General features: G+C 38.3%; 60 protein-coding genes (1 of these 60 cut by a window edge). 37 read left to right on the top strand and 23 right to left on the bottom strand.

Features of this window, described 5'->3' with window-relative positions; genetic code table 11:
- Window positions 1-84: 84 nt before the first annotated feature.
- Window positions 85-1,563 (top strand): SLC13 family permease, encoded by a 1,479-nt coding sequence (locus tag ACNKXV_RS06600; RefSeq protein ID WP_417906982.1) that lies wholly within the window; start codon window positions 85-87, stop codon window positions 1,561-1,563.
- Here the strand turns inward: ACNKXV_RS06600 and ACNKXV_RS06605 are convergent.
- Window positions 1,560-2,603: a helix-turn-helix domain-containing protein gene (locus ACNKXV_RS06605; protein WP_417906912.1), complete on the bottom strand. Its 1,044-nt coding sequence runs from the start codon at window positions 2,601-2,603 to the stop codon at window positions 1,560-1,562. The two genes, ACNKXV_RS06600 and ACNKXV_RS06605, sit on opposite strands and share 4 nt — an antisense overlap.
- Before the next feature lie 298 nt (window positions 2,604-2,901).
- On the opposite strand from ACNKXV_RS06605, the gene ACNKXV_RS06610 reads away from it, so the two are divergent.
- The 9 genes from ACNKXV_RS06610 to ACNKXV_RS06650 are packed head-to-tail and all read left to right on the top strand — an operon-like array spanning window position 2,902 to window position 8,971.
- Window positions 2,902-3,084 carry a hypothetical protein gene (locus ACNKXV_RS06610; protein ID WP_417906913.1) on the top strand — a complete coding sequence of 61 codons (183 nt, stop codon included), beginning with the start codon at window positions 2,902-2,904 and terminating at the stop codon, window positions 3,082-3,084.
- 58 nt (window positions 3,085-3,142) lie between these two features.
- Window positions 3,143-3,478: an arsenosugar biosynthesis-associated peroxidase-like protein gene (locus tag ACNKXV_RS06615; RefSeq protein WP_072554126.1), complete on the top strand. Its 336-nt coding sequence runs from the start codon at window positions 3,143-3,145 to the stop codon at window positions 3,476-3,478.
- 48 nt (window positions 3,479-3,526) lie between these two features.
- Entirely contained in the window at window positions 3,527-4,582 is a 1,056-nt protein-coding gene (gene arsS / locus ACNKXV_RS06620) for an arsenosugar biosynthesis radical SAM (seleno)protein ArsS (protein ID WP_417906914.1), read from the top strand.
- A gap of 13 nt (window positions 4,583-4,595) precedes the next feature.
- Window positions 4,596-5,081, top strand: coding sequence for a rhodanese-like domain-containing protein (locus tag ACNKXV_RS06625; RefSeq protein WP_417906915.1), 486 nt, complete (start codon window positions 4,596-4,598; stop codon window positions 5,079-5,081).
- Window positions 5,082-5,687, top strand: coding sequence for a TIGR04282 family arsenosugar biosynthesis glycosyltransferase (locus ACNKXV_RS06630; RefSeq protein ID WP_417906916.1), 606 nt, complete (start codon window positions 5,082-5,084; stop codon window positions 5,685-5,687).
- The gene (locus ACNKXV_RS06635) at window positions 5,687-6,499 is read left to right on the top strand and encodes a purine-nucleoside phosphorylase (RefSeq protein WP_417906917.1); all 813 of its coding nucleotides are present in this window, start codon (window positions 5,687-5,689) and stop codon (window positions 6,497-6,499) included. Before ACNKXV_RS06630 ends, ACNKXV_RS06635 begins: the two co-directional genes overlap by 1 nt.
- A 1-nt stretch (window position 6,500) precedes the next feature.
- Entirely contained in the window at window positions 6,501-7,469 is a 969-nt protein-coding gene (gene arsM / locus ACNKXV_RS06640; RefSeq protein WP_417906918.1) for an arsenosugar biosynthesis arsenite methyltransferase ArsM, read from the top strand.
- Between the two features lie 17 nt (window positions 7,470-7,486).
- The gene (locus ACNKXV_RS06645) at window positions 7,487-8,278 is read left to right on the top strand and encodes a DUF547 domain-containing protein (protein WP_417906919.1); all 792 of its coding nucleotides are present in this window, start codon (window positions 7,487-7,489) and stop codon (window positions 8,276-8,278) included.
- 6 nt (window positions 8,279-8,284) lie between these two features.
- Window positions 8,285-8,971: a TIGR04283 family arsenosugar biosynthesis glycosyltransferase gene (locus tag ACNKXV_RS06650; protein WP_417906920.1), complete on the top strand. Its 687-nt coding sequence runs from the start codon at window positions 8,285-8,287 to the stop codon at window positions 8,969-8,971.
- Here the strand turns inward: ACNKXV_RS06650 and ACNKXV_RS06655 are convergent.
- Window positions 8,961-9,956, bottom strand: a complete 996-nt coding sequence (locus ACNKXV_RS06655; protein ID WP_417906921.1) for a glycoside hydrolase family 113 — start codon at window positions 9,954-9,956, stop codon at window positions 8,961-8,963. The genes ACNKXV_RS06650 and ACNKXV_RS06655 overlap by 11 nt on opposite strands.
- Window positions 9,957-10,094: 138 nt before the next feature.
- Between ACNKXV_RS06655 and ACNKXV_RS06660 the strand changes: the two genes are divergently transcribed.
- Together ACNKXV_RS06660 and ACNKXV_RS06665 are read left to right on the top strand one after the other, a co-directional pair.
- On the top strand, window positions 10,095-11,381 hold the full coding sequence (locus tag ACNKXV_RS06660; RefSeq protein ID WP_417906922.1) for an NAD(P)/FAD-dependent oxidoreductase: 1,287 nt from the start codon (window positions 10,095-10,097) through the stop codon (window positions 11,379-11,381).
- Between the two features lie 2 nt (window positions 11,382-11,383).
- Entirely contained in the window at window positions 11,384-12,973 is a 1,590-nt protein-coding gene (locus ACNKXV_RS06665) for a 4Fe-4S binding protein (protein ID WP_417906923.1), read from the top strand.
- On the opposite strand, the gene ACNKXV_RS06670 is transcribed toward ACNKXV_RS06665, so the two are convergent.
- The gene (locus ACNKXV_RS06670; RefSeq protein WP_417906924.1) at window positions 12,970-13,935 is read right to left on the bottom strand and encodes a TolB family protein; all 966 of its coding nucleotides are present in this window, start codon (window positions 13,933-13,935) and stop codon (window positions 12,970-12,972) included. The genes ACNKXV_RS06665 and ACNKXV_RS06670 overlap by 4 nt on opposite strands.
- 51 nt (window positions 13,936-13,986) lie before the next feature.
- Here ACNKXV_RS06670 and ACNKXV_RS06675 point away from each other — a divergent pair, with 51 nt between their 5' ends.
- From ACNKXV_RS06675 to ACNKXV_RS06685, 3 genes are read left to right on the top strand one after another with little or no spacing between them, the layout of a single operon-like run.
- Window positions 13,987-14,679, top strand: coding sequence for a glycosyltransferase family 2 protein (locus tag ACNKXV_RS06675; RefSeq protein WP_417906925.1), 693 nt, complete (start codon window positions 13,987-13,989; stop codon window positions 14,677-14,679).
- On the top strand, window positions 14,676-16,142 hold the full coding sequence (locus ACNKXV_RS06680; protein ID WP_417906926.1) for a cellulose synthase family protein: 1,467 nt from the start codon (window positions 14,676-14,678) through the stop codon (window positions 16,140-16,142). Before ACNKXV_RS06675 ends, ACNKXV_RS06680 begins: the two co-directional genes overlap by 4 nt.
- Before the next feature lie 35 nt (window positions 16,143-16,177).
- A complete protein-coding gene (locus ACNKXV_RS06685) occupies window positions 16,178-17,533 on the top strand; it encodes an MptA/MptB family glycosyltransferase (RefSeq protein ID WP_417906927.1) in 1,356 nt (451 codons plus the stop codon).
- On the opposite strand, the gene ACNKXV_RS06690 is transcribed toward ACNKXV_RS06685, so the two are convergent.
- From ACNKXV_RS06690 to ACNKXV_RS06730, 9 genes are all read right to left on the bottom strand, one after another.
- On the bottom strand, window positions 17,514-18,152 hold the full coding sequence (locus ACNKXV_RS06690; protein ID WP_417906928.1) for a lipid-A-disaccharide synthase N-terminal domain-containing protein: 639 nt from the start codon (window positions 18,150-18,152) through the stop codon (window positions 17,514-17,516). The two genes, ACNKXV_RS06685 and ACNKXV_RS06690, sit on opposite strands and share 20 nt — an antisense overlap.
- On the bottom strand, window positions 18,152-18,724 hold the full coding sequence (locus tag ACNKXV_RS06695; protein ID WP_417906929.1) for a hypothetical protein: 573 nt from the start codon (window positions 18,722-18,724) through the stop codon (window positions 18,152-18,154). The genes ACNKXV_RS06690 and ACNKXV_RS06695 overlap by 1 nt, the downstream gene beginning before the upstream one ends.
- 83 nt (window positions 18,725-18,807) lie before the next feature.
- Entirely contained in the window at window positions 18,808-19,779 is a 972-nt protein-coding gene (locus ACNKXV_RS06700; protein WP_417906930.1) for a deoxyhypusine synthase family protein, read from the bottom strand.
- The gene (gene speB, locus ACNKXV_RS06705) at window positions 19,772-20,647 is read right to left on the bottom strand and encodes an agmatinase (protein ID WP_417906931.1); all 876 of its coding nucleotides are present in this window, start codon (window positions 20,645-20,647) and stop codon (window positions 19,772-19,774) included. The genes ACNKXV_RS06700 and speB overlap by 8 nt, the downstream gene beginning before the upstream one ends.
- Before the next feature lie 45 nt (window positions 20,648-20,692).
- On the bottom strand, window positions 20,693-22,096 hold the full coding sequence (locus tag ACNKXV_RS06710) for an arginine decarboxylase (RefSeq protein WP_417906932.1): 1,404 nt from the start codon (window positions 22,094-22,096) through the stop codon (window positions 20,693-20,695).
- A 273-nt stretch (window positions 22,097-22,369) separates the two neighbouring features.
- Window positions 22,370-23,209 carry a pseudouridine synthase gene (locus ACNKXV_RS06715; RefSeq protein WP_417906933.1) on the bottom strand — a complete coding sequence of 280 codons (840 nt, stop codon included), beginning with the start codon at window positions 23,207-23,209 and terminating at the stop codon, window positions 22,370-22,372.
- 80 nt (window positions 23,210-23,289) lie between these two features.
- The gene (locus ACNKXV_RS06720) at window positions 23,290-24,195 is read right to left on the bottom strand and encodes a geranylgeranylglycerol-phosphate geranylgeranyltransferase (protein ID WP_417906934.1); all 906 of its coding nucleotides are present in this window, start codon (window positions 24,193-24,195) and stop codon (window positions 23,290-23,292) included.
- Window positions 24,196-24,204: 9 nt separating this feature from the next.
- The gene (locus ACNKXV_RS06725) at window positions 24,205-25,143 is read right to left on the bottom strand and encodes a mevalonate kinase family protein (RefSeq protein ID WP_417906935.1); all 939 of its coding nucleotides are present in this window, start codon (window positions 25,141-25,143) and stop codon (window positions 24,205-24,207) included.
- Window positions 25,144-25,193: 50 nt separating this feature from the next.
- A complete protein-coding gene (locus ACNKXV_RS06730; protein ID WP_417906936.1) occupies window positions 25,194-26,276 on the bottom strand; it encodes a diphosphomevalonate decarboxylase in 1,083 nt (360 codons plus the stop codon).
- Window positions 26,277-26,373: 97 nt separating this feature from the next.
- On the opposite strand from ACNKXV_RS06730, the gene ACNKXV_RS06735 reads away from it, so the two are divergent.
- Entirely contained in the window at window positions 26,374-26,853 is a 480-nt protein-coding gene (locus ACNKXV_RS06735) for a TspO/MBR family protein (protein WP_417906937.1), read from the top strand.
- On the opposite strand, the gene ACNKXV_RS06740 is transcribed toward ACNKXV_RS06735, so the two are convergent.
- Together ACNKXV_RS06740 and ACNKXV_RS06745 are read right to left on the bottom strand one after the other, a co-directional pair.
- A complete protein-coding gene (locus ACNKXV_RS06740; protein ID WP_417906983.1) occupies window positions 26,843-28,054 on the bottom strand; it encodes a BaiN/RdsA family NAD(P)/FAD-dependent oxidoreductase in 1,212 nt (403 codons plus the stop codon). The genes ACNKXV_RS06735 and ACNKXV_RS06740 overlap by 11 nt on opposite strands.
- 54 nt (window positions 28,055-28,108) lie before the next feature.
- Entirely contained in the window at window positions 28,109-28,822 is a 714-nt protein-coding gene (locus tag ACNKXV_RS06745) for a glycerophosphodiester phosphodiesterase (RefSeq protein ID WP_417906938.1), read from the bottom strand.
- 170 nt (window positions 28,823-28,992) lie between these two features.
- On the opposite strand from ACNKXV_RS06745, the gene ACNKXV_RS06750 reads away from it, so the two are divergent.
- From ACNKXV_RS06750 to ACNKXV_RS06770, 5 genes are read left to right on the top strand one after another with little or no spacing between them, the layout of a single operon-like run.
- Window positions 28,993-29,841: an SDR family oxidoreductase gene (locus ACNKXV_RS06750; RefSeq protein WP_417906939.1), complete on the top strand. Its 849-nt coding sequence runs from the start codon at window positions 28,993-28,995 to the stop codon at window positions 29,839-29,841.
- Between the two features lie 9 nt (window positions 29,842-29,850).
- The gene (locus ACNKXV_RS06755; RefSeq protein WP_417906940.1) at window positions 29,851-30,372 is read left to right on the top strand and encodes a DUF421 domain-containing protein; all 522 of its coding nucleotides are present in this window, start codon (window positions 29,851-29,853) and stop codon (window positions 30,370-30,372) included.
- A gap of 11 nt (window positions 30,373-30,383) precedes the next feature.
- A complete protein-coding gene (gntA, locus tag ACNKXV_RS06760) occupies window positions 30,384-31,079 on the top strand; it encodes a guanitoxin biosynthesis heme-dependent pre-guanitoxin N-hydroxylase GntA (protein WP_417906941.1) in 696 nt (231 codons plus the stop codon).
- Window positions 31,080-31,084: 5 nt separating this feature from the next.
- On the top strand, window positions 31,085-31,702 hold the full coding sequence (locus tag ACNKXV_RS06765) for an FMN-binding negative transcriptional regulator (protein ID WP_417906942.1): 618 nt from the start codon (window positions 31,085-31,087) through the stop codon (window positions 31,700-31,702).
- Between the two features lie 12 nt (window positions 31,703-31,714).
- Window positions 31,715-32,293, top strand: a complete 579-nt coding sequence (locus tag ACNKXV_RS06770) for a DUF1989 domain-containing protein (protein ID WP_417906943.1) — start codon at window positions 31,715-31,717, stop codon at window positions 32,291-32,293.
- Here the strand turns inward: ACNKXV_RS06770 and ACNKXV_RS06775 are convergent.
- On the bottom strand, window positions 32,290-33,009 hold the full coding sequence (locus tag ACNKXV_RS06775; protein WP_417906944.1) for a TerC family protein: 720 nt from the start codon (window positions 33,007-33,009) through the stop codon (window positions 32,290-32,292). The two genes, ACNKXV_RS06770 and ACNKXV_RS06775, sit on opposite strands and share 4 nt — an antisense overlap.
- 362 nt (window positions 33,010-33,371) lie before the next feature.
- On the opposite strand from ACNKXV_RS06775, the gene ACNKXV_RS06780 reads away from it, so the two are divergent.
- The 6 genes from ACNKXV_RS06780 to ACNKXV_RS06805 all read left to right on the top strand — a co-directional run bounded on the left by ACNKXV_RS06780 (window position 33,372) and on the right by ACNKXV_RS06805 (window position 40,556).
- A complete protein-coding gene (locus ACNKXV_RS06780; RefSeq protein ID WP_417906945.1) occupies window positions 33,372-34,700 on the top strand; it encodes a sugar porter family MFS transporter in 1,329 nt (442 codons plus the stop codon).
- A gap of 10 nt (window positions 34,701-34,710) precedes the next feature.
- Window positions 34,711-36,315: a glycoside hydrolase family 32 protein gene (locus ACNKXV_RS06785; protein ID WP_417906946.1), complete on the top strand. Its 1,605-nt coding sequence runs from the start codon at window positions 34,711-34,713 to the stop codon at window positions 36,313-36,315.
- Window positions 36,316-36,326: 11 nt separating this feature from the next.
- The gene (locus ACNKXV_RS06790) at window positions 36,327-37,235 is read left to right on the top strand and encodes a carbohydrate kinase family protein (RefSeq protein ID WP_417906947.1); all 909 of its coding nucleotides are present in this window, start codon (window positions 36,327-36,329) and stop codon (window positions 37,233-37,235) included.
- 1 nt (window position 37,236) lies between these two features.
- Window positions 37,237-38,034: a class I SAM-dependent methyltransferase gene (locus ACNKXV_RS06795; protein ID WP_417906948.1), complete on the top strand. Its 798-nt coding sequence runs from the start codon at window positions 37,237-37,239 to the stop codon at window positions 38,032-38,034.
- A 93-nt stretch (window positions 38,035-38,127) separates the two neighbouring features.
- Window positions 38,128-39,351: an autotransporter outer membrane beta-barrel domain-containing protein gene (locus ACNKXV_RS06800; protein ID WP_417906949.1), complete on the top strand. Its 1,224-nt coding sequence runs from the start codon at window positions 38,128-38,130 to the stop codon at window positions 39,349-39,351.
- A gap of 116 nt (window positions 39,352-39,467) precedes the next feature.
- Window positions 39,468-40,556, top strand: coding sequence for an endonuclease/exonuclease/phosphatase family protein (locus ACNKXV_RS06805; protein WP_417906950.1), 1,089 nt, complete (start codon window positions 39,468-39,470; stop codon window positions 40,554-40,556).
- A 38-nt stretch (window positions 40,557-40,594) separates the two neighbouring features.
- Here the strand turns inward: ACNKXV_RS06805 and ACNKXV_RS06810 are convergent, their stop codons facing one another.
- Window positions 40,595-41,896, bottom strand: coding sequence for an amidohydrolase family protein (locus tag ACNKXV_RS06810; RefSeq protein ID WP_417906951.1), 1,302 nt, complete (start codon window positions 41,894-41,896; stop codon window positions 40,595-40,597).
- Window positions 41,897-42,081: 185 nt separating this feature from the next.
- Between ACNKXV_RS06810 and ACNKXV_RS06815 the strand changes: the two genes are divergently transcribed.
- From ACNKXV_RS06815 to ACNKXV_RS06840, 6 genes are all read left to right on the top strand, one after another.
- A complete protein-coding gene (locus ACNKXV_RS06815) occupies window positions 42,082-42,660 on the top strand; it encodes a TetR/AcrR family transcriptional regulator (RefSeq protein ID WP_417906952.1) in 579 nt (192 codons plus the stop codon).
- Between the two features lie 12 nt (window positions 42,661-42,672).
- The gene (locus tag ACNKXV_RS06820; RefSeq protein WP_417906953.1) at window positions 42,673-43,671 is read left to right on the top strand and encodes an NADP-dependent oxidoreductase; all 999 of its coding nucleotides are present in this window, start codon (window positions 42,673-42,675) and stop codon (window positions 43,669-43,671) included.
- Between the two features lie 22 nt (window positions 43,672-43,693).
- A complete protein-coding gene (locus tag ACNKXV_RS06825; protein WP_417906954.1) occupies window positions 43,694-44,854 on the top strand; it encodes an iron-containing alcohol dehydrogenase in 1,161 nt (386 codons plus the stop codon).
- Window positions 44,855-44,882: 28 nt separating this feature from the next.
- Entirely contained in the window at window positions 44,883-45,659 is a 777-nt protein-coding gene (locus ACNKXV_RS06830) for a type 1 glutamine amidotransferase domain-containing protein (protein ID WP_417906955.1), read from the top strand.
- A gap of 104 nt (window positions 45,660-45,763) precedes the next feature.
- Window positions 45,764-46,078, top strand: a complete 315-nt coding sequence (locus ACNKXV_RS06835; RefSeq protein ID WP_417906956.1) for a DUF3566 domain-containing protein — start codon at window positions 45,764-45,766, stop codon at window positions 46,076-46,078.
- Window positions 46,079-46,164: 86 nt separating this feature from the next.
- A complete protein-coding gene (locus ACNKXV_RS06840; protein ID WP_417906957.1) occupies window positions 46,165-46,587 on the top strand; it encodes a PH domain-containing protein in 423 nt (140 codons plus the stop codon).
- 82 nt (window positions 46,588-46,669) lie between these two features.
- Here the strand turns inward: ACNKXV_RS06840 and ACNKXV_RS06845 are convergent, their stop codons facing one another.
- Together ACNKXV_RS06845 and ACNKXV_RS06850 are read right to left on the bottom strand one after the other, a co-directional pair.
- Complete coding sequence (locus tag ACNKXV_RS06845; RefSeq protein WP_417906958.1) at window positions 46,670-48,076, bottom strand: glycosyltransferase family 2 protein; 1,407 nt, start codon at window positions 48,074-48,076, stop codon at window positions 46,670-46,672.
- A gap of 188 nt (window positions 48,077-48,264) precedes the next feature.
- Window positions 48,265-48,771, bottom strand: coding sequence for a DUF4494 domain-containing protein (locus ACNKXV_RS06850; protein ID WP_417906959.1), 507 nt, complete (start codon window positions 48,769-48,771; stop codon window positions 48,265-48,267).
- Window positions 48,772-48,992: 221 nt separating this feature from the next.
- On the opposite strand from ACNKXV_RS06850, the gene ACNKXV_RS06855 reads away from it, so the two are divergent.
- A complete protein-coding gene (locus tag ACNKXV_RS06855) occupies window positions 48,993-49,799 on the top strand; it encodes a hypothetical protein (protein ID WP_417906960.1) in 807 nt (268 codons plus the stop codon).
- 80 nt (window positions 49,800-49,879) lie between these two features.
- On the opposite strand, the gene ACNKXV_RS06860 is transcribed toward ACNKXV_RS06855, so the two are convergent.
- The gene (locus tag ACNKXV_RS06860) at window positions 49,880-50,971 is read right to left on the bottom strand and encodes an alkene reductase (RefSeq protein WP_417906961.1); all 1,092 of its coding nucleotides are present in this window, start codon (window positions 50,969-50,971) and stop codon (window positions 49,880-49,882) included.
- Window positions 50,972-51,053: 82 nt separating this feature from the next.
- Window positions 51,054-51,629, bottom strand: coding sequence for a carboxymuconolactone decarboxylase family protein (locus ACNKXV_RS06865; protein WP_417906962.1), 576 nt, complete (start codon window positions 51,627-51,629; stop codon window positions 51,054-51,056).
- A 237-nt stretch (window positions 51,630-51,866) separates the two neighbouring features.
- On the opposite strand from ACNKXV_RS06865, the gene ACNKXV_RS06870 reads away from it, so the two are divergent.
- Both ACNKXV_RS06870 and ACNKXV_RS06875 read left to right on the top strand, forming a co-directional pair.
- The gene (locus tag ACNKXV_RS06870) at window positions 51,867-52,262 is read left to right on the top strand and encodes a VOC family protein (RefSeq protein WP_417906963.1); all 396 of its coding nucleotides are present in this window, start codon (window positions 51,867-51,869) and stop codon (window positions 52,260-52,262) included.
- A gap of 617 nt (window positions 52,263-52,879) precedes the next feature.
- Window positions 52,880-53,089, top strand: a complete 210-nt coding sequence (locus ACNKXV_RS06875) for a hypothetical protein (RefSeq protein WP_417906964.1) — start codon at window positions 52,880-52,882, stop codon at window positions 53,087-53,089.
- 3 nt (window positions 53,090-53,092) lie between these two features.
- On the opposite strand, the gene ACNKXV_RS06880 is transcribed toward ACNKXV_RS06875, so the two are convergent.
- Window positions 53,093-54,946, bottom strand: a complete 1,854-nt coding sequence (locus tag ACNKXV_RS06880; protein ID WP_417906965.1) for an adenylate/guanylate cyclase domain-containing protein — start codon at window positions 54,944-54,946, stop codon at window positions 53,093-53,095.
- Window positions 54,947-54,959: 13 nt separating this feature from the next.
- Window positions 54,960-55,412 carry a hypothetical protein gene (locus tag ACNKXV_RS06885; protein ID WP_417906966.1) on the bottom strand — a complete coding sequence of 151 codons (453 nt, stop codon included), beginning with the start codon at window positions 55,410-55,412 and terminating at the stop codon, window positions 54,960-54,962.
- A gap of 230 nt (window positions 55,413-55,642) precedes the next feature.
- Here ACNKXV_RS06885 and ACNKXV_RS06890 point away from each other — a divergent pair, with 230 nt between their 5' ends.
- Window positions 55,643-56,044, top strand: coding sequence for a hypothetical protein (locus ACNKXV_RS06890; RefSeq protein ID WP_417906967.1), 402 nt, complete (start codon window positions 55,643-55,645; stop codon window positions 56,042-56,044).
- A gap of 140 nt (window positions 56,045-56,184) precedes the next feature.
- Here the strand turns inward: ACNKXV_RS06890 and ACNKXV_RS06895 are convergent, their stop codons facing one another.
- Window positions 56,185-56,491, bottom strand: partial view of a PorP/SprF family type IX secretion system membrane protein gene (locus ACNKXV_RS06895; protein WP_417906968.1) — the 3' end only. The gene runs 602 nt beyond the window's last position; only the last 307 of its 909 coding nucleotides appear in the window; its start codon lies off the right edge, out of view; the stop codon is at window positions 56,185-56,187.

The raw sequence follows: 56,491 nt of genomic DNA on the forward strand, positions 1-56,491 counted from the left end.
TTCGGTTAGGAACAATACAGTGATATAGCAATCTAAATTTTGGCGGAATTGAATTACCTTGAAGGGTATATCTTTATAAAGTTTATGCGGTTTATAAATGGATTCATATTACTTGCCGGTCCCCTGGTATTTCTCCTTTTGCAATTTCTGGGGAAGCCGGCTACCATGCCCGAGCCTGCATTTGATGTTCTATGTATAACTGTCTGGATGGCCTTGTGGTGGGTTACAGAGGTTATTCCTATCTCGGTAACTGCATTGCTGCCTATTATCCTCTTTCCCTTAACCGGAGCATTGGATATAGATGTAACGACCGCCGCCTATGCGCACAAATATGTATTTCTATATCTGGGTGGTTTTGTGCTTGCCATCGCAATAGAAAAATGGGGGCTGCATAGCCGCATAGCCCTTCATATTATTAGAATTATTGGAACAGATATCAGGAAAATCATTCTCGGGTTTATGGCGGCCACGGCCTTTTTGTCCATGTGGATATCCAATACTGCAACCAGTGTAATGATGCTTCCCATTGGGACAGCCATTATCCGGCAACTATGTAATAATCCTAATACGATAGAAAATGAGAATAAATTGTTCGGTAAAGCGCTTATGCTGGCAATTGCATATAGCGCATCCATTGGAGGAATTGCAACCTTAATTGGTACTCCGCCAAACCTGGTGTTCGCAGGGATAGTAGAAGAACTTTACGGGATAGAAATAAGCTTTACCAGGTGGTTTATGCTGGGGCTTCCAATTTCATGTTTATTGCTCTTTATTTGCTGGAAATACCTGACCACTAAAGCTTTTAAATTTACTCAACATGAATTCCCCGGGGGGAAGCGAGAGATTAAAAGATTGATCGATGAGTTAGGTGAAATTAGCCGGGAAGAGAAAAAAGTACTTGCTGTTTTTCTGGTCACAGCTTTTTGCTGGGTAACCCGCAGTTTTTTATTACAACCTTTTTTACCGTTTCTGGATGATACCATAATCGCTATGACGGCCGGGGTTGTTTTATTTGTGATTCCTTCCGGTAAACCTAAAGTTCCATTAATAACCTGGGACGAGGCGGTAAAAATTCCGTGGGGGATCATTTTATTATTTGGCGGAGGAATGGCTCTGGCGAAAGGTTTTAATGATTCCGGACTGGCAAGCTGGATAGGAGAACAACTAGTGAATCTGGAGAATCTCCCCCTGTTCCTGATTTTAATACTATTGATCTTCGCCGTAAATTTTTTAACTGAAGTAACTTCAAATCTGGCAACTACGGCCATGCTTTTGCCTATACTTGCGGCAATGGCCATTGCACTGGATCTCCATCCCTATTTTTTAATGGTTGGGGCCACGCTTGCTGCTTCCTGTGCATTTATGCTTCCGGTAGCCACCCCTCCAAATGCCGTGGTTTTTGGCTCAGGTTACCTCCGAATCCCTGATATGATCAAAGCAGGATTCTGGATGAATTTAATTTCTATAATTATCCTGACTTTTATTGTGTATTATGCGTTGCCGCTGCTTTGGGATTTTGATCCTGAAGTGATCCCTGAGAATTTCAAGATTCCTCTTCCTTAATTCACCTTTTCCTCTACTTCTTCCGGCTTTAAATTTCCAGACCTTAAAAAATACTTCGGGCTCACTCCATACTTTTCTTTAAAGATCTTCGAAAAATAACTTCGGTTGTTAAGACCTATGGCAATAACGATTTCTGAAATATTTTTTTCTGAAAGCATCAGCATTTCCTTGGCAGCTTCAAGCTTGATATGTTGCATGTACTTGTTTACCGTAAGATTGTAAACATATTTGAAACCTTCCTGAAGTTTATTTACGTTGGTACCCGCTTCTTTTGCCAGCGCTTCAACAGAAAGATTGGTGCTTAGATCTCCCTGAATTCGTTTTGCTACATAATTTACTTTTTCAATATCAGATTTACGAAGAATCTTTGGCAATCCTTCTTCATTTTCATCATCCTGATATTGATCTATTTGTATGGTTAGCATTTCGAAAGATTTACCTTCCAGAAAAATATTCCGCAGGAAGCCGGTAAATTCCTTGGTATGGATTTCCTCCATTAAATCGGCACTTTTTATACTGTAATTCCCCTGATAGAAAAAGCAATCCTTAGCTACGGCATCCTGGAAAAGTTCCTTTAAGGTTGGATTAAGATCCTGAAAATCGTAGTTGGATCTGTGTGCAAAAACAGATCTTATAATTTCCAGACTGGAAACATAGGTGGAAACATTCTTTCTGAAATATAAAATATGGCCATTGTATCCATTGCTGCTAACAACAATATTTTGATAAGTGTTTATTTTATTAATGGTTTCACTCTCCTGAAACCTATGCATTACACTTCCTTCAGAACAAAAAATAAACTTTAAAGGATGTACTGAATTCAATGAAAAATGAATTTCTACATCCTCATAAAATTTACAATGATAGGTGATAAAGCCCATCCCGGAATCAAAGCTAATGCCTTTTATATATCCTTCTCCAAGATGAGAGGGAATTGAAATGGAAAGTTCCCCGCTTTCATTTCTCAGCTCGGCCTTAAGAGAGGCTGCAAGATCTTCAACGATTTCGTTAACGGGTAGGGTTTTTACATCAATTCTCATTATACAGTAATATTTTGCCGCTTTTTTAAAAGTAATCGTTTTTAAAATAAAATGGCAGGATTTTAAAGCCGGTAAAATTATTAATTGCTAAAAAAAAAGGAAGAATTGGAGGTTTACTTAGTATTAATAACGGTAATGGTAATGTCAAAAACGTTAGAACTGGAGTAACTTTTAAGGGAGTGGTAAGTTATTTCTTTCCAATTCAGGTAAAAGAGCCAAAACAGAATTATTTGTTAAATGTATATACAGGCTTCAGAATGGTTTAAAAATCCATTAATTTCAAGTAAAAACTTATAATATGGCTAACGATAAAGACAGATCTTCACCCGTTCCTACGGAACACAGAAAATCAGAGCAGGGAAGAAATCAATCTACCGAAACCAGAACTTCCAATTCAGGTTCCAAATTATGGATTGTGATACTGGTGGTTGTGATTTTTTTTCTTATTATCCTTTCTGTAACCGGAGTTGTTAATTTTTAAATCCAGGGAAGCTTTATCTTCGTAAATTATATAGACCCTGGAATTATAATTTATAAATATGTCTAAAAATTATTACGATCCAGCCGACCTTAGAAAGTTTGGTGAGATCACAGAATGGAGTGAGGAGTTAGGAACTAAATTTTTCGATTATTACGGGAAAGTTTTTGAAGAGGGAGCACTCTCTGCCCGGGAAAAATCTTTGATCGCCCTGGCTGTTTCTCATGTAGTTAAGTGTCCTTATTGTATAGATGCCTATACTAAAGATGGATTGCAAAGAGGGATCACAAAAGAAGAAATGATGGAGGCTGTTCATGCCGGTGCAGCCATAGAAAGTGGAGCTACTTTGGTGCATGGAGTGCAGATGATGAATAAATACAAAAAGCTTAGCATGTAAGTTTTTTCAGATAATCTGAACTAACCTTATAAGCAAGAAATCATTTCTATGTCCCTTAAATCTTTAAAAGCCCGGAAAGATGATCTTTCCAGTCCTGTAAATCAGTTGAATTTTTTAAATAATGGAATCTTCCAGGAAGGTGAATTACCTAAATTTAAAAATAAGATAGCAGAGACCGGGCAATTTCCTTTAAAGCCAAAAAAACTTGAGATCCTTCAATTGAATCTGGGTTACATGTGTAACCAGGTTTGTTCACATTGTCATGTTGATGCGGGCCCGGACCGGAAAGAGATCATGACCGTGGAAACCATGCAGCAATGTTTGGAGGTAATAAAAAATACGGGGGCGCATACTCTCGATCTTACCGGTGGAGCGCCAGAAATGAATCCAAATTTTAGATGGTTCGTGGAGGAAGCTTCTAAGGCAGGAATCAAAGATTTTATCGTTCGTTCGAATCTTACCATTATTCTTGCAAATAAAAAATACCACGACCTTCCGGAATTTTTCAAAAAACATAATGTTCATGTGATCTCCTCCCTGCCGTTTTATAAGCGGGAAAAAACCGATAAGCAACGGGGTAGTGGAGTGTTTGATAAATCCATAAAGGCGTTGCAAATGCTAAATGCTGTTGGCTATGCTCAGGAAGGCACAGGTTTAAAGCTTGATCTGGTATACAATCCTTCAGGGGCTTTTTTACCTACCAATCAGGCGGCAATGGAACATGATTTTAAAGTGGCTTTAAAAGAAGATTTCAATATTGATTTTAATAGTCTATTCGCGATAACCAATTTACCCATCAGTAGATTTCTGGAATATCTTATCGCTTCAGAAAATTATGAAGATTATATGTACTCCCTGGTGGATGCCTATAATCCGGCTGCGGTTGAAAATGTAATGTGCACCAATACTATTTCCATAAGCTGGGATGGCTGGTTATACGATTGTGACTTCAATCAAATGCTTGAGCTCAAGGTGAATTCACCGGTAAAGCATATTAGTGAGTATAATGAGGATTTGTTGAATAACAGAGATATAATTATTTCCCAACACTGTTACGGTTGTACCGCTGGTGCGGGTAGTAGTTGTCAGGGAACCGTTGCATAATAATATGAGAATAATGCAGCGCATTTTAATTTTGCTTTTTTTGGTGTGTGGTATTACCGTTTCGGGACAGGGCTCTTTAAAAGAGATCCTGAGTAAATACAATTCAGGTGAAATTCCATATATAAGCGTTGAAGATTTACAGGCTCAGAAAAACAATATTGTTATTCTGGATGCCCGGGAACCTGGAGAATATCAAGTAAGTCATTTAAAGAACGCCACTTTGGTAGGTTATAGCAAATTTGATATAACCTCCCTTGATACGCTTTCAAAAAAATGTAATATCGTGGTATATTGTTCGTTGGGAGTTCGTTCTGAAAAAATAAGCAAGAAGCTTAGCAATGCCGGTTTCAAGAATGTTAGAAACCTATATGGTGGAATCTTTAGCTGGAAGAATTCCGGTTATCCTGTATACGACATGGATGATAAGCCTACTGAAAAGGTTCATGCTTTTTCACCACAATGGGCTGTATGGTTAAATAATGCTGAAAAAATCTATTAAGTGAACTCTAAAGAATTACTTATAATTTTCACGAAAAATCCTGTTTTAGGAACCGTGAAAACCAGGCTGGCAAAAGATATTGGTGATGAAAAAGCATTACAGGTTTATAAAGAACTATTGCAGCATACCTGCAAGGTTACAGCACCATTAAACTTTCATAAACGCGTTTATTACAATCAGGAAATACCTGAAAATGATATCTGGGATGAGGGAAATTTTGAAAAGAAACTGCAAATTAGTGGCGATCTGGGAGAGAAGATGAATGCTGCCTTTGCTGAAGGCTTTCGGGATGGATATGAAAATGTGATAATAATGGGGAGTGATCTCCTTGATATTTCAACAATAGATATCGAAGCTGCTTTTAACCAGTTAAAGCATCATGATTATATAATAGGGCCGGCTTTGGATGGTGGTTACTATATGTTAGGAATGAAAACCTTAACTTCAAAGCTGTTTAAGAATAAAAACTGGAGTACTTCAAGCGTTTATAAAGATACCATTAGCGATATGCAGAATGGGCAGATTGGAGTATTACCCGAAAAAAATGATATTGATACTTTAAAAGACCTTCAGCATCATCCACATTTAAATAAAATTATAGAGTAATGACAGACAAAATCAACGAATCTGTAGACTATTTGAGATCGAAAGGATTTGGAGAGCCTGAAGTAGGGATTATTTTAGGAACAGGTTTAGGTAAGCTTATCGAAGATGTAGAAGTCGAAGCTGAAGCCAGTTACCATCATATTCCTCATTTCCCAACAGCAACCGTTGAGTTCCATAAAGGAAAACTTATCTATGGAACCTTGCAGGGAAAGAAAGTTGTGGTGATGCAGGGACGTTTTCATTTATATGAAGGCTATAGCCTGTTGGATGTAACATTTCCGGTAAGGGTAATGAAGGTGCTAGGGATGAACAGACTCCTGGTTTCTAATGCTTCAGGAGCAATAAATCTAAACTTTAAACCGGCAGAGTTAATGTTAATAGATGACCATATCAATCTTCTTGGTGGATCCCCTCTGGCCTTTCATGGGGTAGAAAAGCTGGGAGAGCGATTTGTTGATATGAGCGAGCCTTATGATAAATCCATGAACGGGATTTTTGAAACTTCGGCAAAGGAGCTTGGTATAACCTTACATAAAGGTGTATATGCTTCTGTACTTGGGCCTCAACTTGAAACCCGTGCAGAGTACAGATATCTAAAATTAATTGGTGCAGATGCCGTGGGAATGAGTACGGTGCCAGAGGTGATCGTGGCCAATCATTTGGAAATTCCGGTTTCAGCTATATCTGTAATTACAGATCAGGGTGATCCTGAAAATCTTAAAAAAGTGGATATTCAGGATATTCTAAATAACGCCGGTAAAGCCGAACCCTCCATGGTAAAATTATTTAAAGCATTACTTCAGAAGATATAATATGAGTTATCTGGAAACTACAAAAGATGTATATAGAGAAGCAGCATTAACGCCAGATATTGGGCTTTGCTGTACTACAAACCCGGTATGGGAACTTCCCGGTTTAAAAATTCCCGGGATCATGCAGGAAATGAATTATGGATGTGGTTCAACCGTGCATGCACGTGATCTCACCAATAACCCAAGAACTTTATACGTAGGAGTAGGTGGAGGAATGGAATTGCTTCAATTCGCTTATTTTTCCAGACAAAAATTGGGAGTTGTAGGGGTAGATGTAGTGGATGAAATGTTGGAGGCTTCCCGGAAAAATTTCAAAGAAGCCGAAAAGCTGAATCCATGGTTCAAATCTGAATTTGTGGACTTAAAGAAAGGTGATGCCACAAATTTGCCTGTAGAAGACAACTCTATAGATGTTGCTGCACAGAACTGCCTTTTCAATATTTTTAAGACTGAAGAACTTACTCAGGCTCTTAAAGAAATGTACCGGGTACTTAAGCCACATGGCCGCCTGGTTATGAGCGATCCTACCTGCGAACAGGAAATGAATGAAGAACTTAGAAATGATGAACGTTTAAGAGCACTTTGTCTTTCAGGAAGTTTGAGCATCAAAGATTATGTAAAAGCATTAACAGATGCCGGATTTGGAACTATTGAAATTAGAGCCAGAAAGCCGTATCGCATCCTGGATCCAAAAAATTATCCTACAGATGAATTGATCTATATTGAGTCTATTGAAGTGGCTGCGATCAAAGATCCCATGCCGGAAGATGGACCTTGCATATTTACCGGTAAAGCCGCGATCTATTATGGTGATCAGGATCATTTTGATGATGGGAAAGGGCATATTCTGGTAAAGAATCAACCACTGGCAATATGTGATAAAACCGCTGCTGCACTGGCAGAACTTGGGAGGGATGATATCTTTATTAGTGAATCTACCTGGCATTACGACGGTGGTGGCTGTTGCTAAAATCTAAATTAGTATTTATGAGAAAGTTCATTCTTAATTTTGGAATTATGATTACAGGCGTATATATGTGTGCGTCCTGTAATCTTATTTCAAGCGCCGGATTTAATGATAAAGGTCTGCCTACTCCCGATGCAGAAAAGATTGAACAGTTTCATAATTCTACAAAAATTGACCACAGCATCTGGGATGAGCTTCTAAAAGCACATGTAAAGAAAGATGGGAAGGTGGATTATCAGGGATTTAAGAAGGATCGTTTTAAACTTGACCTTTATTTAAATAAACTTTCCGGACTGAAACCTGACGGAACCTGGAGCCGTGCTGAAATACTTGCTTACTATATAAATTTGTATAATGCCTATACGGTAGACTTTATTTTGCAACATTATCCCGTGGCAAGTATTAAAGATATATCCGGCGCCTGGACCAGAGAATTCATTAAAATAGGTGATGTGAAAATTTCTCTTGGAGGAATAGAGAATAGCCTGCTGCGAAAAATGGAAGAACCGCGTATTCATTTCGCCATCAATTGTGCTTCCATCTCCTGTCCAAAATTATTAAATGAAGCCTACACTCCCGAAAAGCTGGAAGAACAGCTGGAAAAAGTCACTGCAGAATTTATAAATTCTAATGAGAATCAAATTACACCCGATTCGGTAAAGTTGTCTTCCATTTTCGATTGGTATAAAAGCGATTTTACTCAAAACGGCAGTTTAATAGATTACTTGAATAAATATTCAGAGGTACGCATAAACTCCGCTGCCAGGATATCTTACAATGATTATAACTGGGCATTAAATGACTCCAAATAAAGTCGGATGATAAGTATTATTATTCCCGCTTTTAATGAGGAACATCAGCTTCCGTTTCTTATAAAGCATTTAGAGGGGGCGTCTTCGGGTCTTGTCTCAGAAATTATAGTGGTAGATGGCGGGAGTACAGATAATACCGCTGAGGTTGTTAAAAACATGGATGGTGTTATTCTGGTTTCTTCAGAAAAAGGAAGAGCGGTACAAATGAATGCAGGTGCAAATATCGCCACATCCGGTATTCTTTATTTTCTTCATGCAGACAGTTTTCCACCACAAAATTTCGATAAGCTTATTTTACAAGAAATTCAAAAAGGAAAGATGGCAGGCTGTTTTCAAATGAAATTTGACAAAGCTCATTGGTGGCTTAAACTAATGGGGTTATTCACCAAATTCAACCACATCTCCTGTCGTGGAGGAGACCAGTCCTTATTTGTTGAGAGATCCTTGTTTAAAAAGTTAAATGGTTTTAATGAAAATTATAAGGTCTATGAAGATAATGATATGGTTCGAAGACTTTATGAGGTAACTCATTTTACCGTAATAAAACAATGGATCACAACTTCTGCCAGATTATACGAACGGCTGGGCGTATGGCAAACTCAGCTATTATTTATAGAAATATACTGGAAAAAACGTTTTGGAGCTTCGGCAGATGATCTTTACCGGCACTATTCCCAGAGAGTTAGTGACTGAATTTTCTATAATACTTCTTTAAAACCTTTTCCGCAGGTTTGTTTTGAGGAGTAAATTGGTCGTTGTCCAGCCCGCCGGAATTTTTATGCTGATGCCATTTCCAGATAAATCCGCCAGCAAACCACTCTTCGTTCCACATCTCTTCATATAGAATTTTAAGGGCTTTGGCCTGAAGATTAAAATTCTTGTCGTGTCTGTCTCTATCTGAGTTCCAGGGTTCTTTAAGCGCAAAATCAATATTTCTATATCCGTACTCAGTAAACAGGATAGGTTTTTTATAAAATTCAGATAAACTGTCAAGCATCTTTTTAGGTTCTTCCCAGCCTCCTCTTATTTCTTCTTCAGCTGGAGAAGCCTCATCGCTTAAAGGGAAGTATGCGTCAACACCAATAAAATCTAAATGCTGCCAAAGCTGTGTTTTTTCAACCTTATCCCAGTTTTCGGCATACACCAGCATCCCGGAATAAATTGCTCTTACATCTGTGATAAGTTGCAACCAGAACTCAGGTCTTTCCTGAACAAAATTGTAAAGTTCAGTGCCTATACAAAATAATTCTACGTGATGTTTTTCAGCTATTTGCGCATAAAACAGAATATAATCCCGGTAAGAAGATTCAAATTCGATCCATTGCGCTTCGTTCTTAAAAGAAAGGTCGCCGGTGAAGTCTCCGTTTCTTAGCCAGATATGGGGCTTCAGCATTAGTTGGAGATTCCTGGCTTTTAATAATTTGATGGTATGTTCGATTCCATCACCCGTTTCTCCAAACCATTGCCAATCTGTATCAAATATGAGCTTTGAAGTCTCATCCCGGTTGGTGAAGGCATAGGGCATCAGGGAAACAGCGTTCGAATTGGTTTTTATGATTGTTGTTAGTTGTTGGTCCTTTAGGCTGTCTTTTGAGGCTACCAGACTTATTCCATTAATTTTTTCTGAAGAATTTTTCTCCTGGCAGGACATTAAAAGAAAGGTAAGAGTACAGGCCACTATTTTGAAGCACAGAGCATTGATTTCACCCATCATTTCTATAAGTATTAAAAACCCGGGAGGGCTTGGGATTCTGCCAATTTTCAGCGTACTTTACTTTAATTGCTGTCCGGCCTTTCGCCAAATTATAAAAAATAAATGGAGCACATTGCAATTATTGGAAACGGAATCGCGGGAATTACTGCTGCGAGACATATTCGGAAGAATAGCTCCAATAGAATCACCGTAATTTCAGGAGAATCAGATTATTTTTTTTCCAGAACTGCCCTTATGTATGTTTATATGGGGCATATGAAGTGGGACCACTTAAAACCCTATGAAGACTGGTTTTGGGAAAAGAATAGGATCGAATTGAAAAAGGCCTGGGTGGAAACTATAGATTTTCAGCAACAACTTTTGCATTTTTCATCCGGAGAAAAGCTGAAATATGATAAGCTAATAATTGCCAGCGGATCTGTTTATAACAAATTTGGGTGGGAAGGTGAAGATCTTAAAGGTGTGCAGGGTCTGGTCTCTAAACAGGATCTCATAGAACTTGAAGAAAATACAGCTCAAACCCGAAAGGCGGTGATTGTTGGTGGCGGACTCATTGGTGTTGAAATGGCCGAAATGTTGCGCACGCGTAAGATTGAGGTGACCTTTTTAGTTAGGGAAGCTGCTTTCTGGAATAATATTTTGCCCTTTCCTGAAGCCAACATGATCTCTGAACATATAAGCTCTCACGGAGTGGACCTTCGGCATAACACGGAATTGGATGTTATTATACCCGACGAAACCGGAAGGGTAAGAGCGGTAAGGACAAAAAATGGGGAAGAAATTGAATGTCAGTTGGTAGGTTTATGTGCCGGGGTTCGACCAAATATCGATTTTTTAAGAAATACTGAACTTGAACTGGACCGTGGAATTCTGGTAAATGAATATCTGGAAACCAATATCCTAAATGTTTATGCAATTGGTGATTGTATCCAGCACAGGCAACCCGTTGGCCGGCGTAAATCTATAGAAGCAGTCTGGTATACGGGCAGAATCATGGGAGAAACCCTTGCTAAGACCCTTACAGGAACTAAAACAGCTTATGCTCCCGGGAACTGGTTTAATTCAGCTAAATTTTTTGATATCGAATATCAAACATATGGCTGGGTTATGGCAAAGCCAGATGGGAATGAACGGCAATTCCATTGGAGGCACCCGTCTCAACCTATCGCGATCACTATTGCTTATGATAATTCCTCTGAAAAATTTTTAGGGATCAACACTTTTGGAATTAGAATGAGACATGAGGTTTTTGATCGCTGGCTTGATGAAAATAGGAAGGTGGCCTATGTTCTGGCCAATTTGGATGAGGCTAATTTTGATCCTGAATTTTACCGGAGGTATGAAAATGAAATTTTGAACCACTTTAAATCAACTCTACAGGAAGCATAATAATGAGTAGAATAGAACATAATATGTCCCTAACCGGGGATGCACCCAGAGCTTTGAATTTACAACAAAAGCTGGCAACGATATTGGGAATGTCAGGCTTGATCATTTTGCTTCTTGCTACCTTAAATTTAAATTTTCCTAATAAGATTTTTTGGCTGAGCACTTCTTTAACTTCTATTTTCGCCGGGATCGTTTGGTTTGCTACTGCTTCCTATTCGAATAAACATCCCGGGATTAAGAATGATGGGGTATGGTTTAAGTCTATGACCAACCGGGGTTATTTGGGTTGGATAACAGGAATTGCACTTACTGGATTTTATATAATTCTATATTTCTACCCGGAATATCTGGGCTTACGTGCTGAAGGAGATAATACGGGAATTATTTCTCTTTTTGACCCTTTAAGTTATGTGCTAAGCGGGAATCCTGCCAGCCAATGGTTCGTTTACGGAACTTTATATACTATTGCTATTCTGGCCTTCGGAATTAAATTTATCTATAAATACCGGCACAACCCTTATGAGAAAATAAGAACAGTTTCGGTGATGTTTTTTCAAACTTCATTCGCTTTTATTATCCCGGAGGTGATGTTGAGGTTAAATGGAAAAGGTTTTTCGCTTCCGTATTATGACCTGAAGAACATCTGGCCTCTCAATTATTACAATTTTGAACAATACAGGGTAGATGGTTTTCTTTCTTCGGGCAATATTGGATTAGCTTTTCTCTTATTTGGGATCGCATCCATTTTTATTATAACTCCCATCTTAACATACAAATATGGAAAAAGGTGGTACTGCAGCTGGGTGTGTGGATGCGGGGGACTCGCCGAAACAGCCGGTGATCCTTACCGGCATTTGTCAGATAAAAGTCTGTTCGCCTGGAAGGTTGAAAGATGGGTAATTCACAGCGTGCTGGTATTTGTAGTATTAATGACCACCGCAGTTGTATATTCATATCTTGGATACGACAGCAGTAAATACTGGCTTACCAGAGATGTATTTTTGATAGGAGTTGGTATTTTTCTAAGTCTGCTGTTTGCCGGAATATGGTATTTTAAAAGAGAAGAATTAGAGAAAGATGCCCGTTACGGCGCCATTGGATATCTGGTTATTATCATCTCCCTTATTGGACTGCATTATGGTACGGGTACTAAATTGTTCCTTTTTGATGCTGAGACTTTAAGGCAGACATATGGTTTCTTAATCGGTGCAATTTTTAGCGGAGTGATAGGAACCGGATTCTACCCAATTTTCGGGAACAGAGTCTGGTGCCGATTTGGTTGCCCCATGGCGGCTATTTTGGGAATGCAGCAACGATTGTTATCAAAGTTCAGGATCACTACCAATGGTGGTCAATGTATTTCCTGTGGGAATTGTTCCACTTATTGTGAAATGGGAATCGATGTTCGGGCCTATGCACAAAAAGGTGAAAATATTGTTCGATCTAGTTGTGTAGGTTGCGGCATATGCTCGGCAGTTTGCCCGCGTGGCGTTTTAAAATTGGAGAACGGAGCTCCTCAAAACCGGGTTCCTTCTAAAGAAGCGGTTACCAGTGATGATGTAAATCTAATGGATTATCTAAAAAACAATTAGGGGATTTTCACAAAAATCGGCGCTTGTTGGAACTTGTACAAAGTGTCGGTTAGGATCTTGGCTTTTTTAGTTTTCCAGTTTATTAACTGAATATGATATTGAGAGCCGTCAAGCTCTGAAACCTCTACCGCGAGCCATTTACCGTCATCGCTCCAGGCATGCCATCCCTGATTTAAAGAATCGTTTTTAATCAGTTCTCTGGCTTCTTCTCCTGAAGGATCTATTCCGAATAAACGGCTTTTACCACGTTGACGGGATTGATAACTTATAAAATTTTCTGTTGGGTGCCAGCGCGGAGGACCTGCATGATAATTATACCAGGTTGAAGTGGTATCATTAGAGGGATATGTGGTGAGTTTTTTCAAATCGCTGCCATCGGCATTCATTATATAAAGTTCGTCAAGATAACCGGAGTCCTTTTTAAAAGCTTTATTGGAGCCTCGAAAAACTATTTTCTTTCCATCCGGTGAGAATTCAGGGTCATTAAAATAAGCCAGATCTGGTTTTAAGGTTTTAATAATTCCTCCCAGGGTATCTATGATATAGAAAGCGGTATCTACAGATTTATGAGGCCTGATTATAAGCTCCTGGCCGTTTTTTCGTGAGCCCATCCAGCTATCAGCCAGGCGTTTATTAAATATTTTTTTTGGAGAAGCTCCGGTTACATCGGTCTTATACAGGAAGTAATTTCTGCTGGCAGTATCCTTGTCAGAAATAAAATAAAGATCCTTTCCGTAGGCATAATAAGTCCATTCCACCCCTTTGAGATTAGTTATGTTCTTTGGGTCAGACCCATCCAAATCCATAGAAAAAACCTCATAATCATCATTTTCGTCATCGTAAAGTACATTATATGCTATCCTGAATTCGTCTTTAGGTTTAGTTATAGCTTCTCCATTTTTCTTGCTTTCTTTGCAGGAAAATAGCGATAAGCTTAAAATGGTAATGAAAATGATCTTCATAGTTCTGAATTTGATTTAAGTTACCAAAAAAAATTCTTCACTCAGTATTTTATGAATCTGAAAATCAATGTGATTATTCCAGCCTATAACGAAGCCGATTCTATTGGTCATGTTATTAAGGCAATTCCGCAATGGGTGGAAGAAGTAATTGTGGTCAGCAATAATTCTACAGATAGGACCGAAGAAAACGCACGCAAAGCTGGAGCTACTGTGCTGATGGAATCACGAAAAGGTTATGGCTATGCCTGTTTAAAAGGCCTGGAGTATGTTGCTTCAAAAAACATTAAGCCGGAGATCATAGTTTTTCTGGATGGGGATTATTCAGATTATCCTGAAGAGATGTCACTTTTGCTTAAACCAATCTTGGCAGAGAATAAAGATTTTGTGGTGGGAGCAAGGGTGAGCGAATTAAGAGAAAAGGGATCAATGACATTTCCGCAAATATTCGGAAATAAACTGGCTACCATCTTAATGAAGCTTTTTTTTAATTCTACTTTCACAGATCTTGGCCCATTCAGAGCTATTAAATATGAAAAGTTGCTTCAACTGGAAATGCAGGATAAAACTTATGGGTGGACGGTTGAAATGCAGCTGAAGGCTTTACGACAAAACCTAAGTTATGCTGAAGTTCCGGTACATTACAGGAACAGGATAGGAGTTTCCAAAGTTTCGGGAACGGTGAAAGGTGCTGTCTTCGCCGGGGTGAAAATTTTAGGGTGGATCTTTAAATATAGTTTTAAATGATAGATTTAGCAGTAATTATAATTTATACGCTGGCCTTACTTCTTATTTTCATTTACAGCCTGTCTCAACTCCACCTTCTCTTCAATTATCTTAAAGCTACCAAACAGGAGGATACTTCAGAAAAATTTGACTTTAAAAAAGAGGATTTTCCTAATGTAACCATTCAGCTTCCACTTTATAATGAATATTATGTGGTCGAAAGACTATTAAAGAATATCGCTCTTATCAATTATCCGGCAGATAAACTGGAAATTCAGGTGCTGGATGACTCTACAGATCATTCAGTAGAAAAGACCTCCGGAATAATAACCGAATTGCAGGCCACAGGTTTAAATATAAAACACATTCGTCGCGACGATCGTAAAGGCTTTAAAGCCGGTGCGCTTAAGGAAGGTTTAAAAATTGCTCAGGGAGAGTTTATCGCAGTTTTCGATTCAGATTTTGTTCCCGGGAAGGACTGGTTAATGAAGACCTTGCCTTATTTTAAAAACCCTAAAATTGGCGTTGTTCAAACCAGATGGGGGCACCTTAATAGAAATTATTCGCTACTAACCAGGATTCAGGCTTTTGCGCTGGATTTTCATTTTATTCTGGAACAAACCGGCAGAAATTTTGGTAGGAATTTTATCAATTTTAATGGTACTGCCGGGATCTGGAGAAAGGAATGTATCCTTGATGCAGGGAACTGGAGTGGCGATACACTTACTGAAGATCTTGATCTTAGCTACCGGGCTCAACTTAAAAACTGGGATTTTAAATATCTTGAAGATGTAGAAACTCCCGCTGAACTTCCTGTCGTAATCAGTGCTGCCCGAAGCCAGCAGTTTAGATGGAATAAAGGTGCTGCAGAAAATTTCAGAAAGAATTACGGAAAGCTTTTAAAGGATCCTTCAGTTACTTTTAGCACTAAATTTCATGGTTTTTTCCATTTACTGAATTCCAGCATGTTCCTGGTAGTTTTAATTCTCGCTGTTCTCAGCGTCCCGGTGCTTTATATCAAACATAATAATCCGCAGTTTTCCTGGTACTTTTATGTGCTGGCCGGGTTTGGGGTAAGTACTCTGATTTTCTTTGCTTCATACTATGTTACTTATACCAGGATCCATGGAAAAGGTTTTAGCAGTTTTCTAAAATTTATAGGAATGTTCTTTACCTTTTTCTCGATCGCCATGGGGTTTTCGGTTCATAATACCCTGGCCGTTCTGGAAGGTCATTTTGGTAAACGCTCTGAATTCATTAGAACGCCGAAATTCAATATTAATTCGGTTAAAGATTCCTGGAAAGGCAATAGATATCTAAGCAATCGCTTTTCTAAAAACGTGATCATTGAAGGCTTGTTATTCCTTTATTTTGGATTTGGGATCTGGAGCGCTTTTAATTTAAAAGATTACGGTTTGCTCATCTTTCACCTGATGTTGTTCACCGGCTTCGGATTTGTATTCTTTAAAAGCCTTCGAACGTAAATTTTTCTATTTTAGCTGAAAGCCTTCGGCATTCAATGGATTTTAGATTCCTGAAACTTTATAAGATCCCAATTTTACTGGTGCTTTCCAGCATCGCTTTCTATTTTACTTTCGCGTATGCTTTAGAAAGGCATGACTTCATAAGGCTTATAAGTCTATACGCTGGGCTTTGTTTCTTTAGTTATAAAATAATTCAGCTACATCGCAATAATTTCTGGTTTCTGGCGGGCTTGGCACTGGTCTTTAGACTGGTATTTATGTTCTCTTTACCGAATCTGTCTCAGGATTACTTCAGGTTTATCTGGGATGGGAGGTTGATCGCGGCTGGCTGGAACCCATATGAATTTCTTCCGGTCAATCTTGTAAAAGATCCGGGCTTTTATATTCATCAGGCTAAGGATTTGATTCTGGGAATGGGAAGTTTAAGTGCAGGTCACTATTCCAATTATCCGCCGGTGAACCAATTAATATTTGCAATAAGCGGATGGTTATCGGCTCAAAGTATTCTGGGGGCGGTGGTCATTTTCAGGCTTATTATGATTCTCGCAGATATTGGTACGCTTTTCTTCGGAAGAAAACTGCTTCGCAGTTTAGGTCTTCCTGAGGAACAAATTTTCTGGTATATCCTCAATCCATTTATAATCATTGAAATGACCGGGAATTTGCACTTTGAAGCGGTTATGGTGTTTTTTTTGGTGCTCTCTCTTTGGCTAATCCATAGGAATAAATGGATAGCGGGTGCCGTGGTCCTGGGATTATCTATAAGTGTAAAGCTGTTGCCTTTACTTTTCCTGCCATTATTCTTCGGGTATTTCAATAAGTCTTTTCAATTACGGAATATTTCAAAATTAATTCTGTTTTATTCCCTATGCTTACTCACTGTGGCATTAAGTTTTCTGCCTTTTTATTCTGAAGAGGTGTTTTCTAATTTCATGAATAGTGTGGGCTTATGGTTTGGGAAATTCGAATTCAATGCCAGTGTTTATTATATCGTTCGATGGATTGGATTCGAAGTGAAAGGCTATAATATTATAGAAACTGCAGGGAAAGTACTTCCGGTAATTACCTTTTTAAGCGTATTGTTTTTGAGCTTTTTTAGAGGCAATTATTCATCACGAAAGCTTATTAAGAACATGTTATTCGCCATTACGGTTTATTTGCTGCTATCCACCACCGTGCATCCGTGGTATCTGGCCATCCCTCTAATCCTAAGCATTCTTACACGGTTTAAATATGTGCTGGTATGGTCTGGAGTGGTAATGCTGAGTTATTATGCTTATTCCAATTCCGGTTACGAGGAAAATTTCTGGTTGATCGCTCTGGAGTATATTGCCGTGCTATCATATATGGTGTACGAACTTTTCCGTAAACCTAAGCCTGAGGTTGTTTAGTCGTTTTTTTTAATAAATAAATATCCCTTACATAAATTAAAGCTCCAAAAAAATGGGCAGCGATAAGTACAGGGTCATGCCTGAATATTCCATACGTAAATAACAGGGCAGAACCTATTAAGCTCAGGATCCAAAACCCCATGGGAAGAGAACTTTCCTGGTTCATTTCTGAATAATACCATTGATAAAAAAAACGGGAGGTATAAACTACCTGTGCTGCTATTCCCAGGCCAATAAGCCAGGCAGGAATATTATCTGTACTTAACAGAACATCAGACCAGGTTAGGGATCCAAAGAACAGAATATATGCAGCGATACCAAATGGGAATACTACTACCAGCGTCTTGAAAAACAGGTTGCGTGGCTTCCATTCCTTCATAAGCACCAGATTACGCCAGTAAACGCCATATATAAGAAACTGCCCCAGCATAATGGCAAAATCCTCTCTTAGATACCCATAGGTAAATAATAGAATGGAGGCGAGCAGACTCAATTTCCAGAACAGAACCGGAGTTTCGACTTGCTGAGATTTTTCAGAAAGAAACCATTGGGAGATAAGTCTTGCTGAAAAAAGTAACTGCGCTAAAAATCCAATTGCGAAAATGGGCCAGTTTTCCATTAGTTTTTATTTTCAATACGTTTAAGAATTTTTTTCAGACTTTTCCTAAGCATGGTATTGGAATCTACCGCGATTGAAAAATCCTTACTATCATCTGCATCTCGTAAATATCCTCTCACCTTGGAATAGAAAATACTCCCCGGATTATTCAGATCAAATATTTCCATGGCAACAAAGGTTTCGTTCTTAGCGGAAGGATCGAGATTGCCTGGTTGCAATGTCCCTATATCTTCACTGGAAATGTTTGCATTAACATTAATGAGATAATCAAAATCTCCGGTAGAGCTGCTAATTTGTTCGATCAATTCCCTTTCAGGATTTTCCGGGATCTTTGTTGGAAATATGGAGACATTCGCATTCTCAGCGGTTATCGTGTTCCCTGGAAATTTCTTCAGCAACAATTCCTGAAATTCAGTACGAACAGCTTCTGGTGCATTAATATAGTTTATCAAAAACTTACCCTCAGGAAGGCTGAAATTATTCGATGAAGTTTTGGTAAAGGTATAGCTGGGTGTGTGGCAGGAAGTTAGGGTGAATATAAGGACGGCGGCTAAAAAAAAGAATCTTTTCATCAAGGGTCAATATTAAAAAAGCTGTTCAATATTAATGAAATTATAATACTGAACAGCCCTTAAAAAATGCAATTATTTGTTAATTACATATCCAGGAGATATGCAAAAACCAGGGGAGCAACTATCGTTGCGTCGCTTTCGATGATATGTTTCGGGGTTTGAATATCCAGTTTTCCCCAGGTGATCTTCTCATTTGGAACCGCTCCGGAATAAGATCCGTAGCTTGTCGTAGAATCAGAGATCTGGCAGAAATAACTCCAGAAAGGAGTATCTGTTCTTTCCATATCCTGATACAACATTGGAACCACGCAAATTGGGAAATCACCGGCAATACCTCCTCCAATCTGGAAGAATCCAATTCCATTTTTGGAATTATCTGTATACCAGTCGGCAAGGAAGGTCATGTATTCAATCCCAGACTTCATGGTACTGGCTTTTAATTCGCCTTTTAATACATAAGAAGCGAAAATATTCCCAAGGGTACTGTCTTCCCATCCGGGAACTACCATTGGAAGGTTTTTCTCTGCCGCTGCATACATCCACGAGTCCTTCAGGTCGATCTCATAGTGCTCTTCCATAACACCGCTTAAAAGCAGTTTATGTAAAAACTCATGAGGGAAATAGCGTTCTCCTTTTTCTTCGGCATCTTTCCAGATCTTGAAAATATGCTCCTGAATTCTACGGAAAGCTTCTTCCTCTGGAATACAGGTATCGGTAACACGATTTAAACCTTTTTCCAAAAGATCCCATTCGTCCTGCGGAGTAAGATCACGATAGTTAGGCACTCGTTTATAATGAGAGTGTGCTACCAGATTCATCACATCTTCTTCCAGGTTTGCACCTGTACAGGAAACGATATGAACTTTATCCTGGCGGATCATCTCTGCGAATATTTTCCCTATTTCAGCAGTACTCATGGCTCCAGCCAGAGATACCAGCATTTTGGAACCATTCTCGAGTTGTTTTTCGTAATCTTTCGCCGCGTCTACAAGGGCAGCGGAGTTAAAATGTAAATAATATTTCTCAATGAATTGAGATATTTGTCCTTTACTCATCTTCGTCTTCTTCGTTGAAATTTTGATATTTAAATTTGTAGCTCAGCATTTTGTAATACAATTTAGCTGCAAGAAAATCTGATGATTTATCTCTGTCGTTCGGGCATAGTTCTACTATGTCGAAACCTACTACATTTTTCTTTTTGAACATCATTTTAAGGAATTCCAGAGTTTCATACCAGAATAAACCTCCCGGTTCCGGAGTTCCTGTTGATGGCATTATAGATGGATCAAAAGCATCCAGATCTATAGTGATAAAAACATTTGGAGTCATTTGCCCAATGGCATCCTCCTGCCAGTCTTCATACAGGTCATGAGCAAAATAAACCTGATTTTCATCCATATGATCTTTTTCTGAAATGTCCATGGAGCGAATTCCAACCTGAAGCAGATTAGTCGTCTTGCTGGCTTCATGCAGTGCACAGGCATGATTACATTTTGAACCTTCATATTCTGGTCTAAGATCTGCGTGTGCATCTAATTGCACTACGGTAAGGTCTTCAAATGCTTCATTAAAAGCTCTTATGCTCCCAATGGACACTGAGTGTTCACCACCAAAAAGAGTGACAAATTTTTCCTGCTTGATGTAATTCTTTGTGATTTTGTAAACAGCTTCTACCATTTTTTCCGGAGAGGAATCCTCGGTTACCGGCGGTGCGAGGTAAATACCTTTTTTGTAAACCTCGGTTTTGGTTTCAATGTCGTAAAGCTCCATGTTTTCAGAAGCATTCAGGAAGGCATCCGGACCTTTATCTGCACCCTTTTGCCAGGTACTGGTACCATCATATGGTACAGGAATCAATACCACTTTAGCCTCGTCGATGCGGGCATATTTTTCGGGTATCCCGGCATAATTCTTTTTGCTCATTGTTACTTAAATTGAATAGTTAGTTGTTTGTTAAAGTTATGAATTTTAATTGTTTCGGCTGTATCCCAGGATACTAAGCATATCTTCAGAATTTTGCTGCTCACTAAAAACTTTAGTGGTCAACTCTCCGTCTTCATCACGGTCAATTAGAAGATGTTTTGGCTGAGGAATTAAGCAATGTTGTAATCCGCCAAATCCTCCAATGGTATCCTGATAAGCTCCGGTATTAAAGAAACCTATGTATAACGGTTTTTCCTTTTTGAATTTAGGAAGATAAATAGCATTGGTATGTTGCTCTGAGTTATAATAATCGTCACTGTCGCAAGTCAATCCTCCAAGTAATACTCTTTCATATTCATCGTTCCATCTATTAACGGCAAGCATTACAAATTTCTTGCTAATCGCCCAGGTATCAGGTAAAGTGGTGATAAAAGAGGAATTGATCATATTCCATTTTTCACGATCATTCTGTTGTTTCTGGTATAAAACTTCGTAGATCGCCCCGCCGCTTTCTCCTACGGTGAAACTTCCAAATTCAGTAAAAATGTTTGGTACATCAACATCAGATTCCTCACAGGTAAGTTTGATCTGGTTTACGATCTCATCTACCATATAGGCATAATCATAATCAAAGGCCAGGGAATTCTTGATAGGGAATCCACCACCAATATTCAAACTGTCCAGATTAGGACAAATCTTTTTAAGGGCGATGTAAACCTTTAAACATTTATTCAATTCGTTCCAGTAATACGCCGTATCACGAATCCCGGTATTGATGAAAAAATGCAGCATCTTTAGATCAACCTGATCATTATCTTTTATCTGCTTGTTGTAAAAAGGAACTATGTTTTTATACCCAATTCCAAGTCTGGAGGTATAAAATTCAAATTTTGGTTCTTCTTCTGAAGCGATCCTGATTCCAACCTGAAATTTTCCGTCGATCTTTTCAGATAACAGATCAAGTTCTTCATAATTATCAATTACCGGAAGGCAGTTTTTATGTCCTCCATTCAATAACCGACTAATATTCTCAACATATTGATCCCTTTTAAAACCATTACAGATCACCCAGCGGTCATCTGAAATTTTACCGGATTTTTTAAGTTTCTCTACAATGTTAATGTCAAAAGCTGAAGAGGTTTCAATATGAATGTCATTCTTCAAAGCTTCATTTAAAACATGCTCAAAGTGAGAACTCTTGGTACAATAGCAATAATTATAAGTTCCCTTATAATCATGTTTTTCTATTGCTGAATCAAACCAGGCTTTCGCACGGTTAATATTGTGAGATATTTTTGGCAGATACGTGAATTTCAAAGGAGCGCCATACTTTTTTACAAGCTCCATGAGGTCTATGTCATGGAATTTCAATTCGGCACCTTCCAGTGAAAATTCTTCCTGTGGAAAATAATAAGTTTGGTCTATTAGGTCGCTGTACTTAGTATTCAATTTATTAAATGTATTTAAGGCTAAAAATTAGAGAATAATTTATAGGGTCGAAAAAATCGACTGGTAAATTAATGTTAAGAATAGGTTTCGGGGATTTCAGGCGCAACAAGATCGGGGTCTTAATGGCTCTGTTTTCCGCGTCTGAAGGAGATGCAGACCATAAAATGGAAATTCTGTTCAATTACATAAATATCGACAGGAAGCTTAATGTTGCTTCAACTTTTAAACGGGGTAAATGTATTAAAAAAAGAATTTGAAATGCCTAAAAAAATTTTAGTGCATTCCAAGGTTTATCACTTCCTGTTCAGTTAGATTTCTGTGTCTTCCTCTGGCAAGATCTTTCTTGGTCAAACCACCAAAAACTACCCTGTCCAGACTATCAACTTCATATCCTAAACTTTTAAAGATACGAGTCACGATATGTTCCTTGATGCTGTAAAGCTCGATCCCAACTTCAGTATGAGGTTTATCCTCAATAAAGCTAATAGAAGTTACAATTACCTTCTGGCCTTCCAGATACACACCTTTTTCAATGCTTTCAAAATCCTCTTTGCTTAGAGGTTTGTTTAAAGTCACCTGATAGATCTGTCTGATCCCGTTCTTAGGCTTGGCTAGTTTTTTAGCTAAAGTCCCATCATTGGTAAAAAGAAGAAGACCTTTTGCCTGGTTGTCAAGTTTTCCAACAGGACTAACCTTAGTGCTTGTAGCACGGGCAATAAGTTCCATTACAGTTCTTCCGCCTTTTTCAGGGTTTCCGGTTACAAAAAATCCGGCTGGCTTATTCAATAAGATGTACTCCGGTTTTTCAGGATTAAGTCTTCGGCCGTCGAATCTTACATCATCTTCAAGCTTTACACGGTGGCCCATCTCGGTAACCGTCTTACCATTTACGGTAACATTACCTGCTGCGATGTACATATCTGCATCTCTACGGGAACATATCCCTGAATTTGCGATATATTTATTTAGTCGAATTCCGTCAGTATTGGAAAGAGGGCTCTTTTCAATTTTTTTCTTAATAGGTGCATTGCCTCTGGCCTGGGACTTTTTTCTTTGTCCTCCACCTTGCCTTCCGCTGAACTTTCCACCTGAAGATCTGTCGTTTCTACTCATCGCTAAATTTTTTGCAAAGATACGGTATCCGTAATGAGCAAGGCAAGTATTTGAGAAAACTTTTAGAATGAGGGGTTTAACTAAAAAACACGGTTCAATACTTCTTTAATATCAATAAGCAATATGCTGAAAACCCCAATCACAATGATGAGTTTCAGGATATTATGCAAAAGAAGATACTGCCATTTCGCTTTGCTGAAATATAGGAGTAAAAGGAAGATTATTAAAAATATGAACGATGTGTAGAAGTAATAGTTCATATATCCTATCTCAAAATGCGCAATTAGAAGATAAATAGGGATAATTGCGAGAATAGTGCATACCGCCAGAAAAAATTTACTCCATTTCTCTCCATAAACTAATGGAATGGTACGATAATTCTGCACCAGATCGCCCTGCATGTTCTCCAGGTCTTTGACCAGTTCCCGCATTACGATCATAAGATACAGGAAGGTGGCATGGATAAATATTACCGTTTCAAAATTCTTGTAGTACACGAATATTACAAAGAATGGGGTAATGGTCAAAATAGAAGCGACCAGATTACCCAGAAACAGAATCTTCTTTAAACGATGGGAATAAAGCCAGATCACAAAGATGTAGATGGAGAAAAATACGACCGCTTTAAAAGAAACATAGCTGGCAAAAAAAATGGATGCAAAATTCAGAATAAAATATACCGATAGCTTGGTACGCTGACTAACCACCCGGTCCAGCATGGTTTTTTTAGGTCTGTTGATCAGGTCCTTTTCACTATCGTAAAAATTATTGATAATATACCCTGATGCTATAATGGTAGAAGACGCCAAAATCAAAAAGAACAGATTAGGGTCAAAAATTATTTCCCGCAAAGGTTTTTCCGGGGCCAGAATAAAAGCCGAAGCCAGATATTGTGCTAAAACAACAACAAGGATGTTATATCCCCTGACTACTGAAAATAAACTGAGTATTTTTAGTAGCAGGCGCTTATTCGCGGTACCCGGCATAAAAGCTATTTAGAAATTGTAAACTACCTCCAGGTTGTAACCTTTAAGGGATTTTCTGGCTTTTTCAATATCCTCGGTAAAACCAAGAATATAACCGCCACCACCGGAACCACATAATTTAAGATAGTAATCGTTGGTTTCGATTCCTTTTTGCCACAATTTGTGAAACTGTGCAGGAATCATTGGCTTGAAGTTGTCCAGAACGGTATGAGATAATTTCTTAACATTCTTAAACAGAGATTTCACATCACCTTTTAGAAAATCATCTACACAGGCATCGGTTTGTTTTACAAACTGATCTTTCAACATTTTTCTAAAGGGTTCCTGCTTCATGTTTTCCATAAAGATGCTCACCATTGGTGCAGTATCTCCGGTAATTCCACTGTCAAGCAAGAAAACTGCTCCTGTTCCATTTTCGGTTTGGGAAGGAATGCCTGCTGGCTCAATGTTTTCTTTTGAATTAATCAGGATTGGAATGCTTAAATATGAATTTAAAGGATCCAGTCCGGAAGATTTTCCATGGAAAAAGGACTCCATTTCCCCAAAGATCTTCTTCAGTTTTAATAATTTATCCCGGGTAAGATTTTCAAGAACCGTAATTTTATCCTTGGCATATTTATCATAGATGGCAGCTACAAGAGCACCACTACTTCCAACCCCATATCCCTGAGGGATGCTGGAGTCAAAATACATTCCTTTATCGATATCTTTCCTTAATTCGTCAAGATCGAATTGTACAAGTTCAGGATTGTTTTCCTGTAAAGCTTCCAGATATGCCGCAAATTTCCTAAGATTGGCATTTGACTTTTTTCCCGCTTCACCAGCCTCTTCATCAAGCTTTAATGCGCCATTGTAAAAATTGTAAGGAATTGATAAACCTTTGGAATCTTTAATAATTCCATATTCTCCAAAGAGAAGAATTTTCGAGTAAAATAATGGTCCTTTCATATGCTATACGGGTTCTATCAGACACTTAGCGGGCTGATAACTGACTAAAATTACAATAATTTCGCGCCATCACCAACCTGGTCGCAAATATAGTGTCCATTCTGGCAATACGCAACTAACTCATTACTAATGAATTCTAATACTGCATCTTTATGAGTTTCAGGATATAAGAGATGGACGTTAGCCCCTGCATCCAGGGTGAAGCACGCTGATATCCCGGTCTTTTTTCTAAAGGCCCAAATGCGGTTTATGATCTCCAGCGTATTGGGTTTTATAAGAATAAAGTATGGCTGGCTGCTCATCATCATCGCATGTAAGCTCAAAGCTTCGCCCTCCACAATACTAATAAATGTTTCTATATCTCCATTTTCAAGGACTGGAACCAGCTTGGATAAATTATCATTTGCCTGTTGAAAACGTTCTTTTGCAAATGGATGACCGTGCATTAAATGATGTCCCGCACTGCTGCTTACTTGTTTTTCACCTTTATCGACCAGTAAAATGGTATCCTGGAAATTTCTGAAATTTTCATGAACCTGTTTTTTGAAGGGTACGGCATATAGGTCTGAAGATCCTTCGATCGCACTATGTTCTCCCCAAACCACCAATTCTCTATCTATGCTTCGGGAAGCACTTCCAGATCCAAGTCTGGCCAGGAAGGATGCTTTTCTTTTGAAGTATTCATCTGTCATGGCTGGAGCCATTTCTTTTTCAAGGTTCATCAGGCAAAACGCCAGTGCACTCATCCCACTTGCAGATGAAGCGATCCCGCTACTATGCGGGAAAGTATTCTCACTGCTTATTGTAAAATGAAATTGTTTGAGGTAAGGACAATACTGATCAATCCGCTCGAAAAATTTCTGAATCTTTGGTTTAAAGTCTTCCTTTTCTTTTCCTTCAAAATAGAAATCGAAGTCGAAAGAATCTCCGGCAGATTTCTTTTTCTCAAATTTTAAAGTAGTAATGCTTTTGCAATTATCCAGCGTAAAGCTAATAGAAGGATTTGCGGGAATCTGATCTTCCAGTTTTCCCCAGTACTTCACCAAGGCAATATTGCTTGGAGCCTGACAGGTAAATTCACCAGATTCTATTTTTACTGATAAGTTGGAAGGGATAAAATCCAGCTTCGTCATCCTGATATTTTTTTGCCAAAGTTAAACTTTTATGTGTTTTTTGATGCTCTAAACAAATCAAATAAATTCCTATTTTAGTGAACTCAATAGTAGGGATATGACCAAAAAATTATTCATAAGGAGCTCATTTGCAGTGGTAATTTGCCTTGTGTTTGGTTTTATGGGGGCTGTCGCTACTCAAACTGGAATTGAAACCTGGTATCCTGCTATTAAAAAGCCATGGTTCCATATTAATGAAGATGTTTTTAGCGCAATTTGGATATTGATGTATGCCCTGATGGGTGTTTCTGCAGGCATCGTATGGAGTAGAGGGTTTTATCACAAATGGGTGAAAACTGCCTTGTATCATTTTGGATTTCAGTTGATCCTGAACGGATTCTGGTTTTTATCTTTTTTCGCTCTGGAATTACCATTGCTGGGGCTTTTTATTTTGGTTGCGCTGTTTGTAATGATCCTTTTTACCATTAAATGGTTTAAAGTAGTAAGTAACACCGCGGCTTATTTATTGGTTCCTTATGCCGGATGGGTACTGTTCACTTTTTGTCTTAATTTCGAGATCTGGAGGCTTAACTCATAGCTTTTGCAGCAAGGTAACCACCTGTCCATGCATTCTGAAAATTAAATCCACCTGTAATAGCGTCGATATTTAGAATTTCTCCGGCGAAATAGAGGTTCTTATGTATTTTGCTTTCGAAAGTTTTAAAGTCTACTTCCTTCAAATCAATTCCACCGGCAGTAACAAATTCTTCTTTAAAAGTGCTTTTTCCGTTTACCTGAAATTTACCGGCGGTAAGCTGTTCAGCAAGAGAGGTAAGCTGATTCTTATTTAGATCTGCCCATTTAGTCTCCGGTTTAATTCCGGCAGCATTAATAAGGCTTTGCCATAATCTTTTAGGAAGCTCAAATTGTGGTCTTGTAGAGACCTGCTGCTTTGAATTTTCGAATTTCAGGGACCTTAGATCTTCCAGAATATCTGAAGCGGTATAACCGGGCAACCAGTTTACCCGGATATTGAAATTATAATCGAGACCGTATAATTCTCTTGCGCCCCAGGCAGATAATTTTAATATGGCCGGGCCGCTCATTCCCCAATGCGTGATGAGTAAAGGCCCGGAGCTTTCCAGCTTTTCGCCTTCCACCATTACTTCGGCATCTGTCGCTATTCCTGCCAGATCTTTAATTCGGCTATCCTGAATATTAAAAGTAAATAATGAAGGAACCGCAGAAATTGTGGAGTGTCCCTGTTTTTCGAGTAAACTCCAGATCTTAGAATTGCTTCCGGTAGCCAGCATCAGCTTTTTAGATTGGAACTCATTTTTGTTGGTTTCTATCTTCCAGAGTTCATCCGCTTTTTTAAAACTTTTCAGGCTTTGACCTTTTATGATTTCTACATTAAGTCGGGAACATTCGTTGATAAAACAGTCAATAATAGTTTGAGAACTATCACTTACCGGGAACATTCTCCCGTCTTCTTCTGTTTTAAATTCTATCCCTCGTTTTTCGAACCAGGCTATAGTATCTCCGGTCATAAAACTGTGGAAAGGTCCCCTAAGTTCTTTCTCTCCTCTGGGATATTTTTTTACCAGATCTGCAGGGATAAATTCGGCATGAGTGACATTACATCTCCCGCCTCCAGAAACTTTTACCTTGCCTAAAACTTCTTTTCCTCTTTCCAGAATAAGGATCTTCAGCTTCGGATTATTTTCAGCCGCATTAATAGCCGTGAAAAATCCGGCTGCTCCACCGCCTACTATAATAATGTCATATAGATCCAAAATCGATAATTTTATGAAAGTTCAAAAATAGGGAGATAATTGGAAAGGGGAAACCGCTTAGGGATTAAGCTCCAGCAATGGATTGTGCAGACGGTTTGGATAATCTGAAATTATCCCGTCCACCCCAAAATCTATCATCCTTAAAATATCTTCGCGTTCGTTTACAGTCCAGACATTTACCTTAAACCCATTATCCTGACTCAATTTGGTATTATCACGGGTAATGATTCCCAAAGAAGGGTGAATAGCTTTTGCCCGTAGTAGCTTCCCGAGTTCTATGGCTTCGGGAACACTCGCTTTACTTAAAACGGCGATAGGCACCAGCTCATTAAGTTTACGAACGGTAAACAATTCATTTTTTTGAAAACTCGATATTATGATGTCTTCATATTTCCAGTTCCCTGCGGCTATTTTTTTCTGAATCAGTTTACAAACAGGTTCGGCAGTATTCAAACCTTTTAATTCTATGTTGATCTTACATTTACCCTCTAACAGATCCAATACTTCAGTTAATAAAGGGATCTTATAATATCCTTCAACGCTAAGGGATCTTATTTGTTCAGCAGTTTTTTTAGCGATTTCTCCACTCCCGTCTGTAGTCCTGTCTACAGTAAAATCGTGAAACACCCAAAGTTCACCGCTGGCACATTTATGAACATCGATCTCGATCATATCCACGCCAATATCCAGAGCTTTTTGAATGCTTTCCAGAGTGTTTTCAGCAATGTGAGCTTTGGCTCCTCTATGGCCAATTTTTAGAAAATCGTTCATGTTCAAATTTATTGAAATAATCCATTTAAACCATTTTTTAACTCTAAACGCCCAGGGATATAAAAATTGACAAAGGCTTAAGATTGCTTAACATTTATTTTGGGGGATGCCTTTGTAAATTGCCTTAAAAGCTGAATGTTAAACGGTTTGCATTAAATTTTTGCAATACAATGGGAGAAGAAAAAGATTTTCCGCCTCAGGATCAGGATCAACCCGGAGATGAACATAAAATGATTCCGGAGCCAGAAATAATTAAAGATTCGTACCGTGGGAGCGGTAAGTTAAAAGGAAAAGTTGCCTTGATTACGGGTGGAGACAGCGGAATTGGAAGAAGTGTAGCGGTGCATTATGCCAGGGAAGGTGCAAATGTTGCCATTGTTTATCTGGAAGAAGATAAAGATGCGAAGGATACCCGGGAAATGGTAGAAGAGGAAGGAGGGAAATGTCTTTTGATACACGGTGATCTTAAAGACGAGGCTTTTTGTCAAAAAATTATAGCTACTACCATTGAGGAGTTCGGGACTCTGGATATTCTTGTTAATAATGCCGCCATGCAGTTTCCAAAGGAAAAGGTTGAGGATGTTACTTCAGAGCAGTTTAAAAAGACATTTTCAAATAATGTGTACCCATATTTTTTTGTGATCAAAGCAGCTTTGGAACACCTTGGTGAAGGTGGAGTCATTATTAATACCACTTCGGTAACTGCATATAGAGGTAGTGAGCATCTGCTGGATTATTCAAGTAGTAAAGGTGCCATTGTAAGTTTTACCAGATCATTGTCTAAAATGCTTGTAGAAAAGAAGATCAGGGTTAATGCGGTAGCACCGGGACCAATATGGACTCCGCTCATCCCTTCTACATTTGATGATATTGAAGACTTCGGAAAAAAAGTACCTATGGGAAGACCGGGACAACCAAGTGAGGTAGGTCCTGCTTATGTATTTCTGGCAAGTGAGGATAGCAGTTATATAACAGGGCAGGTGATCCATATTAATGGAGGTGAAATAATTGGTGGTTAAAATCCAATAATGGAAAAATGGTTTGCATTTAATTCAGACAATTTAATTGCAGTAGTGCTTACTGCGGTAGGAATCTATACAGCAATAATTCTGTTTACAAGGCTTGCCGGGAAACGGAGTTTCTCTAAAATGTCAAGTTTTGATTTTGCAATCACCGTATCCATCGGGTCAATGATCGCTACCACCGTCTTGTCAAAAAGCGTAAGCCTTTGGGAAGGTATAACGGGACTGGCAATCCTGTATCTCTTACAAATGGTCGTAGGAATTTTCCGAAGGTTTGGAATAGTGCGAACAGTAGTTGATAACAAGCCATTATTACTAATGGAAGGCGAACATATTTATTATGAAAATTTAAAAAAAGCACGGGTTACTGAAGCAGATCTAAAATCTAAGCTTAGAGAAGCAAACGTGATCGAATTATCTGAAATTAAAGCGGTGGTATTTGAATCTACCGGCGATATTTCTGTATTGCGTTCGAGTGACGAAAATAAAAATCTGGCAGCTTACCTGCGCGAGGGAATTCAAAAATAAAATTCAGGATTATGGAAGTTGATGTGAAAAAGAAAAGGAAAAAAACTAAAGAAGGATTTAATCTGGCAGCTATCAAAGCTAAATATGAAGATTTTATCCTGGAAAAGGACCATCCTTGTTTAATGGCAAAAACTGTTTTTACCATGGATCAGGTGGATATGAAAGCTTATTCAGATTTTGGATCTGTTGCGACCGCCAGAAAATTACTGGAAGATTTAAAAGAATATATTGCCAAATATGATTTTGAGTCGAACGATTTCAGAACTTTTATGGCAGTATTTCCGGATGCTCCAAAATTTTCAGAAATTGCCTTTGAAAAGTTGCTATGGAAACAGCTGGAAAGTCTGCATAAAGTAGATGATCAGGATTGGGATCCTGAGGTAAGCTCAGACCCGGCCGATCAAAATTTCAGTTTTAGCCTGGCGGGGAAAGCTTTTTATATTGTAGGATTACATCCGGGTGCTTCCAGAAAAGCAAGACAAAGTCCGTATGCAACACTAACGTTCAATTTGCACTGGCAATTTGAAAAACTGCGGGAAATGGGAAGTTATACCACCGTCCGAAACAAAATAAGGGACCGCGATATTGCATTACAGGGACATATGAACCCAATGCTGGAAGATTTTGGCAGCAGCAGTGAAGCGAAACAATATAGTGGGAGAGAAGTTGGAAAGGAATGGAAATGCCCTTTTCATCATAAAAACTAATTTAAATGTACAGACCTCTAAGGTATAGGAAAGACGACCCGGAATATATAAAGTCATTTATAAAGAAACATCCGTTTGCAACTTTCGTTACCAAAGGGGCGAATTTGCTGGCGACGCATATTCCTGTATTGCTTGAGGAGGACGGAAGTAATTGGAAACTCTTCGGCCATATCGCCAATCATAACGATCAAATTGGGAATATTTGTGATGGGGAGGAGGCGCTTATCATTTTTTCAGGAGTTAATGGCTATATATCTTCTTCCTGGTATGAAGAAAAGGATATAAGTACCTGGGATTATACAGCAGTGCACGTCAATGCAAAGATCATAAAACAATCGAACCAGGAATTGGAAAATTCATTGCAGAAGCTGGTTTCAAATTTTGAAAAGAACCAGGAGAGCCCTTTATATTATAAAGAGATTCCAAAGCAAATGCGGGAAGAGCACCTTCCACTTATTACCGGATTTTGGTTGGAACCCATAAAGATTCAGGGAGTAGCCAAATTGCACCAGAGTTACCAGCGGGAAGATGTTAAGAATAGTATATCCCACCTTGAAAATTCCGGGAATCCATGCGATTCAGAGTTGGCGAAGGCAATTAGGAAAGAAAATAATATTGAATAAAAATAGAAATTGATGCAGGTTATAGAAAAGCAAAGTGGCGCAGCTTTTACATTAAAAAAAGGACAGACTTTAAAAGTTATAGATCCGCAGGGAGAACAGGTTAGTGACATGGTCTTGTTCAATGCAGAGGATAAAAGGGAAAAGATCTCCAGCGGAAAAACTCTGGATTTTGAGGAAAGTATCCTTATTACTGAAGGAAATTTTTTGTGGAGTAACCGCAGTAAAAAAATGATGGAAATTCTTAAGGATACGAATGGAAGAAATGATTTTCTACTTGCTCCATGCAGTCCTGAAACCTTTAAGATCATGTACGGGAAAAATGAATATCACCCAAGTTGTTTTGAAAACCTGTATACAAACCTCGAAACATTCGGAATTGAACCGGATGATATTCCTACTGCCTTCAATATTTTCATGAATGTCCAGTTCGATGAAGAAGGCAAATTAAGTGTAGAGCCTCCACTTAGCAAAGCAGGAGATTACATACTTCTAAAAGCCAAAATGGACCTAATTGTTGGACTAACGGCCTGTTCTGCAGAAGATAGTAATGGTGGGAGTTTTAAGCCAATCCACTACGAAATTCTGGGTTAAACATTTTTTCTTCGATATCTCATATTCAGCATTTCAATAGCCAGGGAGAAGAAGACTGCAAAATAGATATATCCTTTAGGAACATGATAATGTGCACCTTCTACGATCAACATTACCCCAATTAATATTAAAAATGAAAGGGCAAGTATCTGTATTGTTGGATGGTCGTTCACAAAATCACCCACCGGTTTGGCGAAGATCATCATAACGATAATTGAAACTATCACCGCGATGATCATCAGAATGATCTGGTCTGTAAGTCCAACGGCGGTTAAAATTGAGTCGAAAGAAAATACCAGGTCTAAAAGAACTATTTGGATAATTGCAGTAGAAAACTTCATGCTGGGTTTTGCTTTTACCCCGGTTTTTTGTTCTTCTTCCTGTCCCTCGACTTTATGATGGATTTCGAGGGTACTTTTTATCAACAGAAATATCCCTCCCGCAATTAAAATGATATCTCTCCAGCTTAGTTCAAAATCCAGCAAATATAGAACCGGTTCTTTTAGTCCAATAATCCAGGTAATGCTTAACAGCAAAAGGATTCGCATGATAAGAGCAATTGAAAGTCCTCCAACTCTTGCTTTTTTTTGATTCTCTTCCGGGACTTTTCCGGCTACCAGGGAGATGAAGATAATGTTGTCTATTCCTAAGACGATTTCTAAAAATGTTAGCGTAAGTAAGGCTACCCAGGTATCTGCCTGTAAAAAAATCTCCATGGTAAGTCAGTTAGGTGTGATTCAAAATTATATAAAAATAGATTAGAGAGAGTTAAAATTATTACAAAGCATTTCTGCTTTTATTCGTAAAAATCTAAAGGAAAACGATGTTGAGATAATATAGCTTTATTTCAACTCAAAACGGGTTGTGAATACAAACTACTTTATGATGTGCTTTTTGCCGGTGAACCTGAATTTCGTTGCAGGCGGATAATTATTTCTTGCAAAAGCTGAAGGTTTATAGTTCAAAAATTTATAATTTTTGGCTTTATTTTAAAAGATCAATAAATATTCGCCTTGTTTTAGGAGAATATTTACTGATTTAGATCGAAATCGTTACCAAAATTAATCACTTTTTATATATGAATAAAATTCTTACCTGGTCCATAAGTGCAGCTTTAGCAGGATTCCTCTTTGGTTTTGACACTGTGGTAATTTCAGGAGCCGATAAACAATTACAAGCCCTTTGGGGAACATCAGACGCCTTTCATGGCTCGGTGGTAATGGCCATGGCCTTATGGGGAACTGTAATAGGGGCCATTTTTGGAGGGATACCCACAAATAAATTCGGAAGAAAAAATACTTTACTGGTAATTGGGTTTTTATATTTCGTTTCCGCTTTAGGGTCGGCTTTGGTAGATGATCCCATTAGTTTTGCGATTTTTAGATTCCTTGGAGGGCTTGGAGTAGGAGCTTCAACTATTGCTGCTCCGGCATATGTATCAGAGATTGCCCCTGCTAAAGACAGAGGCCGGCTGGTTTCTCTATACCAGTTTAATATAGTACTGGGGATTTTGATCGCTTTCCTGTCTAATTATCTCTTAAGAAATACGGGTGACGAACCATGGCGATGGATGGTTGGTGTAGAAGCCATTCCGGCTTTTATCTATATTGTATTCGTTCTTGCTATTCCAAGAAGTCCGCGTTGGCTGGTATCTAAAGGAAGAACTGCTGAAGCTGAAAAGGTGCTTGAAAAAATTGATCCGGGTATTGATGTTAGTGAGAAAGTAAATGAGATCGTACACCAGAGTGAGACTGAAACTACCGGAGAAAATATTTTTATGAAAAAATATCGTTTTCCTCTGATCCTTGCTTTCCTGATAGCTTTTTTCAATCAGCTTTCCGGGATTAATGCATTCCTTTATTATGCTCCCAGAATTTTTGAAGCAGCCGGGCTTGGAGAAAGCACAGCCTTATTAAGTAGTATTGGGATTGGGGTAGTTAACCTTATTTTTACCTTATTGGGAGTATTCCTTATTGACAGGCTGGGAAGAAAACAACTTATGCTCTATGGTTCCATTGGATATATAATTTCACTTTCGCTGGTAGCAGCAGCTTTCTTTCTAAACTGGGAAGGACTTTGGGTGCCTATTTTCTTATTCCTGTTTATTGCATCTCACGCCATAGGACAGGGCGCCGTGATTTGGGTATTTATTTCTGAAATATTCCCTAACAGGTTAAGAGCTTCCGGGCAGGCATTTGGAAGTTCCACGCATTGGGTGCTGGCAGCTATAATCCCATCCAGTATTCCTTTTCTTTTTAGTACCATTGGAGCAGGTTATGTTTTTGCATTCTTTGCCTTTATGATGGTGTTGCAATTAGTGTTTGTTATCTTTATGATGCCCGAAACTAAAGGAAAATCCCTTGAAGAACTGGCCGAAGAATTATCTATTAAAAAAGTTTCCGCTTAAAATATTAAATATGAAAAATGTCAATTTAACTATATTATTACTTACCGCATTAAGTTTGAGTTTCACTTCTTGTAAGGAGGAGAAAAAGACCGAAAATGATGAACTGACCCACGTTGATCAAAAATCAGAGCAGGATGAGAATTTCCGGCCAAATTTTCATTTCACCCCGGAGAAGAACTGGATGAACGATCCTAACGGGATGTTCTACCTCGACGGTACTTATCACCTGTATTTCCAATATTATCCTGAAGATAATGTTTGGGGACCAATGCATTGGGGTCATGCCACAAGTAAAGACATGATCACCTGGGAAGAACAGGATATCGCGCTTTATCCCGATGAGAAAGGATATATTTTTTCCGGGAGTGCGGTAGTAGACCATAACAATACTTCCGGGTTTGGAAAAGATGGTAAAACTCCGGTAGTGGCCATCTTCACTTATCATGAGCCGGAAGGTGAAAAGAAAGGGGAAGAAGATTACCAGTCGCAGGCAATTGCCTATAGCCTGGATAAGGGTCAAACCTGGACAAAATATGAAGGAAACCCGGTTTTGCCTAACCCGGGAATGAAAGATTTTCGTGATCCCAAAGTTACCTGGGACGATATTAATAAACAGTGGTTGATGGCTCTGGCAACTACCGAGAAAACCTTGTTCTATTCTTCTCAGGATCTTAAAAACTGGAAAAAGTTGTCTGAATTTGGTGAAGGGAATGGAGCCCATGATGGAGTTTGGGAGTGTCCGGACTTTTTCCCAATGCAGGTAGAAGGAAGCGATGAAACCAAATGGGTGCTTATTCAAAGTTTGAATCCGGGAGGTTATAATGGTGGATCAGGGACTCAGTACTTTATTGGAGATTTTGATGGCACCACTTTTACTCCGGAAAAAAACATGCAGAATCTGGAGGAGAAGCATAACTACTGGATAGATTTTGGAAGAGATAATTATGCCGGAGTAACCTGGGCTAATATTCCTGAGGACGACGGGCGTAAATTATTTATTGGCTGGATGTCCAACTGGTTATATGCTCAGGAAGTTCCTACCTCAACCTGGCGTAGTGCCATGACGGTTGCGAGAGAACTAAAACTTATCAAAGAAAATAACGAATATCTCATCACTTCTCAACCTGCAAAAGAACTTCAGAAATATCGAGGTGAAAGCCTGCAAAAAGAGAATATTAAGGTTGATAAAAAGACCGTATTGTTGGATTCTTCTGAAGTTAATCTTGCCAAAGCTGAAATTCATTTCAGTTTTTCTGGTCTTTCTGATGGAGAAATTGAATTTGTTCTATCTAATTCTGAAGGTGAAAAGATGCGTATTTTATATGATCATGCAGCTTCAAAATTCAAAATGGACAGAACTGAAGCCGGACAAGTTAATTTTTCTGATAAATTCTCGGGGAAAAATGCCGTGGCTCCCCGAATCACCAAATCAAATTCTATGAATGGGGTAATGATACTGGATAAGACTTCTGTTGAATTATTTCTCGACAATGGGAAAACCGTGATCACGGAGATATTCTTCCCTAATCAACCATGGAATGAATTTTCGGTTAAATCTGAATCGGGCTTTGTAGTTGATTCTTTGGAGGCATTTGAACTAAATTTTAATAAGTAGACCATTTAGTTATGAAAAAATCGGTAAAAGCGGTTTGTTTTGGTGAAATTCTGTTCGATGTTTTTCCGGACAGGGAAAGAATTGGAGGTGCGCCGCTAAATGTTGCCAGCAGGCTTAGTAGTCTGGGTGTGGAAACCGAAATGATTAGTAGCATTGGGGAAGATGCAAGAGGAGAAAATTTGCTCAACTATCTTGCTTCAAAAAATATAGCAACCGGAAATATTATTAAAGATACGCAGCGTCCCACCGGGCTAGTAAAGGTGAATCTCTCTGAAAGTGGATCGGCTACTTACGAGATCAGATATCCGGTAGCCTGGGATAGAATAGAATATACAGATAGAATGGCAGATGCGGTAAAAGCTTCTGATGCCTTTATATTTGGTAGTCTGGTGTGCCGTGATGAGGTTAGCAGGAATACCTTATTTCAGCTAATTCCAAAAGCCAAATTCCGGGTGCTGGACTGCAATCTCCGCGCTCCGCACTATTCAGATGATCTACTCATCGAACTTATGAAACATGCCGAATTCATCAAATTTAATGATGATGAGTTATTTGAAATTGCTCAAATGATGGGCTCAGAATATAATTCCCTGGAGCAAAATCTATTGTTTATGGCGGTAAAAACAAAAGCAGATACCATTTGCGTTACCAAAGGAAATCACGGAGCAGTTCTATTACATGACAAGAAAATGTATTACAACTCCGGTTACAGGATCAAAGTTAAAGATACCGTGGGAGCGGGGGACTCGTTTTTAGGAACCTTACTGGCGAAACTCTTACAGGGAGAAAAGCCTCAGGTATCATTGGATACTGCCTGCGCAATGGGTGCTTTGGTAGCAGCCAAAGAAGGAGCTAATCCAGATATTTCAACGGAGCTGTTAAGTCGTTTCATGAATCCCATGCAAAAATCTTCCAGTTAGAATGACAAAAGCTTCAGATTATCTTAATATAAACCGGGAATCATGGAATAACCGGTTGGTATCCCATATCACATCAGACTTTTATGATGTGGAAAATTTTAAAAAAGGGAAGAACAGTCTTAATTCTATTGAGCTGGAGTTATTTGGTGAACTAAAAGGAAAGAAAGTATTGCATTTGCAATGCCATTTTGGTCAGGATACTATTTCCCTGGCTCGTATGGGAGCTGAGTGTGTTGGAGTGGATCTTTCCAATAAAGCCATAAAGTATGCTACCCAATTAAATGAGGAACTTGGAACTAATGCCAGGTTCATATGCAGTGATATCTACGCTCTTCCTGAAGTATTAAATGAAAAATTCGATATAGTCTTTACCAGTTATGGTACTATAGGCTGGTTACCAGATTTGGAAAAATGGGCTGCGGTAATCTCGAAATTTTTGAAAAAAGGCGGGAAGTTTGTATTTGCAGAATTTCATCCCGTAGTCTGGATGTTTGATGATAATTTTAAAAAAATCGCATATCCATATAGGAGTAAAAATGCAATAATTGAATCGGAAACCGGAACCTATGCCGATAAAGATGCAGCTATTGAACAGGAATTTGTAGTATGGAATCATGGGATTAGTGATGTGTTGTCAGGTCTAATTGAGGAAGGCCTTCAGATTGAAAAATTTGAGGAATTTGATTACTCACCTTATAACTGTTTTAATGGTACCAAAGAATTTGAACCGGGTAAATATTATATAGAGCATCTACAGGGAAAGATCCCCATGGTGTATGCTTTAACCGCCAGGAAATAAAATTTAAAAATTTATTTTAGACGTAAGGGTTTTAGGTTTTTTATTTTTCGATTGCGAGGTTCATGGTCAATTCCCATCATTAATTATCAATTTATGAGAAATTTTGCAGGCATCTTTCTATGCCTTTTTTGCTGTAATGCCTTTGCCCAGATCCAATTTGAAAATGGATATTTTATAGATAACTCCGGAGTTAAAAAAGAAGTGTTCATTCGAAATGCCGACTGGAGAAGCAATCCAGAGCAGTTTGAATATCGGCTTGCTGAAGAGTCTGAAGTTCAAACGGCAAAAATCGAAGCGGTTAAAGAATTTGTCATTTATGATCACTCCAAATATATCAGGGCTACGGTAGGTATAGATCGAAGTAGCAATAGGTTAGGTGATCTAAGGGAAAATGGGGCTCCAATCATGCAAAAGGAACAATTGTATCTTCAGGTATTGATCGAAGGAGAAACAAATTTATATGGGTATACAGATGGAGCACTCCAGAGATTTTTCTACTCCAGGCCCGATTCAGAAATAAATCAATTGATCTGGAAAAAGTATCTAACCAGGGATGGAAAAATAACCGAAAACAACCAATTTAAACAACAGCTGTGGAATAAGGTGAAGTGTGGAGATATTACTCCTTCTCAACTTGAAAGATTGAAATATGAAAAAGAGAGTCTTATTAATTATTTTAAAAAATATAATGAATGCAGGGACGCAGATGTTGTGGAGTTCAATCCTTCCGGGAAAAAGGATTTTTTTAACCTTAATATTCGGCCCAGGTTTAACTCATCTTCGCTAACCATAACAAATCCTACATCCTCAACACAGTCTGTGGAATTTGACAGGGAATCAGGATTTGGAGTTGGTCTTGAAGCCGAGTTCATCCTGCCTTTCAATAAAAATAAATGGAGTTTGTTTGTTGAGCCAACCTACCAATCCTATAAAAGTGAGAGAAATTACAAAGCCGATAATATTTCCGGTGGGGAAGTAGATGCTTTGGTAGAATATACTTCGATAGAAATCCCTCTTGGGGCACGGCATTATATTTTTCTGAATGAGAAGTCGGCCGTTTTCGCAAATGTGGCTTATGTTATAGATATAGATTCAGGATCTGAAGTAGAATTCAAGAGGTCCTTTAACGGCAGTACTGTCAATAAACAAGAACTTTCTACTGAAGCTAACCTTGCTCTTGGTGTGGGTTATAATTATAAGAAACGCTATAGTTTGGAATTAAGATATCAAACAGCCCGGGAAGTACTTGGGGATTATATGAATGCAGACTCAGATTATAATACCTTTTCCGTTGTCTTTGGATATTCCATCTTATAGAAGTTTGACCCGGCTTAGGTCCATGGATATTAAGAAAAGCCTAAACTTATGAGCTATATTCTTAATATCACTACTTTTACTTCAGCATTAATTTGAGAATTACCTAAGCCTTCAAAATGGAAATCTTCATTTACATTCTGTCTTTGATCTTTATTCTGGGTGGAGTTCTTCCATTTATTTCCCACCAGCACTGGATGTTTAGAGTTTGGGAATTTGGCCGAATTCAGTTGACAGTTTTATTGCTACTGAATTTGATCCTCGGGTTTCAGTTTATTGAAAACAGGAACGGGTTGTTCTGGGGCATTCATTCTATTGAAGCCGCTTTGATCGTTTACAATCTTATCATCCTTATTCCTTATACCACGCTTTATAAAAGGAATAAATATTCAGGTATTTCAAGGCATTCACTTTCGGTTTCCATCATTTCTGTAAACGTTTACCAGTTTAATGAAAATTATGGGAAACTGATCGATCTGGTCAATGACACAGATCCTGATATTCTCCTTACCATGGAAACGAATAAGGAATGGGAAGATGCCATCCAGGTATTGGAAAAAGACTTTCCGTATTATAAAAAAGTCGCACTGGAGAATACATACGGGATTCATTTTTACAGCAAGCTTCCCGCCAGTGACATTAAGGTGAACTATTTTGTTGCAGATGATCTGCCCAGCATTGAAGCCAGCCTTAAAACATCAGACGGTACAAAATTTACCTTTTTTGGGGTTCATCCGCCACCACCGAGTCCTACTGAAGAAGAGACTTCAAAAGAAAGGGATGGTGAACTGTTGTGTATTGCCAAGAAGGTTAAAGCCACCAAAGGCCCGGTGATCGTAGTGGGTGATTTTAATAATGTTGCCTGGGCGAAATCTTCTATCCTTTTTAGAAAAACTTCAGAGTTAATTGACCCCCGGATAGGACGTGGATTTGTTTCTACCTTTCATGCGAAATACAAATTGCTAAGATTCCCGATAGATCTGCTGTTTCATACAACCGACATATTTATCGAGGAATTTAAAACCTTAAGGAATATCGATAGTGATCATTTACCGCTGTTCTGTAAATTCTTTATCAATCATTCTGAAGAAGTTCAGGAGGAGGAAGTAGAAATTCTCGAACCGGAAGAAAAGGAAGAAGTGGAAGAAATGATAAGGGAAGGTATAGAGGAAGAAGGCGATCGTGATGAAGTTGTGGAAAAAGACTAAGCCTTTCCCATTGATGATTTCATAAATAGTGATTCTATCTATTCTATCTCATTCTTATATATTTTTCCGTCTTTCATGATGAGCACAATATTTTCCAGTGTATTTAAAAAATCCTGATTCAGATCTCCTTTTACGGCTATAAGGTCGGCAAACGCACCTGGTTTTATTATTCCAATTTTGTCCTCTTTCCCCATAGCATTTGCTGAAAGATAAGTGGCAGATTGTAAAATATCCAGTGGTTTCATTCCGGCTTCATAATAAGCGCGGAACATATCTTTAGAAATTTTTCCCTGCGAAACTCCAAGGTCGTTATAATTGTCTGAGCCCGCAATGATCACCACACCTTTGGCTTTTGCCTTCATCAAACGCTCTCTCGTCTTTTTCATATAACCCTCCATCCAGTCCAGATCTTCCTGTTTGCTGCCTTCCAATTCGTAATATTTATCCATATAGGTCTGGCTATTCTCGGTTGGGACTAAATAAATGTTATTTTTAGCCATAAGATTCATGGTTTCGTCTGAAAGGAAAAAACCGTGTTCCAGTCCATCCACCCCGGCCTCAATAGCTGTTCTGGCCGAGCTATCCAATACACAATGGGCGGTAACCTTTAAACCGTAGGAGTGCGCTGTTTCTACAATAGCTTTCATTTCTTTAAGGCTAAGCCTGGTGTTATTTGGTAAATTATCGGCACAAATCTTTATGATATCCACATTTTGATTCACATGTTCCCTCACTGCATTGATGGCATCATCTTCATTTTTTATAATTCTGTATTCAAGATCGATGAGGTCCTGATGTGTATGGGAAACGCCATAGATCTGTCCGCCTATACTGCATAAAATGGGTCCCGAAGCAAAAATTCTTGGTCCAATGGTGGTTCCTTCATTTATGGCATCTCTTAAAGCTACATCAAGGTATTGGCCTGAATTCCCAAGATCCTTTATACTGGTAAATCCTTCATCAAGATAAGACTGTACCCGGTTGGCACCGCGTAAGGTTCGAAGAGCCGGACTTTCCATGGTAAGCGTCTGTATGCTTTTTACCGAAAAATCATCTTGTGGAGTCTGGCTGAAAAGTACATGGGTATGTGCATCTATTAAACCAGGTAATACGGTATGATTTGAAAGATCTATAACCTGTGCATTTTCAGAAATATCCAGGTTTGGACCTACAGCTGAGATCTTATTATTGGTGATCTCAATTACCTGATCCTTCAGTATTTTATTGGATTCACTATCGTAGAATTTTCCGGCTTTTATATAGAGGTGATCGCTTTGTGATGCAGCTGGAAAAGAAACAAAAAGGCATAGCATTAATGCCGAAAGGAGAACTTTTTTCATTTTATATACCAAAGGATTTTCAGCAATATAGAAAATTTTAAGCAGCAATTTTAGATAAGAAAAACCTGATCAAAATTGAAGTCCAGGCGGAAATAATCTATCCAAGGGTTAAATAAAACATAAACCCGTTTAAAAAAATGAACGTTCATTCATTTATTGTATCTTTGCAGCCGAATTAGAAGTAGATGAATACAATTTCCAAAAGTCAGATCAAAAGAGATGCATTAGTGAAAGCCACTATTTACCTGGTTAACAACCACGGTTTTCATGCAGCTCCCATGTCGAAGATCGCCAAGTTGGCAAATGTTTCGGCAGGAACCATTTATCTCTATTTTGAAAATAAGCAGGATCTGGTGAACCGTGTCTACATTGAGGTTAAAGAGTCTTTTACAAAATTTGCTTTTAAAAATTACAATGAAGAATTGTCAGTTAAAGATGGTTTTGAGAACATTTGGAAGAATATCGCTGAATTCAAACTAAAAGAGATCGATGAGGCCATGTTCCTTACTCAGTGTGATAATACTCCAATTGTGGATGAACCAAGTAGAAAAGAGGGCTTAAAGCATCTGCAGCCTTTACTGCATCTTTGGGAAAGGGGGCAGAAAGAGGGAATTATTAAACCGGTCTCCCCTTATTTGCTATACGCATATAGTATTTACCCTATAGCCTTTTTAATGAATATGCAGCAACGTGAGGTTTGCAGTTTAACCTCTGCGAACATTGATGAAGCATTTGAAATGGCCTGGAATAGTATTAAAAAATAAATGAAAAGAATTATGAAGACAAGAACGATAAATTTAAAGAACAGACCTACGGGAAAGCCCGGATTAGAAGATTTTGATTTTACATCAAGTGAAGTACCTGAATTAAAAGAAGGTGAGCTTCTTCTGAAAACCGAATATGTATCTGTTGATCCCTATTTAAGAGGGAGAATGAGTGATGCACCCTCTTATATAGAACCATTTGAAGTTGGAAAACCTATAGTGTCAGGGATGATTGCTGAAGTTATTGAGTCCAAAGATCCTGCTTTTAGTAAAGGAGATCATGTTTCCGGAATGCTGGAATGGAAAGAAACTCAGGTAGCCAAAGCCAACGGCTTGATGAAAGTAGATCCGGACAAAGCACCGCTTTCAGCTTATTTGGGAATCCTGGGAATGACGGGACTAACGGCATATCTAGGACTTACTGAAATTGGTAAGCCAAAAGAAGGAGAAACCCTTGTTGTTTCCGGGGCTGCAGGAGCAGTAGGTAGTGTGGTAGGACAAATAGGAAAGATCCTTGGTCTTCGCGTAGTGGGAATTGCCGGAACAGATGAAAAGGTTGAAATGCTAAAATCTGAATTCGGATTTGATGCAGGTATCAATTATAACACTACACAAAATATGACTCAGGCTATTGCGAATGCCTGTCCGGATGGAGTTGATGTCTATTTTGACAATGTTGGAGGAGAAATTTCTGAAGCCGTGCTGTTTAATATCAATAAGTTCTCAAGAACGGTGAATTGCGGAGCCATCTCTGTTTATAACAATACAGAGCTGCCAAAGAGCATAAGTGTACAACCATTTCTAGTTAAGAAGAGCTCTTTAATGCAGGGCTTTGTGATCTTCGATTTTGTGGAGAAACATCCGGCAGGAGTGAAGCAGTTAACGCAATGGCTAAATGAAGATAAATTAACTTATACTGAAACCATTAGAGAAGGTTTTGACAATATCCCACAAGCCTTTTTAGACCTTTTTGAAGGAAAGAACAAAGGTAAGATGGTAGTGAAATTGTAGAAAAAAAGGGAGAAAAATTGCCATGAAAAATTTTGAATATAAGAACCCTACCAAAATTTTATTTGGAAAGGGACAGATTGAAAGTATAAAGAACGAGATCCCCACAGGAGCAAAAATATTGCTGTTGTATGGAGGAGGAAGTATCAAAAAGAACGGTATCTATGAGCAGGTGAAAACTGCTCTTTCTCAACATGAAGTGATCGAATTTGGGGGAATTCCTGCTAATCCGGAATATGATATTTTAATGGAAGCGCTGAAGGTGATCAAAGAAAAGAAGGTAACCTACCTTTTAGCGGTAGGCGGAGGTTCTGTAATAGACGGTACAAAATTCCTTTCTTCAGCTGCATTATATGAGGGTGAGGAGCCCTGGGAAATTTTAACCAATAAGATCCCTACGAAAAAAGGGATGCCTTTCGGGACAGTGCTAACGCTTCCTGCAACCGGATCTGAAATGAATTCAGGAGCGGTAATTACCAGGAAAGCTACCAAAGAGAAATTAACCATGGGAGGCCCGGGATTATTTCCGCAGTTCTCAGTCCTGGATCCGGAGGTGATCCATTCCATCCCGGAAAGACAATTGGTAAATGGGATAACCGATGCTTTTACACATGTGTTGGAACAATATCTTACTTATCCCGCAGGTGCATTTCTTCAGGATAGAATTTCAGAAAGTATTTTGCAAACCCTGATTGAGGTGGCGCCAAAAATTTTAAAAGATCCCAGAGATTATACGGCAGCGTCTAATTTTATGTGGAGTTGTACCATGGCATTGAATGGTTTGATCCAGAAAGGAGTACCTACAGATTGGGCCATACATGCAATGGGCCATGAGCTTACGGCTCTTTATGGCATCGACCATGCCCGTACCCTGGCGGTGATCGCGCCAAGTCACTATCAATATAACTTTGAAGCGAAAAAGGAAAAACTTGCTCAGTACGGCGAACGCGTCTGGAAAATTTCTGAAGGTTCGCTCGAAGAAAAAGCAAGTAAGGCTATTGAAAGAACAGAGAAGTTCTTTAATGATCTTGGAATAGAAACTAAACTTTCTGAATATACTCAGGATTATGAAGGTACTGCTGAAGAGATCGCGAAAAGATTCCGTAACCGCGGATGGGAAGGTTTGGGAGAAAATCAGAATTTAAAACCGGAAGATGTGGAACAGATCGTAACCATGTCTTATTAATAAATTGAATAACAAAAAGAACAACAAGATGAAATTAAAACATTTAATTATACTGGCACTGGGTTTCACCAGTCTTACAGCAACGAGTCAAACAAAGCCTGTAAAAAATGATGCTGAGAAAGCTAAGAAGAATGTGCTTTTCGTGCTCACCTCTCATGATGAATTAGGAGATACAGGTGAAAAGACCGGTTTCTGGATAGAGGAATTTGCCGCACCATATTATAATCTTTTGGATAAAGGAGTGAATATTACAGTTGCTTCCCCAAAAGGAGGGCAGGCACCAATCGATCCAAGAAGTAAGGCAAATGCCAGCCAGACCGAAGCTACTAAACGTTATTTTAACGATAAGAAGGTTCAGGAAGTCATTGCAAATACGGTGAAACTGGACAAGGTAAATGCTTCAGATTATGATGCCGTATTTTACCCGGGCGGTCACGGACCATTGTGGGATCTGGCAGAAGATAAGACATCGATTAAACTGATAGAAACTTTTAATTCGCAAAAGAAACCTATCGCATTTGTATGTCACGCTCCCGGAGTGCTGAAAGACGTTAAAAACGAAAATGGCGAAGCTTTGGTAAAAGGGAAAAAGGTAACCGGATTTACCAATGAAGAAGAAAAAGCGGTTCAGCTTACCGAGGTGGTACCATTCCTTTTAGAAGACATGCTCAAAGAACATGGAGCGATATTTTCTCAGGCAGAAAACTGGACACCATATTCTGTACAAGATGGAAATTTGATCACCGGTCAAAACCCGGCATCATCTGGAGAAGTAGCTGAAAAATTATATAAGGCGCTTAAATAAGCCTTCTGTAAACTAATAAAAAGCCTGTAATTCCATGAATTACAGGCTTTTTTGTTTAGTCAAAAGTATATTATTCTTATCTTTATTTACCTTATTTCCAAGGTATGGTAATCCAAAAGTTAGATATAGTTTCTTTTGCAAGATTTCAGGCTGTGTTGGGAGGTCTAATAGGTTTGGTTTGCGGAATTCTATATTCTTTCAGTGGGCTCATCATAGATGCGCTAGTTAGCCTGGAAATGCTCTCCCCGGTGACGATGGAAACCCCAGGCTTAAGTTCTGGAACTGTATTAGCCTTCGGGGCATTGATCGGAATGCCGGTCATCTTCATGATCGCCGGATTTATCCTGGGACTTATAGAGGCAATCCTGTACAATCTTTTTGCAAAGTGGTTTGGAGGTCTTAAAATAGACCTTAATTAAATATAGAACAAAGCATCCGTATACTACTACCAGCATTTCTTATAAAATAATAAATTAGCTAAACTTGTTGATTTTATTATTTTAAAATGAAAAAATACAAAGCCCGTAAGGGTAAGTTTATTTATTTTCTTCTATTCGGACTACTTTTAATTCCGTTAATAAGCTTCTGGGTGGACCATGAAATGATAATCGAGAGGCCCTGGATAATGCTGCCTCTTATTTCTCCGGTGTTACTGATATTATGGATCCTGTTAGATACTTCCTATGCGATAGAGGGCGAATGGCTAAAGTACAGGTCGGCATTTAATAAGGGGAAAATAGACATACGTTCAATAACCGAAATTCGTAAAAATGAAACGATGTGGGTGGGCCTAAAACCTGCGATCGCAAAAAATGGTATCATCCTTAAATATGGAAAGTATGACGAGATTTATCTTGCACCTTTGGATAATGACCAGATGATTTCTGACCTGAAAAATATAAATCCATTAATAAAGGTGAGCAATTAGTGTAGTCAAACTTTCAGCATAAAAAAAGCCTGTGAACATTCAGATCACAGGCTTTTTCTTCAAGTTAAAATCTACCCACAAACTATTTTTTCGTGCTCAGTTCACGGGTTAACCATCCACTTTTACTTGCCGTAGCTATGGCGTAAGGCGTGATCCAGAATAATCCGAAAGTGTATAAAATACTATAGGAATATGCCCAGAATGATTCTGTTGTATTATACTTCTTAGCATAGAAAAATGCCGGGAAGCTGGATAATATCAGGATACTCAATAAAGTCGAGCTAATAAAAAGTACCGGATGAGATATCACAAAGAACAGCATTAAGAAAATAAGAGGATAGCTCATTATTATCTTAAGAAACTGGTTGATAAAAAGAAGTCTTGTCCCTGTTTTTGACCCTTCTCTAAAGTTGGTAAAAACATATTTAGCCATTTGAATATTTTCACGAACATTACTTCTTCCCCATCTAATGAACATCTTATATAATCCCTTATACTTTTCCGGAACATTGGTATATGCATAGGCGTTTCGCTGGAACAACACATGTTTCCCCTGTTTTAGGATCATATTGGTCATTGCACGGTCTTCTCCAATATCTGAAGCTTTCCCCATAAAGGTTTGATTGATCCACTGCGGAAGACATTTAAATACTGAAGTTCTTCTATAAGCGGCTAAAGCCCCGGGTGTACAAAGTACAGATTCCAAAGTACTTTCTGCAGAACGAACAAATTCAAAACTCAGTACAAAACTTACGTTGAGCATTTTAGGCAATAATGCCTTGTCATTATTCAATACACGAATATTTCCGGCTACCGCCCCACATTTTTCATTCACTACGAACGGGCTAACCAAATTTCTTAATGTATCAGGATTTACAACAGAGTCACTATCTACAGTAACGAATACATCTCCGGTTCCAAGGTTGAAACCGCGGTAAAGCGCATGACGTTTTCCTTTATTTTGCGGTTGTTGGTATATAGATACACGATCACCTAATACCTTCTTTGCCTCCTGCATCCAGTACCAGGTATCGTCTTTACTACCATCATCAATAGCAAGTAATTGCAATTTTTCCTTTGGAAAATCACTGGCAGCAAGGCTCATCAAGGTAGCATAGACCTGTTTTCCCTCGTTATAAGCCGGTACGATCACCGTAGCGGTTGGTAATTCTTCGTCAGATACAGATTCAATAGCCTTATACCTGAAGTAGAGATACAAATTATAAATAAAAAACCCGGCTCTGTAAAGAAATAAAGCACTGGCCAGAATAAAGAAAGCGAATCCCCAGGAGGAATTCATTTTTTCCATATTGTAAGCAGCAAAGTCGGTTTGTAAGTTATAAACTAAAAAAGCAGCCCCAATCATTAAAATGAAAGTGCTCACAAGTACTACTATTCCCCATGTACTGGTGGGGTTTTTAACGGGCATGTTATTATTAGATTCAATATTTGCAGGTGTACCTGCAGAAGATTTATTGCCTGAATTCATATATTATTGATTTTATTAAATCATTTTGAGTTGGTGCATAAGCAATTCACGTGCCAGTGTTCAGGTCTTTATAAATCAGCCGGTTAAAAAGGCAGTTTGTAAAAAATGGGGAGAAATTCCCCACAAATCCCACCGGTGCGAATTAGATTACACACTTATAGGAATTGTGGAGATAACTGGAAGGCTTATTAAGCCTCGGTTTCTTCAACTTCCGGTTCATTTACTTCTGTAGATTCAACAGAAGGAGCTGCTTCCTCTTCCTCACCCGTAAAATATGGGAATACATCCAGGATTGGAGATTCGGTAATCGCGGGAATAGTATAATCTCCGGTCGTACCCTGCATGGCCTGTTCTGTATTTTCATAGGCTTCTTTTACATCATTGGCCTGAATTAGCATATACAGATTGGATTTTTTCTCTTTTCCGCTTTCATCGTCATAGCTAATCAAAGAGATCTTGGCTTTAAACCATCGGTCTGAATTCTCGAAAGGATGAACTTCAGATAAATTAGCAACTTTTATATTGGTAATCCTGAATTCTTCACTGGTATATGCCGCCATCTCCTCGGTTATACGAGCCTCAGCTTCAGTATAGGAAATTGCATCCAGCAAATAGGTTTCAGTAGTTATTTTAGACTCGCCGGTCTCATGGGTTTTTCTGTATTTAACTTTACATTCATACCAGATTACGCTCATATCTATATTGTTTTTTGGGTCGCCAAATATAGATTTTAAAGACGTCTACGAAAGACTTGGATTAAATAGATATTCACAATCTTTAGGATTCTAAGTAATGTACTGAGATCCAGTTGTCCGGACTTATAACCTGTTTTAAAATACCTGGTTTGATATGGTTTTACCCATATCATCCCGCTTAATATTTCTAACTTTCTCCCCATAAAACCTGAAAATTCCCCATGAAGACCATACTGTATTTAACCGATTTCTATTACCAAGCCAATGGCAGGAATTATTATGAAGAAGACCTGTATATCACGGAAAAGCTTAAACCTCATTTTAATGTGCTTATAGGTCATCCTCACCAGGCTATTTCTAATCTGGAAAAAGCAGATGTTGTTGTTTTTAGAAATACCGGACCCATTGCCGGTTATCAGGAATATTTTCAGGAAATGCTGAAAGTCGTAAAAGAGAAAAACATCAAAACTTTTAATAGTTTCGATGGAAAAGGAGATATTCTGGGTAAACAATATTTGCTTGAGCTAACCAAGGCCGGTTTCCCGGTAATCCCTACAGTTTCCAATATTTCTCAATTGGAAATCTTAGGAGATACAGATATATATGTTGTGAAACTATTAAATGGAGCCGATTCCATTGGAATGGAATTTCTAACAAAGGATCAACTTGTAGCAGCGTCTCCTTCCGGAAAAATCATTCAGCCATTTATAGATTTTAAGTACGAAGTATCTTTTTATTTTCTCAATGAGCAATTTCAATATGCATTATATGCACCGGATAAGTCAAAAAGATGGAAGCTGGAAGAATATCACCCTTCTAATGACGACCTGATATTTGCTGAAAAGTTTATCAATTGGAATGGAATTCAGCATGGTGTCACCAGAGTGGATGCCTGCCGGAAACAGGATGGATCCTTACTGCTGGTAGAACTGGAAGATCTTAACCCATTTTTATCCATAGACCTTTTGTCTGAATCAAAGCGGCAGAATTTTCTTGATAATTTTATAAGGGCTTTAAAGCAGGTTTAAAGATGGCCAGGAGTCACTAATTAAATTAAAAAAGTCCCGGTATTACCGGGACTTCCTCAATAAAATAACTGTAAATACTTCTATGCTACAGTTTCATTTTCCTTAACCGCCGGATAATCTATATAGCCTTTCTCGCCGCCGGCGTAAAAAGTATCATAATCCGGTTCATTTAGATCAAGGTCATTTTCAAAGCGGTAAACAAGGTCCGGATTTGCGATAAACGACCTTCCGAAGGAAATTAGGTCTGCTTTCCCTTCAGCGATGAAATTTTCAGCCTCCGCCTTTCCGAAGCCTCCGTTTAAGATGATATTACCTTTATATGTTTCCCGTATTTTTCCAAAAATTTCCTTTTGAACATCTGGTGATCCCAGTGAGGAATTATCAACAAGATGAAGGTATGCCAGGTTATAGGAATTCAGTTTTTCTGCAAGAAACAGGAATTGGTCTTCCAGCTCTTCAAAAACTTCTGTACCGTTAAAAACACTGTAAGGAGATAATCTTACCCCAACTTTTTCGGCTCCAATGGCATTCGCAACTTTTTCGACTACCTCAAGAGTAAATCTGCTTCGTTTCCCGATACTCCCGCCATAATCATCGGTTCTGTTATTAGTAGCGGTATTTAAGAACTGATCTAATAAATAACCATTCGCTGAATGTATTTCCACACCATCAAAACCAGCGCTTATGGCATTTTCAGCTGCCTGAACAAATTCGTTCTGAGCTTCCTCAATGTCCTGCGTAGTCATTTCCTTGGGAATTGGATAGGGTTGAGGACCATGTTGGTCGGTATACATGTCACCTTCAAGAGCGATCGCAGATGGGGCAAGGATCTCTGCATCTTCTGCCATATTATATGGATGGGAAACCCTTCCGGTATGCATAAGTTGCAAGAAAATTTTTCCGCCTTCCTCATGAATAGTATCGGTGATTTTTCTCCAACCTGTGATCTGTTCGTCAGTATAAATTCCCGGAATTCGGGCATAACCCAAACCATTAGGTGAAGGTGCGGTACCTTCAGATATTATAAGGCCGGCCTGTGCTCGCTGAGTATAATACTTCAGCATGAGGTCATTGGGAATATTATTAGTTGCACGGGCTCTTGTAAGAGGAGCCATGATCGCGCGGTTATTCAGTTTTAATCCTTTCAGATCAAAAGAGGTCAATAATTTCATAAATATTATAGGGTTTGATTTAGTAAACAGAAAAATTTCTCCGAAAGAAATCGGATCGCTTAATTTGAATACAGTTCTCTATTTAGGAATTCTGAACTTTTCTACCACTAAAAGCTTCATCAACTTCTGTATGAAAAATATGGTTGGAATAATTACTGATAGTTTTTACAGACTGGGCGAGAATGATCGCAAGTATTTGCTTTTCTGAATATCCTGCATCAATAAAATTTTTCACGTCATCTTCTGATGGATTTCCTTTTGTGGTATTCATCACCTTGGTAAAACGTGAAAGAGCGGCCATTTTCTCATCCGGTATTTCTTTACCATCACGAATGGCATTGGTAACCTCTACAGGGGTTTTGGACATTTTATCTGCTATAAAACTATGGGCTGCGGTACAGTAGCCACAATTATTATCCACACTTAAAGTAAGAAAAACAACTTCCTGTTCAGCAGGGGTAAATCCGCTTTGTTGCCGGAAGTTTTTGTAACCGGTATCATAAGTTTCCTGTAAACCAGGGAGGTTTACCATATTCTTATACATATTTGGGATCATACCATTCTCTTTTTGAGCTTTCTCAAGCAGAGCCATTTGATCATTATTGGCATTTTCGAGTTCTACAGAATCTAATCCTATTTTATAGTTGGTATTGGACATAGTTTTGTTTTATTTTAAATTCAATTAATTGGACGAAATTATATAGGCTTAATTACTGCTTTAACAAAGGTTTATTAGTTGTTGAGGAGTATAAAAAGTGTAATAAATTAGTTCCGTAACTTTAGAATGATTTTGTATAATAAGTTTTCCCTTTAAAAATTTGCGATGAAGCAATTGTTCCTTCTTACATTTTTAATAATTTCTAGTTTTAACATTATGGCACAAAACAAACACCCTATGCAGGTAGCAATGGTAAGTATCTTTGTAGAAGATCCTTCCAAAGCTTTTGAATATTACACTCAAACCCTTGGCTTTGAAGAAGTAATGTACTCTCCGGAAAATTATATTGCCATAATAAAATCTCCATTGGGGGATGGTGATACCACCATCCTTTTGGAACCTACACAACCAAACGGAATTCAGGTAGCTATTGATTACAAAAAGAAATTATATGAAATGGGTATTCCGGTTATTACTTTTAAAGCTGCAGATATTTATAAAACCGTGGAGGAACTAAAGGAGAAAGGGGTAAAGTTTAAAAAAGATCCTATTCAAACAGATTATGGATTTGAAGCCATATTTGATGATGCTAATGGTAATTATATTCAGCTCATTCAATTGAATTCATTTTAGGAGAGATACTAAACCTACTCTTAAAATCAATTTGGCATTTTCACTTCTTCAATTCCAATGGAAGTCGTATAAGTTTTAGTGTGGGGCTTTTAAATTAACCTATGAACTTATAGACAATATACACTGAAAGGAGTACACTAAGCCCCAGAATAATGGCCCTGTAAATATGAGAATAATCTTCAATCATAATTTAAAATATTAAACGGACTAATAAAGTTAGCCGCTGATTCTAAGAAAATTATTAAGGGAAAACCCTCGGTTTATGTCAATTTATGCTCTAATTAGTTGAAAACTAACGCTTAAGATTGAATGTGGGATGACTGGTGAAAGTTGTGAATGATTTTTTAAGCGCTATTTTAATGAAGTTCGATGTTCCTTTTTTTCTTAGATAATTATTTTAGGAAATGAATGTGCAGTCTCTGAGTTTTCAATGAAGATCAGGTATTTGAAAGAAAAATATGACAAGTTACCAAGTGAATAGTTGATAATTAGTATTTTAACGACTAAAAGTATTTTGTTTTTTAAATTATTTTATTATGTTTACCGCTCGAAACTGGTCGATATACTACTTGCTATCCCTACCTGCAATTTGATCAATAGACCACAATAAATAGATCATGAATAAAGTAAGGTTGATTGGGATAGCGATGATGCTTTCCGGGATTTTTATTGGGTACTTAAGCACACGCACAGACCTTCATCTGTTATCCGGGATTTTATTAGGACTTGGAATTGGCTGGTTGATAACGGGTAAATTCAATGCTCACCATCGCAAAGTCTCAACCAGGAATACCAGGACAGGTGTACCGGTTAAATCCAATCGCTAAATTTCAATCCTGCATTAAGGTTTCTTTCATTTGCTTTTTGAAGGAATTGACGTAATACATATTCAGTAATCGTCCATTTTTTACTTCAACTTCTCCACGATATTCACAATTGCATTCTTTTTGTATTAACCTATAAGTATTTTCTGAGATATTGATTCGGCCAATATCTGAATGAGACTCCATTCTCGCTGCAATATTCACCGTATCACCCCATATATCATAAGCGAACTTTTTTGTGCCAACCACTCCGGCGATTACCGGCCCGGAATTTATTCCAATCCTTACATCAAAATCGGCATCATGAACGATGGAACTGCCTTTAGATTCCTCCACAAACTGGATCATTTCAAAAGCCGCTTTCACCATTCGTATCGCATGATCTTCATTTGGGAAGGGAAGACCACTTGCAGCCATATAACTGTCACCTATAGTTTTAATTTTTTCAATGCCGTATTTTTCAATGATCTCATCGAATTTCGAAAAATAGAAATCCACAGACTCGATTAACTTTTCTGGAGATAACCTCTCCGCATAGAGAGTGAACTTTTTAAAATCGGCGAAAAGCACCGTAACCGACTCAAATTTTTTGGCTTTTACCTTACCATATTTTTTTAATTCCCTGGCAGTTTCTTCCGGAAGTATATTCAGCAATAAACTTTCTGCCCGGTTTCGTTCATTTTCTATTATTTTACTGGTCCTTTTTATGAATTTATTTCTGCGGTATAAGCCAAAGGCCAGCAAACAGATAAGGAACGAGGCTACCGCAATGGAGATCACCACTAATTGCTGATTTTTTTGTTTCTCGCTTAAAAGATCTACTTCAGCCTGCTTTTGAGAAACTTCATAGTCTGCCCGTAAACCTGCCATATTTTGAGCAGTTGAGACATTTAATACACTATCTCTATAGGTGATATATTCTTTGTAAAATTTATAAGATTCAGGGATATTCCCTTTTTTCTCATGAATTTTGGATAGTCTTAAATTTGCTTCTCTAATTTCATTTTTAAAACCATAAGATTTTGCCAGGTCCCGGCTTATCAATGCAAATTCAATAGCGGTAGAATCCAGACCTCTATCGGCATAAATGTCAGACATCCCATTCAGGAATTCACAAATGGGCATGTAATCTTCTTTTTTCTCGAGAGATTGTATGGCTTCCTGAAGGTTGGCTTCAGCCTCATCGTACATATTTAATTTTGCGTAGGCCAGGCCAAGGGTGCCTTTGCAATAGGCAAGACCCAGATCAAAATGCATTTTTATAAATATTTGCTCAGCTTCTTTTAAATAAGAGATGGCTTTCTCTACTTTGTTATTTTTGAGATATTCATCCCCTGCATTAAATAGAGCCCGGCCCAGGTTTTCTTCATTCTCTGTTTCTCTGAAAATCTCGATCGCTTCATGGTAATGCTTCATAGACCTGTCGTGATTCCCAGTGAGGGAATAAACATCTCCAATAGTAACCTTTACCTGTCCCAAATCATTTTTTGTTTTGGCTAAGGTTGCAGCATTATAAAAACTTTCTAATGCTGCCGTGTAATCACCCTGAGAAAAATAGGCATATCCTTTCTGAAAATAAGCCTGAAAGAAATATTTACTGGCATTTTTCTTTTTGGCGGTTGTGAGTAGTTCATTTGCATATTTTAATCTTTTAATAGGATCTGCGGTATTTATTGCCAAACCATCGAGAACCTCTAGATTATTTTTAGCGCTACTGCTGGAATTATAGAGGACCTCCAAACTATCTGCCTTATCCTGATTTTGTCCAAAATTATTATGTGGAAAAAGAGTAATAAGAAGGAACAGGATATACAATACCCTGAACTTATAACAGACCTTATGCACTTCCATTTCCAGCATACAGCGATTTTGTTTAATTCATTTTTAGTTTTGGATCAATGATGTATTCTTCCCAATCACCACCGCTCTTTTTTACTTTTATTACAATACTGTATTTTTCGATTTCATTAGGAGCTCCATTTTTGATAATTCCTTTAATTCTGCCAAAACTTACAGGAATAGAGTCTTTATCAAAGAATTTCGGACCATTTTCATGTTTAAACTTTTCCAATTTAACCTTGCCGGTATTTCCCTCGGCTTCGTCTGCTTTCCATTTAATTTCATCGCCAATATTAACCAGAGTAATATAATCTATGATACTTGTCCCCGCAGCTTGGTCTGTAAACCTGCAGGTTTCAGAGATATTTTCCTGAGTGATGGAATCTGTATCAACAATTAACACTAAACTTATTTTTTCCTGCGCATAAGAAAATGCTGAGATTAGTAGTAAACTGAAGATCATTGGAATTAATTTCTGTGTTCTCATAATTCGTGGTTTATAGTTAGCTATTAGCAAGTAGGTATCAGGGTCCTGATATTAAAAAACCAGAAAGTGAAGCGGGGGTTGGTTAAATTGTGTTATAAAGGTCTTATTAAATAAGGCTAATCACAATTAAGACTAAAGATAGAAAATAAAATCAAATATTTGATAATCAGTATTGTATGTAGAAATAATTTATGTTTGTTTTGTAATGGATCAGTAAAAATTTAAACAAAATGAAGCATCTTCTTCTACTATGCCTCCTTCTAACCGGCCTTACATCTGAAGCACAGCAAAATCAAAAGATCTCAACTCTGGAATTTGTCGAGATCCTTAACGAGAATAGGAGTGAAGCTTTATACTATTATCAAAATAACTGGGCAAAGCTGCGGGAGAGGGCTATGGCAAAGGGATATATTGCTTCATATGAATTATTGGAAACCGAACCCGGTCCTGAAAACCCTGTTAGCTTGATCCTTATTACTACCTATGCCGATGAAGCGCAATTTGAAAAAAGGGAAGATCATTTTTCTGAACTTATCAGGGAAAAAGGTGGTTTGGAATTGCTTAATGACAAAAAGCCAGGAGAATTTCGCAAGATCCATTCTGGTCACGCCAAAGCCATGCACCTTGATTAGATAAATCTTTTCAGCGAATTAAAAATTAGAGGAATATATTATGCGACTTGCTATTCCAGAAGGAATTTCTATTTCAAAAACTGTATAAATAAAAAAAGCTCCAGATTTCTCTGAAGCTTGTCTTGTGTGATTTGAATTCTTTAAAAGAATCTCGGCGATTTGCTATATTTAAGAGCATCTCTAATATCGAACCTTAAAACAATTTCATGAGATCCTTCATTATAAGTTCTTAACCTGGTGGTATCAGCATCATAGGAATATCCTACAAAAACTGAATCAAATACCTGGATTCCCGCTAAAGCACTGACTGCCGAGTCCAGCCTGTAAGAAGCCCCTAAGGTGAATTTATCTAAAAACAAGAAATTAGCCGAAAGGTCTAATTGCACCGGTGCACCATCTGTAACTTTCAATAAGTATGCGGGCTTCAATTTTAGTTCCGGATTGAGG

This window comes from Christiangramia aquimixticola (assembly GCF_048285835.1).
Taxonomy (GTDB): domain Bacteria; phylum Bacteroidota; class Bacteroidia; order Flavobacteriales; family Flavobacteriaceae; genus Christiangramia; species Christiangramia aquimixticola.

Coding starts and splice junctions, on each gene's coding strand:
- ACNKXV_RS06745 (WP_417906938.1), bottom strand. CDS start 28,822: ATGAACGATTTTCTAAAAATTGGCCATAGAGGAGCCAAAGCTCACATT.
- ACNKXV_RS06780 (WP_417906945.1), top strand. CDS start 33,372: ATGAATAAAATTCTTACCTGGTCCATAAGTGCAGCTTTAGCAGGATTC.
- ACNKXV_RS06695 (WP_417906929.1), bottom strand. CDS start 18,724: ATGAAAAGATTCTTTTTTTTAGCCGCCGTCCTTATATTCACCCTAACT.
- ACNKXV_RS06615 (WP_072554126.1), top strand. CDS start 3,143: ATGTCTAAAAATTATTACGATCCAGCCGACCTTAGAAAGTTTGGTGAG.
- ACNKXV_RS06870 (WP_417906963.1), top strand. CDS start 51,867: ATGCAGGTAGCAATGGTAAGTATCTTTGTAGAAGATCCTTCCAAAGCT.
- ACNKXV_RS06685 (WP_417906927.1), top strand. CDS start 16,178: ATGGATTTTAGATTCCTGAAACTTTATAAGATCCCAATTTTACTGGTG.
- ACNKXV_RS06665 (WP_417906923.1), top strand. CDS start 11,384: ATGAGTAGAATAGAACATAATATGTCCCTAACCGGGGATGCACCCAGA.
- ACNKXV_RS06730 (WP_417906936.1), bottom strand. CDS start 26,276: ATGACGAAGCTGGATTTTATCCCTTCCAACTTATCAGTAAAAATAGAA.
- ACNKXV_RS06810 (WP_417906951.1), bottom strand. CDS start 41,896: ATGAAAAAAGTTCTCCTTTCGGCATTAATGCTATGCCTTTTTGTTTCT.
- ACNKXV_RS06795 (WP_417906948.1), top strand. CDS start 37,237: ATGACAAAAGCTTCAGATTATCTTAATATAAACCGGGAATCATGGAAT.
- ACNKXV_RS06785 (WP_417906946.1), top strand. CDS start 34,711: ATGAAAAATGTCAATTTAACTATATTATTACTTACCGCATTAAGTTTG.
- ACNKXV_RS06750 (WP_417906939.1), top strand. CDS start 28,993: ATGGGAGAAGAAAAAGATTTTCCGCCTCAGGATCAGGATCAACCCGGA.
- ACNKXV_RS06675 (WP_417906925.1), top strand. CDS start 13,987: ATGAATCTGAAAATCAATGTGATTATTCCAGCCTATAACGAAGCCGAT.
- ACNKXV_RS06645 (WP_417906919.1), top strand. CDS start 7,487: ATGAGAAAGTTCATTCTTAATTTTGGAATTATGATTACAGGCGTATAT.
- ACNKXV_RS06725 (WP_417906935.1), bottom strand. CDS start 25,143: ATGAAAGGACCATTATTTTACTCGAAAATTCTTCTCTTTGGAGAATAT.
- ACNKXV_RS06600 (WP_417906982.1), top strand. CDS start 85: ATGCGGTTTATAAATGGATTCATATTACTTGCCGGTCCCCTGGTATTT.
- ACNKXV_RS06660 (WP_417906922.1), top strand. CDS start 10,095: ATGGAGCACATTGCAATTATTGGAAACGGAATCGCGGGAATTACTGCT.
- ACNKXV_RS06885 (WP_417906966.1), bottom strand. CDS start 55,412: ATGAGAACACAGAAATTAATTCCAATGATCTTCAGTTTACTACTAATC.
- ACNKXV_RS06830 (WP_417906955.1), top strand. CDS start 44,883: ATGAAATTAAAACATTTAATTATACTGGCACTGGGTTTCACCAGTCTT.
- ACNKXV_RS06820 (WP_417906953.1), top strand. CDS start 42,673: ATGAAGACAAGAACGATAAATTTAAAGAACAGACCTACGGGAAAGCCC.
- ACNKXV_RS06755 (WP_417906940.1), top strand. CDS start 29,851: ATGGAAAAATGGTTTGCATTTAATTCAGACAATTTAATTGCAGTAGTG.
- ACNKXV_RS06770 (WP_417906943.1), top strand. CDS start 31,715: ATGCAGGTTATAGAAAAGCAAAGTGGCGCAGCTTTTACATTAAAAAAA.
- ACNKXV_RS06790 (WP_417906947.1), top strand. CDS start 36,327: ATGAAAAAATCGGTAAAAGCGGTTTGTTTTGGTGAAATTCTGTTCGAT.
- ACNKXV_RS06865 (WP_417906962.1), bottom strand. CDS start 51,629: ATGTCCAATACCAACTATAAAATAGGATTAGATTCTGTAGAACTCGAA.
- gntA (WP_417906941.1), top strand. CDS start 30,384: ATGGAAGTTGATGTGAAAAAGAAAAGGAAAAAAACTAAAGAAGGATTT.
- ACNKXV_RS06835 (WP_417906956.1), top strand. CDS start 45,764: ATGGTAATCCAAAAGTTAGATATAGTTTCTTTTGCAAGATTTCAGGCT.
- ACNKXV_RS06635 (WP_417906917.1), top strand. CDS start 5,687: ATGACAGACAAAATCAACGAATCTGTAGACTATTTGAGATCGAAAGGA.
- ACNKXV_RS06715 (WP_417906933.1), bottom strand. CDS start 23,209: ATGAGTAGAAACGACAGATCTTCAGGTGGAAAGTTCAGCGGAAGGCAA.
- ACNKXV_RS06875 (WP_417906964.1), top strand. CDS start 52,880: ATGAATAAAGTAAGGTTGATTGGGATAGCGATGATGCTTTCCGGGATT.
- ACNKXV_RS06700 (WP_417906930.1), bottom strand. CDS start 19,779: ATGAGTAAAGGACAAATATCTCAATTCATTGAGAAATATTATTTACAT.
- ACNKXV_RS06890 (WP_417906967.1), top strand. CDS start 55,643: ATGAAGCATCTTCTTCTACTATGCCTCCTTCTAACCGGCCTTACATCT.
- arsM (WP_417906918.1), top strand. CDS start 6,501: ATGAGTTATCTGGAAACTACAAAAGATGTATATAGAGAAGCAGCATTA.
- ACNKXV_RS06855 (WP_417906960.1), top strand. CDS start 48,993: ATGAAGACCATACTGTATTTAACCGATTTCTATTACCAAGCCAATGGC.
- ACNKXV_RS06680 (WP_417906926.1), top strand. CDS start 14,676: ATGATAGATTTAGCAGTAATTATAATTTATACGCTGGCCTTACTTCTT.
- ACNKXV_RS06690 (WP_417906928.1), bottom strand. CDS start 18,152: ATGGAAAACTGGCCCATTTTCGCAATTGGATTTTTAGCGCAGTTACTT.
- ACNKXV_RS06765 (WP_417906942.1), top strand. CDS start 31,085: ATGTACAGACCTCTAAGGTATAGGAAAGACGACCCGGAATATATAAAG.
- ACNKXV_RS06815 (WP_417906952.1), top strand. CDS start 42,082: ATGAATACAATTTCCAAAAGTCAGATCAAAAGAGATGCATTAGTGAAA.
- ACNKXV_RS06880 (WP_417906965.1), bottom strand. CDS start 54,946: ATGCTGGAAATGGAAGTGCATAAGGTCTGTTATAAGTTCAGGGTATTG.
- arsS (WP_417906914.1), top strand. CDS start 3,527: ATGTCCCTTAAATCTTTAAAAGCCCGGAAAGATGATCTTTCCAGTCCT.
- ACNKXV_RS06775 (WP_417906944.1), bottom strand. CDS start 33,009: ATGGAGATTTTTTTACAGGCAGATACCTGGGTAGCCTTACTTACGCTA.
- ACNKXV_RS06720 (WP_417906934.1), bottom strand. CDS start 24,195: ATGCCGGGTACCGCGAATAAGCGCCTGCTACTAAAAATACTCAGTTTA.
- ACNKXV_RS06840 (WP_417906957.1), top strand. CDS start 46,165: ATGAAAAAATACAAAGCCCGTAAGGGTAAGTTTATTTATTTTCTTCTA.
- ACNKXV_RS06805 (WP_417906950.1), top strand. CDS start 39,468: ATGGAAATCTTCATTTACATTCTGTCTTTGATCTTTATTCTGGGTGGA.
- speB (WP_417906931.1), bottom strand. CDS start 20,647: ATGAGCAAAAAGAATTATGCCGGGATACCCGAAAAATATGCCCGCATC.
- ACNKXV_RS06605 (WP_417906912.1), bottom strand. CDS start 2,603: ATGAGAATTGATGTAAAAACCCTACCCGTTAACGAAATCGTTGAAGAT.
- ACNKXV_RS06650 (WP_417906920.1), top strand. CDS start 8,285: ATGATAAGTATTATTATTCCCGCTTTTAATGAGGAACATCAGCTTCCG.
- ACNKXV_RS06800 (WP_417906949.1), top strand. CDS start 38,128: ATGAGAAATTTTGCAGGCATCTTTCTATGCCTTTTTTGCTGTAATGCC.
- ACNKXV_RS06825 (WP_417906954.1), top strand. CDS start 43,694: ATGAAAAATTTTGAATATAAGAACCCTACCAAAATTTTATTTGGAAAG.
- ACNKXV_RS06610 (WP_417906913.1), top strand. CDS start 2,902: ATGGCTAACGATAAAGACAGATCTTCACCCGTTCCTACGGAACACAGA.
- ACNKXV_RS06860 (WP_417906961.1), bottom strand. CDS start 50,971: ATGAAATTATTGACCTCTTTTGATCTGAAAGGATTAAAACTGAATAAC.
- ACNKXV_RS06850 (WP_417906959.1), bottom strand. CDS start 48,771: ATGAGCGTAATCTGGTATGAATGTAAAGTTAAATACAGAAAAACCCAT.
- ACNKXV_RS06625 (WP_417906915.1), top strand. CDS start 4,596: ATGCAGCGCATTTTAATTTTGCTTTTTTTGGTGTGTGGTATTACCGTT.
- ACNKXV_RS06670 (WP_417906924.1), bottom strand. CDS start 13,935: ATGAAGATCATTTTCATTACCATTTTAAGCTTATCGCTATTTTCCTGC.
- ACNKXV_RS06845 (WP_417906958.1), bottom strand. CDS start 48,076: ATGAATTCAGGCAATAAATCTTCTGCAGGTACACCTGCAAATATTGAA.
- ACNKXV_RS06735 (WP_417906937.1), top strand. CDS start 26,374: ATGACCAAAAAATTATTCATAAGGAGCTCATTTGCAGTGGTAATTTGC.